This is a genomic window from Streptomyces sp. NPDC018833, assembly GCF_044390825.1.
Lineage (GTDB): Bacteria > Actinomycetota > Actinomycetes > Streptomycetales > Streptomycetaceae > Streptomyces.
In genome coordinates this window covers 193846-249454 of record NZ_JBIRZM010000007.1, presented here as the reverse complement: position 1 = coordinate 249454, position 55609 = coordinate 193846, and the positions used below count along the sequence as shown (strand labels likewise).

Below are 55609 nucleotides of genomic sequence, written 5' to 3'. Positions count from 1 at the left end.
CCCACTGCTGGATTCCAACGGTGCGGTCATCGGCATCAACTCGGCCATCCAGTCAGCGGGCAGCGGCCTTGGCCAGTCCCAGGCCGGTTCGATCGGCCTCGGTTTCGCGATCCCGATCAACCAGGCGGAGACGGTGGCCGAGCAGCTGATCAAGACCGGTCGCCCGGTGTACGCGGTGATCGGGGCGACGGTCGACATGGCGGGCGACGGAACGGGCGCCAAGATCGCCACCGAGGGCGCGGGCGGCACGGCAGCAGTGCCCTCCAACGGCCCCGCGGCGAAGGCGGGTCTGCGGCCGGGCGACGTGATCACCGGCTTCAACGGCAAGACGATCGACAGCGGCCCGACGCTGATCAGCGAGATCTGGAACCACAAGCCGGGCGACAAGGTCACGCTGACGTACGAGCGCGACGGCAAGGAGCGGACGGCCGAGCTGACCCTGGGCGAACGCGAGGGCGACAGCTGACCGCCCCTTCACGACTCGGAACGCTGCTGCACCCAATGGGCACCGCCCGGTAGTCTGTAGCCGCTCCGGGACAGGCGCCCGGGGCGCTGGGTGGGTTGCCCGAGCGGCCTAAGGGAACGGTCTTGAAAACCGTCGTGGCGCGAGTCACCGTGGGTTCAAATCCCACACCCACCGCGCGCAGGCCACATATAAGGCCAGGTGAGAAGGGGTGCCTCGTTCGTCGAGGCACCCCTTCTCGATTCGAACTGTCTCACGGTTTCTCGCTGTGCCCCGGTTCTGACCAGGGCGTGTGGCCCAGGTGCGGCCCAAGGACGCGAGCCTGCTCGGCTCTGGCGGAGCCTTGAGAACGTCGCATCGAGCGCGCGCTGCCTGCACGCCTGGTCGAAGGCCGGTGGTCTGTCCTCTCGGTCTCTTCGCTCAGCTACCGCCGGTCCCCGGCCATCTGACCCCGGGCCAGGGGGTCCCGGCGGAGCACCATCCATATGAAACGAAGGGCCAGGGCGAGCGCTGGCACCAGCAGAGTCACTGGCAGGAGGCTCCACAATCCGAACCCCATGGCGAACAAGGCGACGGCGATGATGCCGAAGACGAGCGACGAGACGACGGCGATGCTCAGGTTCGACACGTTCCGCTCGTGCGGCCGGTCCAGCTCGGCTTCCACGGTTCGGCGCGCCTCGTCTAGGGCCGCACGATGCGTGTACTCGTGCTCTACCAGCAGTGCCCAGTCCTCGCGTCTGACGCCCTCCATGTGCTCCGGCATGTGAGGTTCGCCGAATCGCCTGCGCGGCCTACGCCGCCGGTTCCACCGTGCCATCGAAAGCCTCCCTTACCTCAATGCGTAGGAAGCCGCGAGGACGTTGGCCAGCGATTCCATAAGCGTGACATGTGGATCGATGAAGTCCGTGAAGCTGGGGGCGTCGACGGCAAGTATGCCTATCTCCTCGGTCCCGTAGATGACGGGGACGGCGATCACCGCTTTGTATCCCGTGCCTACCGGGATGAGATAGGAGTGTTTCTCCTGGTCTCCGTCGATCCTGAAGGTCTTGCCGCCTCCCCCAAGGATCTCGTTCTTCATGTGTGCGGCGCCGACCGGGTCGATGACGGCCCTGGGGGTTCGGTGCCCGGGGAAGGTGCCCTCCAGCGTGAAGCTGCCCGTGGCGGCGTCGTACAGATAGAAGCTGCACCGGGCCCGCGGGATGAAGCTCGGTTCCATCGGCGGAGCAGTGAGTGAGACTGCTCCGGCCAAGACTCGATCGAGGACTTCCCTGCGCTTCTGCTGGAGGTCGGAACCCGTCTGTGAGGGGAGGGAGGACGGTAGCGGGGCCGCGCTCGCGTAGAGCGCCGTAAGCGCCTTGATCGTGTTGCTCAGGGGGCGAAGTGTCGTCGAGTACAGCTTCGCCATGTCCGCCTCAGCCCGGATGGCGCGGTCCTCGGCCCGCTTCTTGCCCTTTTCAACCAAGCGTTTCTCGAAGTGTGTGATCAGCACGACGCCGAAGGCGGAGACGCCGGCTATGAGAGCCCAGAGTCTCTTGTCGGCCCCTTGGGTCCCATCCGCCCACACGGAGACGACGGCAACGGCCACACCGAGGACCGCGGAGAAGAGAAGGAACAGGTAGTGAATGCCGCGTTCGGCCAACCATTGCTTCATCTGTACGTGCAACTCCGCCTGTTGAGGGTCTGCGGTCGCAGAATCCCATAACCCAGGTACGGGGACTCAGAGTTGACGATCACAATGAAGTCGCTGACTCAGCCACGCGCGAGGCGACGGACTCGTAGAAGTACGTCCGACGCGGCTGTCAGCGTGTCCTGCCTGCGGCTTCCTTCCGGTCGAAGCACGCGGTGCATGTACATGAGCCACCGGGTCTCAAGTACATGCACCTCACCCGACGGAGGACCAGAGTGGTGCCCCGCCGAAGGCGCGCCTACGAAGCGGCGTCGCCCTTCAGCGCCTTGTCGATGAGCTGGTTGGCGTGGGTCTCCCAGCCGCGCAGGATCTTTGCACAGACCCGGCAGAGGACCGCGAGGCTGTGCCCCGCGCGGCGCGCCACTTCGGGTGGCTCCACTCCGGCCTTGATCCACAGAGAGACTCCCGCGTGCCGCAACGAGTACGGCAGGTCGGCGAGCGGGGTCTTCACATCCTTGGGCGAGAGGACGTTCTCGCGGGCGGCACGGCGCTTCAAGCCGCGCTTCTCGTACGGCGTGCCGTCGTCGGTGCAACCTGACGCGACCTCGGGGTGGTTCTCGGCGAGGATGAGCTCTCCCCACTCGTTGGCCGCCTGGTCCTCAGCGTCCTCGCTCGGCTCATCCGGCAGTACGCAGTCGGTGTCCTTCAGGGCCGCGATCTCTCTGGGGCGCACAGCTGCGTAGTAGATGCAGCCGAAGAACACCTCCAGGTGCTCACCGCGGGGGCCATGCCCTCGTACAGCCTCGATGAGGGACTTGGTGAGCTGCGTATTCGGCACCACTTCGTCGTCGGTGGGAGGCGCCTGCCAGTCGACGCGGCGGAGAGGATTCCCCTCCAGGCGCTCTCGCTCGATGGCGTAGGTGAAGGCGTTGCTGAGAATCATCCGCTTCCGACGAGTCGTGTTCTCGGCGGCGGTCTTGCCGTCCAGCTTGACCGAGATCGCGTTCAGAGCTCTCCGCACATGCTCGGCGTGCGCGGCATCGGTTATCGGGAGCGAAATGCTTGGCGACCCACTCCAGCGCCCGGGACAACTCCTGCGGCGGCTGCTCTGCCTCGGAACGGCGTACGAGTTCCGGAAGCGCCGGGTCGCCGGCGGGCTCTACCCGACGTTCGACCAGATCTTCACCACGCTGTGGGAGAGACGGGAGCTTAATGACTGACCTGCGGTCGCCTCTCGCGGTTGCTTGCGCTGCGCTGGGCCAGGCGTCCGCGTTGGTGATGGACATGGCCGTGGGGGCGGTGCAGGCCAGGGCACCGGGACATGGTGTCTGAGATCTACTTCGCTGTGGAGGAGCGCGTCCGCACCTTCCTGCAAAAGGAAACGTCGGAGATCGGCTTCCTCGGGGAGGAGAGGGGGCCGCGGGGATCGGTGGCGCTCTGACGTGGGCGCTTGACCCGGTCGACGGGACCGCGAACCTCGTGAGCGGCATCCCGCTCTGCGGGGTGTCTCTCGGACTGATCGTGGACGACCGCTCGGTCCCGGGAGTCATCGATTTGCCGTTCCTGGGCCAGCGCTTCCGCGCGGCCGAAGGGCAGGGAGTGTATTGCGGCGACTACCCGATCAGGGCCAGCGGGACGAAGGCGCTGAACCAGGCCAATGTGGCCAACGACGACTACGCCGTGGGCGAGCGCGCCCAAGAGAGGAACGCCCGCCGGCTCTCCCTCACCGCGCGCCTGGCCGAGAGCGTCCTGAGACCGCATGTTTTTGGCCGCCGGTGCCGGGACGGCTTCGGGTCTCGCCTGAACGACCGTGAACGGAGCTGAATCAGACGGAAACTGAGACGGCCACACTCCTCACTGCAGCACCGCAGACAGCCCGCGGGTAGCTGTCGAAACCACCACTAGGCAGCCTTGGGCCGCGCCGCACGCGTGCCCGGGGCGGGCTCCTGCGCATCCTCGGGCCAGAAGATCTCGTCTTCTCCGAAGTCCGGGGCCTGGAAGGGTTTTGTCGTCGGAGGCGGCGAGACTGCAGTGGAACGGCGGGGTTGCCCTTCCAGGGCCGAGAACAGCGACGTTGGGTCGATGAGAGGTCTGCCTTTCGTTACAGGTCCCTGATGGGGCCTGGCGTGCCGTGACCGGGCCCAGCGGTCCTAGAGCTTGGTCATCTTGGCGTACGGGCTCAAGATTCGCTCTTGGGTCGAGCCGAAATCCACGAGCGCCGCGATTCCGTCCTCGATGCCGACTACCCGGCCGAGGCCGTACACGTCATGGGTGACCTGGTCGCCCATGACGAAGTGCTGGGGAGCCTGTGTGACCGGGGCCTTGAAGGGGCTGGTAGGCAAATGACGCTTCGGGGACGCAGGCTTTGTCATAGCTCAGTATGAGCCTACGTGTATTCCGCTCGCTGTGGCCATTGGCACAGACCCGGACCGCAGCAACCGCGTCATGCCACTGACCTGGGGTTTCGAGACAAGGTGAGGCGAAACTCGACCATAGGTCATCTTCGCTGATCGTGGCTGGCCTCTGCGTCGAGCACGGTTGCGGCACGAACCTCAGCCGACGACAGCCAGCCAGGAGCGCGCCGACCGATCAGGTGGGCGTAGGCTCCGGCCACCCCCACCGGCCTCAGTCACTACCGGCTCGTGTCGTCGACCAGAGCAAGCCGCGACGGCCGGCCCGTGCAAGCTAGCAGCTTCCTGGACCTCAGCTTGGGAGGCTACGCACTTGGGGCTGGTTGGTGTGCTGACCTGGGCGAACAGCTGCGCCCTGGCTCGACGGCCTCGACTGCCTAGCCGCTCAGAGTAGCGCTGCAAGTCTGCGGCGCCCGGGAAAGCATGTCGTGACCTGCAAACCGCGATGGCCGGTCTGCCACGACAGCAGAGCCCTTAGCTTGCCCGGCGGTGACCGCCGGGGCCGCCAGGCCCCCGGCGGTCACGGCGAGGACGAGGAGATGGTGGTGGCGAGCGGACAATTCAACGGAACGTCCCTCCCCAGGAGTGCGGGCGTGGCGCGATACGCCACGCCCGCAGGGTTCATGAGAAGGCCGGAGGGTTGTACGCCCGTTCGAAGTTGCCCGGATGTGCGTCAGGTCCGCCGCGCCACGCTCAGAAGAGGGTCTTGTACGTGGTGGAGTCGGCCCGCAGGTACAGCATCTCGGGGGTCCCGAAGGGGCGGTCCACGGAATCCGTGGCCTGGTAGTACCGGGATCCGGAGGGCCCGATCGCGTACAGGTCCGTCCGGCCATCCTTGTTCTTGTCCCCGAAGGGGGTGAGGTGGCTGAACTGCTGCCAGCCGCCGCCGATCTTGCGGCGGGCGGTGAAGGTGCCGTCGGCCTTGCCCAGGTAGAGCCACAGGGTGCCGGAGGTGTCACGGGCCAGCAGGTCACCGCCGAATTCGCCCGCGATGTCGCCCGGGGCGGTGAGGAGGTTGTAGACCCCCCAGCCTCCGCCGATCTTCTTACGGGAGTTGAAGGGCTTGGCGGCGTTGCCGGTGGAGGTGTAGAGCCACAGGACGCCGGAGGTGTCGGTGGCGAGGAGGTCGCCCCGCCCGTCGCCGTTGAGGTCGGAGCCGCCGGTGATCTTGTTGTAGACCTGCCAGCCGCCGCCGATCTTCGTACGGGGCAGCAGCTTCTGCCGCTCGCCCTGGTGGAGCCAGAGGACGCCGTCGCGGTCCCGGCCGACGACATCGTCCGCGGCCGAGCCGCCGAGGTCGCCGGGGGCGGCCATCAGCGTGTACGTGTTCCAGCCGGTGCCCAGGACGGTCGGGGTCGGCTGCATGGACGCGTGCATGTTGCGCAGTTGCTTGCTGTCGTACGCGGACAGCCCGCCGGCGCTGTCGCGGACGAGCACGTCCGGGGAGCCGTTGGCGTCGTAGTCGCGCGCCGTCAGCGGGCGGTTCAGCGTGAGGGTGCCGGTCCGCTCGACGCTCGGGCCGACGTTCTGCGTCTCCTTGGCCGTCATCTTCCAGGTGTACGTCCCGCTGTAGTCGGCCGCGTCGTAGTAGCCGCCGTCGCTGTTCAGAGGGAAGTGGTATCCGGGTCGCGAACCGGTGTAGTACCCGAGGGTCCGCTGCCGTCCGGAAGCGGTGTGGGTCAGGGTGAACGAGACCGCCACCGGGTGGTTGAACTCCCAGGAGATGGTCGCCAGGTCGTCGTCGTCGTCGAAGTCGACGACCTGCGGCACCGATTGGCCCGTCACGGCGAGGTCCGCCAGGCGTCCGCCGCTCGCCACGAGTTCCGCGGTGGGCGCGCCGTCCCCGCCGACGGAGACGCGGTAGATCCCGTCCTCCCGCGCGAGGTTGCCCCGCACGAGGAACGTGCCGTCGGGTCCGACCTTCACCTCGTCCGCGCGGTCGAGAACGCGCAGATCCCGGCCGTCCGTCAGCGAGTGAAGGACGAGTGGCCGTCCTGAGTGCTCGGCGCTCTGGACGTTGAGAAGTGCCAGCCAGTCGTCCGAAAGGGCAGGCGCGGAAAACCCGTTGCCTCCGGTCACGGTCCGGCTTTTGCCTGTCCTGCGGTCGAGGAGGTGGAAGTGCCCACCGTCGTCCGCCGGCGTGTAGTCGTACCACGTCAGGTGCGTCGGCGATGCCGTGATGGCCTCGAATCCGAGGACGCTGTTGTCGGCGGCAACGGTGGTGACCGCCGCGGCGGTGGTGACGTCCACCAGGGAGAGGAGAGCCTCGTCGTAGCCGGTCGACACCGTGAAAGCCCCCGCGTCGACGCTCCTGACTCGCCAGGTGCCCGACGGCAGGCCGGTCACCTTGCGGCGGACGACCTCGCCCCCCGCCTTGCTCACCAGGTGGATCTCGCCCGCCTGGGCGTCCGTCATCACGAGCGTCGAGCCCACGAGGCCCTGGAGCGTGCCGGGGGCCGTGATGACGACCGGCTCGGCGTTCGTGCCCATGTCGTACAGGGTGTATGTGCCGTTCTCCCCGAGCTGCACGATCGTGTCGGTTCCGGCGGCGCCGTAGTAACGGGAGCCGGGCAGCGCCGTGACGGTGCCGTCGTACCGGGTCCAGAAGTACGGCGACTCGGTCGTACCCGCCTTCGCGAGGAAGCCGGTCGGCCCGGCGCTGAGGAGCGTGCCGCCCGCCGGGAACGGCGCGACGTCCTGAGCGGCCGCCTGTACTGCGGCGGGCGCGAGGGCGGGCGCGGCGGAGGCCGGCGGGGCGGCCAGGAGGGTGCCGGTGACGGCCGTCGCGGTGAGGACAGCGGCGGTCAGACGGCGCCGCGAGACGCGGTGGTTCACGTCGACCCTTTCGGTCGGGAAGAGGTGGAGGCGTGAGACAGGGATCAGAAGAAGGTCCTGAAGCGGGTGGAGTCGCTGGCCCTCTGGAACGAAGCCGGGCGGTACGCACCTCGGTGCGCACCGACCTTTTCGACTCCTGATCTGAACTCAGGGTTGTACGGCAGCTTGCCTGTTTCTCTTCCGGCGTCAGGCGACGCTGTTGAACTTGGTGCCCTCGGCCGCGTACAGCGAGGTCGACCGGCGGCTGACGGCGACGAGACGGAGCCCGTCGAGCGGTAGGCGTAGGTGCCGCCCGCTCCGTACCCGATCCGCGTCGTGATGGAGACCCTCGACCAGAGCCGGATCAGCATCACGATGGACGTGCACACGCAATGTCATCTGTGCATGTCAAAGGCCACTCGGAACGGCGGTTTCTAGGGGTCGTGGCAACACGTGGTCGTGTTGATCAGGCCGCGAGCCCGCCCACGCGTCGGTCGGTGCGGCCGTCGGGCAGGTGCGGGAGCATCACATAGCGGGTGGCGCGTTCGACCAGGGTGCCGATGGCCGAGGCGCCGTCTTTGCCGGTGATCAGGTCGCCCTCCCAGTGACCGGGCACCGCCCGGTCCTCCGCCTCGGCGGGGCGTTCGCTGATCACGACCATGGGGTGGGTGAAGCATGGCTGGCGGCAGGCGGCCTGCCGGTGTGGTTTGCGACGGGTGCGTCCCGACCGCAGGGCTTTGGCATCGAGATCAGCGACTGCCACACTGCGCGACTGAACCGGGAGCAGAAGAGCCGGTTCGTTGCGACGTGTTGGTCGGCTCGGATGTTCAAGCACTTCGGGGACCCGAAGCCCGGCTACGTGGCCGATTGCGCCCGACCTTCCGGCCTGGCAGCAGGAGACGGATGCCGACGTCTTCGAGGCCATCGAGAGGGACGCGAGCTGAGGGCAGCGCTCACCGGAGAATGCCGGCGTCGCCCGGAGCGTTGACCAGGGGACCGAGATGACGCGCCGCACGGTGGTGGAAAGTGTGGGCATGGAGTTCTTCTGCTACCACCGCGATCGGCCCGACTCCGTGGCGCTGCGCCACGAGCTGTTGGAAGAGCACTGGTCCTACATGGACCGGTACCAGAAGGAAATGATCGCCCGTGGCCCGACCCTGACCAGCGACGGTGACATACCCACCGGCAGCGTGCACATCGTCGACCTGCCAGATCCTGCCGCCGCGCGGGAGTTTGCCTTCGAGGAGCCCGGCTACCAGGCGGGTGTGTACCGGGACGTGCTGTTGCGCCGGTGGCGCAACATGCTGGGGCGCACCATGTGGGATTTCCCCGGTGGCCGGACCGGTGGCAACCGGTACCTGGTGCTCGGCCTCGGCACGAGCCGGGGTGCCGACCTCGCCGTGCCCGCCAAGCGGGACGAGTTGATTGCGTACGGGCCCCTGCTGTCCGACGACGGCACCACCTGGCTGGGTACGGCGGTGCTGGTCCGGGCGCCGGACCCGGAAACGGCACGCGCCGTGCTGACCTTGGGCCCCTATGCCGACATCGAGGTCCACAACTGGCAGTTCGGCGGGCGGCCGTCATGAACTGAGAAGCCGCCCGCCAGGCGTCGGACCCGCCGGGCGACGCGACTGCGCCGCCCCCGCCCGAGTCGGCGGAGGCGGCGCGGCATCTCAACTGGGGTGTCAGTTGGCGGAGTCGGCCTTCCGGCGGCGGACGACCAGTACGGCGCCCGCGCCGAGGGCGAGGGCCGCTCCGGCAGCTGCCGCGAGCTGCGGGAGGGCGGACGCGGAGCCGGTGTTGGCCAGGGTCCCGGTGGTGCCGCCCTGCGGGACGGCGGCCGGCCTGGTCTTGGCGGTCTTGCCGGGCTTGGCGTCGTCGACCTTGCCCGGCTTGGTGCCCGCGGCCAGGACGTCGAACTCGTACTCCGTGGAGAAGTTGCCGCCACAGGTGCCGTCGTCGTTGACGTAGTCACCGGCGACGAAGGCGACGCCGTTCCCGGCGGGCGCCTTGGCGTCGACCGTCAGGCGCAGCTTGACGTCGGCGTGGGCCCCGGCCTTCAGCGGGCTGATGGGACCGGCGTAGCCACCGGCCACGACATCCGTCCACTCCGGCGAAGTGCCGGTGGACCGCCACTGCAGGTCGAAGTACTGGTCGACGACGTTGTAGCCGGTCTTGTCGGTCGCGTGGAAGTACACGAACGGCCGGACCTCGTCGAAGGTCTTGTCAGTGCCGTTGGTGACCCGGACGGAGAAGTCGATCGTGGTGCCCGCGACGATCTTCGAGGGGAGGCCGTGGGCGACGGTGGTCAGCTTGGTCTCAGGGACGCAGGCGGGCTCTTCGTCCTCGTCTCCGTCCTCGTCTCCGTCCTCGTCTCCGTCGTCCTCACCCTCCTCGGCCTTGGCGTCGGCGAGCGCCTTGTCGGCCGCCTCCTTCGCCGCGAGCGCCGCTGCCGTGGCCTTCTCGGCCTCGGCCGCCGCCTGCCCGGCGGCCTCGCGGGCGTCGTCCGCGGCGTCGGCCGCCTTCTCCGCCTTCTCGTCGGCGGCGGCCTCGGCGTCCGTGACCTTCCGCTGGGCGGCCTTCTCCTCCTCCGAAGCGTTCTCGGGGAGAGCGGCCAGGTCGGCCCTGGCCTCGGCGAGCGCCATGTCGGCCCCCTCCTTGTCGACCTTGGCGGCGACGGCGTCATCGGCCGCCTCCTTGGCCTCCAGGGCGTGGGGCGCCTGGTCGGAGAAGGCGAATTCCTTGGCCTCCTCCGCCTCCTTCTGGGTCTCGACGGCGGCGTCGTACGCCTTCCGCGCCGCCTCGGCAGCCCTCTCCAACTCCTCGATGGTCGGCTTCTCCGCCGCGGCCTGCTGCGTGGCCGACTGCCCAGTGGCGGGCTTGGTATCGGCGAACGCCGGAGTGACGGTGAGCAGCACGGCGGGAGTGGTCACTGCGGTGACGACTGCCGTGGCGAGCATGCGGCGAATGTTCAAGAGAGCCCTTTTCTCAGGTCCGAGGCGCGGTCAAAGCAGGCCTGAAGAGGTCTGAATCAGCTCAGGCCAGGTGTCGAGCAGGTCGAGCAAGCAGAGGGCAACCGCTGCGGTGGCACTCACGCAGTGCGGCTGCCCAGTGATCGTATGACCGGATATGGGGGAGAAGGAAGGACGTTTAGCACGTCCGAGGCAGGGCTGCGGGCGCTCACCGGGAAGGCAAACCGGCGGATAGGCCGTAGTTGCCCCTGATGCGGCAACCTCCTGTGTGATGCATGTCATCCGCGGGGACCGGCGTTGAGCCGGGCGGCCGACGCGATCGTCGCGCGTGCCTCCCGTTCCGTGAGCCCCGCCCGGACCGCCGCGTCGGTGAGGGCGTCCGCCAGCGCATCGCCGAAGCCGTGCTCGTAGGCGCGGCAGGCGGCCCAGAACAGGCGGGTGTTGCGCTGCCCCTCCTGTGCGGCGCGCACGAACTGGACCAGCCCCTGCCCTTGGTGCGTCCCGCCTGCTGTCTCGTCCGGGCGGTGTCCGGAGGGCCGCGGCGGCGCGGCGTGCCGGGGGCGCGCGGGAGGTGCGATCAGGCGCAACAGGGCGCGCGGACAGGGTGCGGGAGGCAGGTCCGCCGTGCCAGGGGCCAGGCGGTACGCGCCGTGGGCGGTGACGGAGCCCGGGCCGACGAGGTAACCGCCCGCGCCGCGCACATCGATGCCATGGGCGAGCCGGCCCGCGGAGTTGGGGACGACCACATCGGGCGGGCCGGTGAGCCACAGGTGGCGGCCACCGCTCGGCGTCAGCACCGTGACGGTCTCCGGGATGGTGAACAGGTGGCGCAGGGCGAGGTGCCGGAGCTCCGCGACGGAGTCGTTCTGCGACGTGGTGTCGAGGTCGATGCCGATGAGCCGGTGCGGCGGTCGTCCGCAGGCGATCCCGTACCCGGTCGCCCAGGGCGCGGCGGCGAACAGGGCGCGTACGGCGGCGGGGTCGGTGGTCGCGTCGTGCACGCCGTGACCGGGAAGGCCGCACTCCCCCCGGCACAAGGACGGCTGCGGCTCGTCCCGGTGGGGGGAGCGGATGGCCGGGAGCTTGGTGGGGGACAGGGGAATGACGGGGAGCCCGCGCTCCGCGGCGGTGAGGGCGTGGGCGAGGGCCAGGGTGGCGGTCTGCCGGTCGGGGATGGCCATGAGTCCATTTTCGTACACACGTTCGAGGAAAGGAAGGGGTGGGTATCAGTCGAAAAGGTGGTGTAAGGCTTCATCCCGCACGGCGGGCCTCGATGCGATGGGGGTGCACGCACCGAAGGCGAGTCCGCGGGCGTGAAGGGGTTTATCGACTTGTCATCACGCTTGCGAGCGAATGGACCGGTCCGGGGTGGTTCGCCGGGGATTCGGTGGGCAATTCTGATCTCGCGACGTCGTGGAAGAGATCCGGATCTGTCGGCCGACTGCCGGGAAACACAGGGCATTTGAGCAGCCCTGTTCATGGAGGGAAACGAAATGGTAAGCATCCGTTCCGCCGGCACCGTCACCGCTTGCGCCGCCCTGCCCCTCGCGTTCGTCACTCTTTGCCGGAGTCGCCGAGGCCGACGGCGGCGGCTTCGTGGACGACGGATCGAACGCCTCGGTGGCCACGATCACCGGCAGCGGTGTCGCGGGCGGCCACCCGGGCAATGCGACCACCACCCAGAAGGTGGCCACCGTCGCCGGCGCGTCCAACCGGAACAACACGGCGAGTGCCAACGGCTGCGGCCTCATCGTCGTCGATCAGGGCAACATCACCGTCGGCATCACGCATCTGTGGTGGTGCCGACCGGCCCGAGGGGGGCCTGCGGAAAGGGGTGAACGACCCGCCTGTGCGACGGTGCTCCGGCACCGCCGCGCAGGCAGGCGTCCGGGGGCAGGCTCGACGGCACCTGCGGTGATCGTGGCGGTGGCCTTGACACCACACCCGAGCTGACGGACAGTCAGATTCCCCCGGAGGGTGGACGTGTGGAGGCGGACGAGGTGACCGACGAGCTCTACGCACAGCTGAAGACGTACGAAGGGCGGCCCGCCGTCGTCTACTGCGAAGGCAAGGACCCCGTCAACGAGCCGATGATCAGGCACTGGTGCGAGGCGATGGGCGACAGGAACGCGGCGTACCGCGGGCCGGACGCCATCGCGCCGCCGACGATGCTGCAGGCGTGGACCATGGGCGGTCTTTCGGGACACGGCGGCCGGACACCTGCCCAGGACGAGCTGTTCGCGCTGCTCGACGCGGCGGGATTCCGCTCGGTGGTGGCGACCGACTGCGAGCAGGAGTACCTGCGGCCGCTGCGCCCCGGTGACCGCATCACCTTCGACGCAGTGATCGAGTCGGTGTCCCGACGGAAGACGACGAAGCTCGGTACGGGGTACTTCATCACCATGCGGACGAAGGTGCGGACCGGCGGCCGGACGGTGGGTACGCACCGCTTCCGCATCCTCAAATACACGCCGGCCGCCCAGCCCGCACGGGTCCTGCCCGCCCAGCCCGCACGGGTCCAGGCCGCTCAGCCGGTCCGGCTGCCGTCCGCCCAGTACACGTCCGCCTCCAGGCCCGCTCCCGTCCTCCGGCCGCGCCCCGTGATCAACCGGGACAACGAAGGCTTCTGGGAGGGCGTGGCCGGTCACCGGCTGCTCATCCAGCGGTGCGGCGGCTGCGGGAGGCTGCGGCTGCCCTGGCTGCCGGGGTGCGGTGCGTGCGGCTCGCCCGACTGGGACACGGTCGCCGCGAGTGGTCCGGGCACCGTGTTCTCGTACGTGGTGATGCACCATCCGCCGTTCCCGGCGTTCGACCCGCCGTACGCGGTGGGGCTGATCGAGCTCGCCGAGGGGGTGCGGTTCGTCAGCAACGTCGTCGGAGTGCCCTGCGACAAGGTGCGCATCGGGATGCCGGTGGATCTGGAGTTCCTGCGGGTGGACGACGGGATGGTGCTGCCGGTCTTCCGCGCCGCGGCCAGGGGGCCGTATGGCCGCATGAGCCCGGATGCGACGGCAGAACGGCACCTGGAGGAGGCCATATGACCCCGGACGCTCCCACCGCCGCGCAACCGCAGGAGGCCGTATGAGCCCCGTTCCGGCCGTGGGCACAAAGCTTCCCCCTCTCGCCATTCCCGTCACGCGCACGCTGATCGTCGCCGGAGCCATCGCCTCGCGCGACTACCAGGACGTGCACCACGACGCCGAGCTCGCGAAGGAGAAGGGGTCCCCGGACGTCTTCATGAACATCCTGACGACGAACGGGCTGGTCGGGCGGTACATCACCGACCACTTCGGTGAGCGTGCCGTCCTGCGCAGGGTCGCGATCCGGCTCGGCGTACCCAACTACCCCGGAGACACGATGGTGTTGACCGGTACGGTCGACGCGTTCGACGGCCGGACCGCCGAAGTACGGGTCGTCGGCGTCAACGGCCTGGGCACCCACGTGACGGGCGCCGTGACCGTGACCGTCCCGGGCGCGGGCGCGGGAACATGAGCATCTGGGCGAAGGATGTGCTCGGCGGCAGGGCGGCCGTCGCGGGGATCGGCGCGACTGAGTTCTCCAAGGATTCCGGGCGCAGCGAGTTGAAGCTCGCCGTGGAGGCCGTGCGGGCCGCGCTCGACGACGCCGGCCTCTCCCCCGCCGACGTCGACGGCATGGTCACCTTCACCATGGACACCAGCCCGGAGATCACGGTCGCCCAGGCCGCGGGCATCGGCGAGCTGTCCTTCTACTCGCGCGTCCACTACGGCGGCGGCGCCGCCTGCGCGACCGTGCAGCAGGCGGCGCTGGCCGTCGCCGCGGGCGTGGCCGAAGTCGTCGTCTGCTATCGGGCGTTCAACGAGCGTTCCGGGCGCCGCTTCGGCTCCGGCGTCCAGCACCGCGAGCCGTCCGCGGAGGGCGCGGCGCTGGGCTGGAGCCTGCCCTTCGGACTGCTCACCCCCGCTTCCTGGGTGGCGATGGCCGCGCAGCGATATCTGTACGCGTACGGGCTGACGCCCGAGGCGTTCGGCCATGTCGCCGTGAGCGGCCGGCGGTACGCGGCGACCAACCCGGCCGCGTACTTCCACGGCAGGCCGATCACCCTCGCGGAGCACGCGGCGTCGCGGTGGATCGCCGAGCCCCTGCGGCTGTTGGACTGCTGCCAGGAGACCGACGGTGGCCAGGCGATCGTCGTCACCGGAGTCGAGCGCGCCCGCGATCTGCGCCGTCCGCCGGCGGTGATCCTCGCCGCGGCGCAGGGGGCGGGCCGCGCCCAGGAGCAGATGACCAGCTTCTACCGGGACGACATCACCGGGCTGCCCGAGACGGGCGTCGTCGCCCGGCAGCTGTGGCGCACCTCGGGGCTCGGCCCGGCCGACATCGACGTGGCGATCATCTACGACCACTTCACACCGTTCGTGCTGATGCAGCTGGAAGAGTTCGGCTTCTGCGGCTCCGGGGAGGCGGCCGCCTTCGTGGCGGCGGACGAGCTGCCGCTGAACACGCACGGCGGTCAGCTGGGGGAGGCGTATCTGCACGGGATGAACGGGATCGCCGAAGCCGTCAGGCAGTTGCGCGGCACGTCGGTGAACCAGACGCAGGGCGCCGCGAGGGCCTTGGTCACGGCGGGCACCGGAGTCCCCACCTCCGCACTGCTTCTCGGGGTGGACGGCGTGTAGCCCCTGAGGGGCCCTCCACCTTCAGGAGGTGCCGCCCGCGCAGGCCCTACAACCTGAGGGGGACACGGCTTCGGTCCCTGGGGCCGATCCGCCGCAGTGGGCTCGCTCCTAGCGTGGAGACATGACCACGCCAGTCTGTACGACCGCCTCCCAGGCCGCCGCGCCGGTGCCGTCGTACACGCCTTACTCGTCGTTCTCGTCGTATGTACGGGCGCGGGGGCCCGTACTGCTGCGGACCGCCAGGTCGCTCACCGCGAACCCGAGCGATGCCGAGGACCTGCTGCAGACCGCGCTCACCAAGACGTACGTCGCGTGGGACCGGATCGAGGACCACCGTGCGCTCGACGGATATGTGCGCCGGGCTCTGTTGAACACCCGCACCTCACAGTGGCGCAAGCGCAAGGTGGACGAGTTCGTCTGCGACGAGCTGCCGGAGCAGGACGCCGTGCCGGCGACGGACCCGGCCGAGCAGCAGGTGCTGCACGACGCGATGTGGCGTGCCGTGATGAAGCTGCCGGACAGGCAGCGGGCCATGGTCGTCCTGCGGTACTACGAGGACCTGAGCGAGGCGCAGACGGCAGAGGTGCTCGGGGTCTCGATCGGCACGGTCAAGAGCGCGGTGTCACGGGCTCTCGGCAAGCTGCGCGACGACCCGGAGCTGACGCCGGTCCGCTGACGGGACCCATTCCCCATCGGGCGGTCCGCTGACAGGACCCATTCCCCATCGGGCGGTCCGCACCGGACGTGCCCATCGGGCGGTCCGCTTACGGGATCTCACTCTCCGTGACCGCACCGGTCCGCCCCCTACTCGGTGCGTGACCCATGTGCGGTGCTGTGCGGTGATGTGCGGGATTCATTACCCCTGGGTAGTGACATACCGCTTGGTATGTGCGCAGAATCTTGCCACTTGCCGCAACGTAGCGCCAGCGCCCACCGGGAGGACGCCGTGCTGAGCACCATGCAGGACGTACCGCTGACCGTGACCCGCATCCTTCAGCATGGGATGACGATCCACGGAAAGTCGCAGATCACCACCTGGACAGGCGAGCCTGAACCGCACCGCCGCAGCTTCGCCGAGGTGGGCCGGCGTGCCACTCAGCTGGCCAACGCCCTGCGGGACGAGCTCGGGATCGACGGCGACCAGCGGGTCGCCACCCTCATGTGGAACAACTCCGAGCATGTGGAGGCGTACTTCGCGATCCCCTCCATGGGCGCCGTGCTCCACACACTGAACCTGCGCCTGCCCGCCGAGCAGCTCGTGTGGATCGTCAACCACGCCGCCGACCGCGCCGTGATCGTCAACGGTTCCCTGCTCCCGCTTCTCGCCCCACTCCTGCCCCACCTGCCGACCATCGAGCACATCGTGGTCTCCGGCCCCGGCGACCGTTCGCTGCTCGCCGACACCGAGGCGCAGGTGCACGAGTACGAGGAGCTGATCGCGGGCCGGCCGACCACGTACGACTGGCCCGAGCTGGACGAGCGCTCGGCCGCGGCCATGTGCTACACCTCCGGCACGACGGGCGATCCCAAGGGCGTCATCTACTCCCACCGCTCCATCTACCTGCACTCCATGCAGGTCAACATGGCCGAGTCGATGAGCCTGACCGACGGAGACACCACCCTCGTGGTCGTGCCCCAATTCCATGTGAACGCCTGGGGACTGCCCCACGCCACCTTCATGACCGGCATCAACATGCTGATGCCGGACCGCTTCCTGCAGCCCGCGCCGCTCGCGGAGATGATCGAGCGCGAGAAGCCGTCGCACGCCGCGGCCGTCCCCACCATCTGGCAGGGCCTGCTCGCCGAGGTCACCGCGAACCCCCGCGACATCAGCTCCATGAAGCAGGTCACCATCGGCGGCGCCGCCTGTCCGCCCTCCCTCATGGAGGCGTACGACAAGCTCGGCGTCCGGCTGTGCCACGCCTGGGGCATGACGGAGACCTCGCCGCTCGGCACCATGGCCCACCCGCCGGCCGGGCTGAGCGCCGAGGACGAGTGGCCCTACCGCGTCACACAGGGCCGGTTCCCGGCTGGTGTGGAAGGACGGCTGGTCGGTCCCGGTGGCGAATTCCTGCCCTGGGACGGTGAGTCGGCCGGTGAGCTGGAGGTGCGCGGTGCCTGGATCGCCGGGGCCTACTACGGAGGAGCGGGCGGTGAGAACTTCCGCCCCGAGGACAAGTTCAGCGAGGACGGCTGGCTCAAGACCGGCGACGTCGGTGTGATCAGTTCCGACGGCTACCTGACGCTGACCGACCGGGCCAAGGACGTGATCAAGTCCGGCGGTGAGTGGATCTCCAGCGTGGAGCTGGAGAACGCCCTGATGGCGCACCCCGAGGTCGCCGAGGCGGCTGTCGTCGCCGTCCCGGACGACAAGTGGGGCGAGCGGCCGCTGGCGACGGTGGTGCTGAAGGAGGGATCCGCGGCGGACTACGCGACGCTCCGGGACTTCCTGGCGCAGTCGATCGCCAAATGGCAGCTGCCCGAGCGCTGGGCGACCATCCCCGCGGTGCCCAAGACCAGCGTGGGCAAGTTCGACAAGAAGGTGATCCGCAGGCAGTACGCCGATGGGGAGCTGGACGTCGCCGAGCTGTAGCGGCACAGGCGCCAGCGCCGGCTAAGGCCAAGGCGCAAGCGAAGTCGAAAGCCCAGCAACGCGAAGGGCCGGCGGTCACGACCGCCGGCCCTTCGCGTGTCTACGTCGGCGCGTGGGTACGTCAGTTGGTGCCGATCTTCGCGAGCAGGTCGACGATGCGCGCCTGGACCTCGCTGCTGGTCGAGCGCTCGGCGAGGAAGAGCACCGTCTCCCCCGACGACAGGCGCGGCAGCTCCGCCGGATCGAGACCGACCGAGGTGTAGACGACGAGCGGGGTGCGGTTCAGCTGCCCGTTCGCCCGCAGCCAGTCGATGATCCCGGCGCGTCGGCGGCGCACCTGCATCAGGTCCATCACCACCAGGTTCGGCCGCATCTGCGTCGCCAGCGTGACCGCGTCCGCGTCGGTGCCCGCCCGGGCCACCTGCATGCCGCGCCGCTCCAGCGTCGTCGTGAGCGCGAGCGCGATCTCCTCCTGCTCCTCGATCAGCAGCACTCGCGAAGGGTGCTGCTCGCTGTCGCGGGGCGCGAGCGCCTTGAGCAGGATGGCCGGATCGGCGCCGTACGCCGCCTCCCGCGTCGCCTGCCCGAGCCCCGCGGTCACCAGCACCGGCACCTCGGCGGCCACGGCGGCCTGCCGCAGCGACTGCAGGGCGGTCCGGGTGATCGGCCCGGTCAGCGGGTCCACGAACAGGGCCGCCGGGAACGCGGCGATCTGCGCGTCGACCTCCTCGCGCGAGTGCACGACGACCGGCCGGTAGCCGCGGTCGCTCAGCGCCTGCTGCGTGGAGACGTCCGGCGCCGGCCACACCAGCAGCCTGCGCGGGTTGTCCAGCGGCTCGGGCGGCAGCTCGTCGTCGACCGGCTGCGGCTGGGGCCGGTTGGCGACCTCGACCGCACCGCCGGGACCGTCCAGGGGCTCTGGTCCCTCGGCACCCTCGTCGGGCGCTCCGATCGCGTACGCGCGGCCCTCCGAGCGGTCGGCGGCCGGCAGCCGCGACGCGCCGGGGGCGGGCATCGGGCCGGGGGGCGGGGCCGGGGTGGGTGCAGGAGCGGGGACCGGTGCTGCCTGCGGCTGCGGATGCGGGCGGGGGGCGGCCTCGGGGAGGTCGCTGTCCGGACGCGTCCCCAGCTTGCGCCGGCGGCCGGAGCCGAGCGTCTGGTTCTGCTGCTGCGTGAGGTGCTGGGCAAAGGGCACACCCTGCCCGAGCGTGCGCACGCTGAACGCGCGGCCCTGCGTCGAGTCGGCCGTGGCAGGTTCCTCGGCGGGCAGCGGCTGGGCGGCGCGTGCCCGGGGCACAGCCGGCCCCGCCGCCTGGGGCCCCGCGGCCCGGGCCGGCTCGGATACCGGGAGCGCCGGCGGCAGCGGTACGGACACGGAACCGGTGTCCGGGCCCTTTCCGGGTACGGCCTCGGCCTCGGCCGCCGGTGCGGCGGCGGTCTGTCCCGTCGCGCCCGTGGCCGCGGGAGCCGCGGGCGTCTGTCCCGTCGAGCCCGTCGAGTCCGTGGAGCCCTGCGCCGCGGATCCGCTGTCGGTTGTGCTGCCGGACGTGCTGCCGGTTGTGCCGTCCACGCCCGCTTCCTGCGGAGCCGGCTGTCCGGGCTGCCGCACGGTGGCCTCACCGGCGGGCGGCTGCGCCTGGTTCCGGGCGCGCCTGCGGCCCGTGGGCGCCGGATGCTGCTGCGGCGGCGTGTGGTGTTCGCTGCCGGGGGCAGCGGCCACGGCGTCGTGCTGCTCGGCCGGCAACGCGGGGTCGGGCGCCGGCTGTACCCGGTCCGCCTCGGCGGGCGGCAGCGCGAAGGCGGTCCGCGCGGGACCGGCCGACGCGGGAGCGAGCGCCCGCCGGGCGCGACGCCCGGTCGGCTGGGTGGTCGGCTGGGTGGTCGGCTGTGCGGCGGGTGGTACGGCAGAAGGCGCGGCCGACAGCTCGGGCAGCCCGCTCTCCACGGCCCGCCGGGCCCGCCGACCCGAGGGGGCACCCGCCAGTCCGTGGGCGTCGACCGGCACGCCCTGCGGCGGCACCGTCTCACCGCGTGCGGCCCGCCCGCTCGCGCCCTCGGCGGCCATGACCACCGAGCCCTCGGCGGCCTGTGGCAGCGCCTGCGGGGCCTCGGCCTGCTCGGCGGGACTCGGCCGCCCACGCCGGCGCCCGGTCCCACCCAGGCCGTTTCCGTCGCCGATCCCGGCCCCGTTCGCGAGGCCGGTTCCGGTCCCGTCGCCGTTCCCGGCCTCGTCGCCGGTTCCGGTCCCGTTCCCCTTCCCCGAGGTCTCTCCGGTGTCCTGGGCGGGGACCCGTTCCGCTGCGGCCCGGTCCGCCTGCGCCGCTCGGCGCCGTCCGGTCGGCGGTGCGGCAACCGGGTCCTCCATCGCCACGGGGCTCTCCAGGAACGCGTCCGTGGAGGCGCGCCGGGCGCGCCGCCGCCCGCCGCCGGTCGTGACCGGGCCGGGCTCGGACGACGCCTGCACGGGCAGGGCGAGCTCCGCGGCCGGCGGCGGGGCCACCGTCCCCGCACCCTCGCCGAGCGGCACTTCCAGCACGTACGCGCTGCCGCTCATTCCCGGCACCTCGTGCGTCTGCAGCACTCCGCCGTGCGCCCGGACGATCCCGCGCACGATCGGCTCGTGCACCGGGTCGCCGCCGGTGAACGGACCCCGTACCTCGATCCGCACGACGTCGCCGCGCTGTGCCGCGGCGACCACGACCGTCGAGTCCGCGTAGCCGCCGCCGGGCACGACCCTCGCCTTGCCCGTCGAGTCGACGCCCGCGACGTCCGCGACCAGGTGCGCGAGCGCCGTCGCCAGCCGCGCACCGTCCACCTCGGCCTCTATCGGCGGCGCGTGCACCGCGAACTGGGCCCGTCCCGGGCCGATCAGCTCGACGGCGCCGTCGACACCCGCCGCCACGACGGCGTCGAGGAGCACCTTGGACTTGGCCAGCCCCTCCGCGCCCGTGTCGAGGCGCTGATAGCCGAGCACGTTGTCGACGAGCGTCGTCATCCGGGCGTAGCCCGCGGCCAGATGGTGCAGGATCTGGTTCGCCTCGGGCCACAGCTGCCCGGCCGGGTCGGCGGCCAGCGTGCCCAGCTCGCGGCGGAGTTCCTCCAGCGGTCCGCGCAGCGACTCGCCGAGTACGGCGGTCAGCTGGGTGTGCCGGGCGGCCAGTTCCCCGTACCGCTCGGCGCCCGCCTCGAGCTCGGCCGTGTACCGCTCGGTCTTGTCGGCCAGTTCGGCCTCGTACTTCTCCGTGGCGGCCGCGAGCTCGGCCGTCAGCCGCTCCGTGGTCCGCTCCAGCTCGTCGGTCAGGCGCTCGGTGGTCTCCGCGAGCTCCGCCGCGTGCTTTTGGACCTGCTCCTCGTACGGCCGCCGGTCGGTGAACGTCATCACGGCGCCGACCAGCTGGTCCCCGTCGCGCACCGGCGCGGTGGTCAGGTCGACGGAGATCTTCGCGCCGCTCTTCGCCCACAGCACCTGCCCGCGCACCCGGTGCTTGCGCCCGGACTTGAGGGTGTCGGCGAGCGGGGACTCCTCGTACGGGAACGGCTCGCCGTCCGCGCGGGAATGCAGGATCAGCGGGTGCAGCTCCTGGCCGCCGAGGTCGCTGGCGCGGAAGCCCAGGATCTGCGCGGCGGCCGGGTTGACGAGGACGACCCGGCCGTCGGTGTCGGTGCCGACGACGCCCTCGGACGCGGCCCGCAGGATCATCTCGGTCTGGCGCTGCGAACGTGCCAGCTCCGCCTCGGTGTCCACGGTCCCCGACAGGTCCCGCACGACCAGCATCAGCAGCTCGTCGCCCGTGTAGCCGTTGTACGAGTCGTACGCCTCGCGCCCGTCCAGGCTCGCGCTGGTCACCTCGACCGGAAACTCGCTGGCGTCCGTCCGTCGCGCGATCATCCGGGTGGGCTTGGTCCGCCCCCGCTCGTCGGCCCCGTCGGGTCGGCGCATGGAACCGGGGATCAGGCGCGAGTCGAACTCGGGAAGCAGGTCGAGCAGACCCCGGCCCACGAGAGCGGTGCCCGGCGACTCGAAGAGCTCGAGGGCGATGGTGTTGGCGTTGACGACCGTGCCGTTGGCATTGACGAGCACGAGCCCGTCCGGGAGGGCGTCGAGTATGGCTGCGAGGCGAGCAGCGCCTCGGGATGGCCTGCTGCTCACGACGACGGTTCCTCCCTGACCTACTGCGTATTGCGGACGGTCGATCCCATCTTGCCCCTCTGGCATCGGCCTGTCACTGAGGGAGTCTAAGGGCAGCGGCACACGCCCGGACGGCGGATGAGGGGGAGCTCTCACCAAGGTTGTGTGCGGACTGCGTACGCCTTCGGCCTATGACCTGGTATTCGGCAGCACCGGCTCCAGCATCTGCCAGCGCAAGATCTGGCAGCCGTCGGACCGCGTGAAGGTCGCGTCGACACGGCGCCCCTGCCAGGTGCCGGTGACCCGCGCGGTGGCCGGCCCGCCGAACTGCTGCGTGCACATCTGCCCCTCGGGCACCGGCGCGAACGGGTCGTGGTTCTCGCGGGCCAGCTCGTCGAGCCGCTTGCAGGCGGAGCGTGCGGCGGGGTGGGTGCCGCCCGCGGGGCGGCACTCCAGCTTGTACCGTCCGTCCGTCCGGGTGTTCCCAGTCTGGGAGACCACGACCATCAGCCGGTCGGGTGCGTCCAGAAGTGGTACGGGCAGCGGCAGCGGCGACGTCACGGCCCCGGCGGTGGGCACGACGCAGGCCAGTGCGGCGGCGGACACGGTGGCGGTGAGGACGAGGCGTCTGAGCATGTAGGGCTCCTGAAGAGTTACGGGTCCGTTCGGGGACCGCGGGCCGACAGGCCGGTCCCGACCGGACGCCGGGGCGGCCCCGGCATCTCTAACGCTGCGCACGCCACTCCGTTGCGCAACCGGAAGATGCTTTGCTCTGCGGCCCCGGGGGCTAGTACCGTGGACGGCGATTGGTGACAGGCCGCTGGGCTGTGTCATCATCTGCACGCACCACTCGCGCCCGCGCGGGTGTGCTGGAGGCGTCGCCTAGTCCGGTCTATGGCGCCGCACTGCTAATGCGGTTTGGGTCTTAAAGCCCATCGAGGGTTCAAATCCCTCCGCCTCCGCCATTTGATCACCGAAGCCCCGGCCCGACGGCCGGGGCTTCGGTCGTTCCCACCCCATCCGCCCCCGCCCCCATCACACGCGCCCGCTCCGCCCATTCGGGCGTTTATGCAGGTCAGGTGGGGTGCGGGTAATGGATTTCGCGTGACGGCGCAGGTCATGTAATGTTGTTCCCGCAACGCCGACCGGGCAGAAAAGCCCGCGAAGCACAAGCACTCGTAGCTTAACGGATAGAGCATCTGACTACGGATCAGAAGGTTGCAGGTTCGAATCCTGCCGAGTGCACAGCAGGCCGAGGCCCCCGGAGAGATCCGGGGGCCTCTGGCGTTGTACGGCAGCTGGTCGCCGGAGGTGTGGAGCGTGGCGTGGCGGTGTGCGGGGGTCGCGTGGCCCGTCGGGGCGCGGGTTGCGGTGCTGTGCTGGGAAGGCGGGCGGGTCAGTCCGCTCGGGGCCGGCCGGGAGATCGGCTTCCGGGCCGAGGGTGAGCGGCACTGCGTCGGGGCGCGGGGGAACGCCTGTCCGGTGCGGGCCCGGGTCTCCGCGCGGGTGATGCAGGCGCGCTGCGACGAATGTGCGCGGCTGGACCGGGCGCACTCCGTCGCGGCCGACGGCGTGCCCGACGACCCCCGGACCTACCGCGTGTACCTGGCCTGGTTCGGGCCCGGGATGGTCAAGGTGGGGATCACCGCCGAGGAGCGCGGCCCTGCCCGGCTGCTGGAGCAGGGGGCAGTGGCCTTCACCTGGCTGGGGCGCGGGCCGCTGATGGCCGCACGCCGGACGGAGGAGTTGCTGCGGGCCGCGCTGGGGGTGCCGGACCGGATCCCGTACGGCAGGAAGCGGGCGGTGCGGGCGGCTTTGCCGTCGGCCGGCGAGCGGGTCGCCGAGGTCGCGGAGCTGCATGCGCGGGCCGTCGCCCTCGGCGGGTGGGCCGGTTCCCTGGAGCGGATGGCCTGCGAGGTGGTCGATCACGCGGCCGTGTTCGGGCTCGACGGGCTGCCGCCCGCGACCGGCGTCGTGCGCGAGCTGGCCGGCGGCGGTGCGGTCGCGGGCCGGCTGCTGGCCGCGGCCGGGCCCGATCTGCATCTGCGGACCGCCGGGGACGAGGTCGTCGTGCTCGACACCCGGTTGATGACCGGGTGGTCGCTGGTGGGCGCCGACCCTGCGGCAGGGGTGAGTGTCCCGGTGACCTGGACGCGGGCCGGGGCCGAGCAGGAGGGTCTGTTCTGACCGCCCGCGCCGTACGGCAAAGGAACGGATCCCTCTCGGATCCCGTAAGGCAATGACGGTGGACAGCACCGGCGGCCGGACCGGAGGGTGACTGTCATGAGCATCAAGCCTGTCGGCGGCATAGAACCGCCCTACTACGCCGTCGTCTTCACCCCCGTCCGCCACGACGACCCCCAGGGATACGCCGAGACCGCCGTGCGGATGGACGAACTCGTCAGGGCGGTGCCCGGCTTCCTGGGGTACGAGTCGGCCAAGGCGCCCGGCGGGCTCGGCATCACCGTCGGCCACTTCCGGGACACCGACTCCATCGCGGCCCGGCAGCGCGACCTGGAGCACCGGGAGGCTCAGCGACGGGGGCGGGCCGAGTGGTACGAGAGCTACAGCGTCCACGTCGCCAAGCTCGAGCGGAGTTACGGCTTTGAGCGCGGCTGACCGGGCTGGCGTGTCTGACGCGACTGGCACGGCCGACGCGACTGACCGGGCCGGCGTGCCTCACGCGGCTGACGGCCGGGAGGCGCGGGAGGTACGGGAGTTCTGGGATGGGCTGGGGCTGCCGGGGCTCGTCGACGTCCACACGCACTTCATGCCCGAGCGCGTCCTGCGCAAGGTGTGGGCGTACTTCGACGCGGTGGGCCCCCTCACCGGCCGGGACTGGCCGATCGCCTACCGGCGTGCCGAGGACGAACGCGTCGCATTGCTGAGGCAGTTCGGGGTGCGGACCTTCACCTCGATGCTCTATCCGCACAAGCCGGGCATGGCGGTGTGGCTGAACAGCTGGTCGGCCGGCTTCGCGGCGCGCACGCCGGACTGTGCGCACACCGCGACGCTGTTCCCGGAGCAGGGCGTGGCCGCATATGTGCGGGAGGCGGTCGAGGGCGGAGCGCGGGTCTTCAAGGCACATGTGCAGGTCGGCGCGTACGACCCCGGCGACCCCCTGCTCGACCCCGCGTGGGGACTGCTCGCCGAGGCGGGAGTGCCCGTCGTCATCCACGCCGGCTCGGGGCCCGCGCCGGGAAAGCACACCGGGCCCGCGCCGGTGGGCCGCCTGCTGGCCCGCCATCCCGGGCTGCGGCTGGTGGTCGCGCACATGGGCATGCCCGAGTACACCGACTTCCTCGACCTCGCCGAGCGGTACGCGCACGTGCACCTCGACACGACGATGGCGTTCACGGACTTCAGCGAGGCCACGGTGCCGTTCCCGGTGCGGGAGCGAGGACGGCTCGCGGACCTCGCCGACCGGATCGTGCTGGGGACGGACTTCCCGAACATCCCGTACCCCTACGTCCACCAACTGCGTGCCCTGGAACGGCTGGGCCTCGGCGACGACTGGCTGCGGGCCGTCTGTCACGACAACGGCGCACGGCTCCTCGCGCCGGCCCGGGTTTCTCAGGGAATTCACAGCTTCGGGCAAGAAGGCTCTCAGGGCGGGCCCGCAGGGTGGTGAGCATGACCACCATCTCGCCCCAGGGGCGTACCGAACTGCTCAGGCCCGACGGCAGTCCCGTACGGGTGCTCGTCGTGGACGACGAGGCGCCGTTGAGCGAACTGCTGTCGATGGCCATGCGGTACGAGGGGTGGGAAGTGCGCAGCGCGGGCGACGGCGCGGCCGCGCTGCGCTCGGCACGCGAGTTCCGGCCGGACGCCGTCGTGCTGGACGTGATGCTGCCCGACATGGGCGGCCTCGCCGTCCTCGGGCGGCTGCGCCGCGAGGTGCCCGACGTGCCCGTCCTCTTCCTCACCGCGAAGGACGCGGTCGAGGACCGGATCGCCGGGCTGACGGCCGGCGGCGACGACTACGTGACCAAGCCCTTCTCGCTGGAGGAGGTCGTGGCCCGGCTGCGCGGACTGATCAGGCGGTCGAAGGCGGCGGCGGTGCGCAGCGAGTCCCTGGTCGTCGTGGGTGACCTCGCCCTCGACGAGGACAGCCACGAGGTGACGCGCGGCGGGCAGTCGATCCATCTGACGGCGACCGAGTTCGAGCTGCTGCGCTATCTCATGCGCAATCCGCGGCGGGTGCTGAGCAAGGCGCAGATCCTGGACCGGGTATGGAACTACGACTTCGGCGGCCAGGCGAACGTGGTCGAACTGTACATCTCGTACCTTCGAAAGAAGATCGACGCGGGACGGTCGCCGATGATCCACACCCGGCGCGGGGCGGGATATCTGATCAAGCCCGGTGAGTGAGGTGGGGGTGGCCGCGCGGCATCCGGGCGCCGGGCGACAGCCCGGGGCGACGCGACGCCGGCTGGTCGGGTGGCGTGGGCTGGTCGGGTGGCGGGGGTCGGCGGGGTGGCGCGGGGGGCCGTGGTCGCTGAGGACCCGGCTGGTGGTCTCGGCGGTGCTGCTGATCGCCGTGGTGTGCGCGGTGATCGGGACGGTCACGACCGTCGCGTTCCGCACCTATCTGTACGGGCAGCTGGACACCCAGCTCGGCGCTGTGGCGATGCGGGCCGCCGGTCCCCCGATGCCCATCGGGGAGCGGCCGCCGGACGACCTGCCCCACAAGGCGCCGCTGGGCTTCGTCACGGGCGGCGGCGCTCCCGTCGGCACGGTCGGGGCGCTGGTCGGCGACGACGGCACGGTTTCCGTGGCCGTCGCCAGCACCCAGCACGAGCCGGACGGGATCGGGCCCACCGAGGACCCGCTCACGGCGGCGCAGCGCGAGGCGCTCGCCTCCCTGGCCCGGGACGGCGAACCGCACACGGTCGAGGTGCCGGGCCGCGGCGATTACCGGGTGGAGTACGCCGACGGCATCCGCGGCTCGTTCCTGGTCGGCGTTCCTACGCAGAACGTGCGGGACGCGCTGCGAACTCTGATCGTCGTCGAGGTCTGCGTGACCGGGGCGGGCCTGACCGCCGCCGGCATCGCGGGTGTGTCCATGGTGGGTGTGGCGCTCCGGCCGCTCAGGCGGGTGGCCGCGACCGCGCGGCGCGTCTGTGAACTGCCGCTGCACAGCGGTGAGGTGGCGCTGCACGAGCGCGTGCCGGACGCCGAGGCCGATCCGCGCACCGAGGTCGGCCAGGTCGGGGCCGCGCTCAACAGGCTGCTGGGGCACGTCGGTTCGGCGCTGACCGCGCGGCAGGAGAGCGAGACGCGGGTACGTCAGTTCGTCGCGGACGCCAGTCATGAACTGCGTACGCCGCTCGCCTCGATACGCGGCTACGCGGAACTGACGCGGCGTGGCCGGGAAGGGGACGCGGTCTCGCCGGACACGCGGCACGCGCTCCGTAGGATCGAGTCCGAGGCGGTGCGGATGACGGGCCTGGTGGAGGACCTGCTGCTGCTCGCCCGACTGGACGCCGGACGCCCGCTCTCGTACGAGAGCACCGATCTCTCCTCGCTGGTCGTGGATGCGGTCGCTGACGCACGCGCCGCGGGGCCGGACCACGCATGGCGGCTGGAGCTGCCCGGGGAACCGGTGACCGTACGCGCGGACGGGGAGAGGCTCCAGCAGGTCCTGGTGAACCTGCTGGCCAACGCCCGAACGCACACGCCTGCGGGCACGACCGTGACGGCCCGGGTGCGCCCTGGGAGCACGGCCAGACCCTTCGTACGCCCAGGAAGCCCGCCCGGGCGGCCCGTCCTGCTGGAGGTCGAGGACGACGGCCCCGGGATCCCCGACGAACTCCGGCGGCGCGTCTTCGAGCGCTTCGCGCGTGGCGACGCCTCCCGTTCACGGCAGGCGGGCGGCACGGGACTGGGGCTGGCCATCGCGCAGGCCGTCGTCACGGCGCACGGCGGCACGGTGAGCGTGCGGTCGGAGCCGGGCCGCACGGTGTTCGCGGTCACGATCCCGGCCGCCGACCACCGGGCCGTGCTCGCGGACCCGGCCGTGCTCGCCGACCGGGCCGCGTCCGTCGACCCGCCCGTCGCCGCGTCCGTCGACCCGCCCGCCACCGACGACCCGGCCCCGACCGCGCCGGCCGTCGCACACGACTCACAGACGGATCACAGGCTGATCACACAGCCGTGACAGCGGCCCCGCCGAGGGTCGTCGTATGCGAACCGACACCCCAGGCGGGACCCTTCCGGCCCGTGAGCATCTGCTCGCCGGCACGGCCGGTCCACCCGTACTCGACGTCGTGGTCCCCGTCCACAACGAGGAGGCCGACCTCGAACGGTGCGTCCTGCGGCTGCACGAGCACCTCGCGAGGACCTTCCCGTACGGCTTCAGGATCACCGTCGCCGACAACGCGAGCACCGACCGCACGCCCCAGGTCGCGGCGCGCCTGGCCGACCGCCTGCCCGAGGTGCGTGCGCACCGGCTGGAGGAGAAGGGGCGCGGGCGGGCGCTGCGCACGGTCTGGTCGCACTCGGACGCGCCCGTGCTGGCCTACATGGACGTCGACCTGTCCACTGACCTCAACGCACTGCTCCCGCTGGTCGCCCCGCTGATCTCCGGCCACTCGGACCTGGCGATCGGCTCCCGGCTGGCGCGCAGCTCACGTGTGGTGCGCGGGCCCAAGCGGGAGTTCATCTCGCGGGCCTACAACCTGATCCTCAAGTCGTCGCTGGCAGCACGGTTCTCGGACGCGCAGTGCGGGTTCAAGGCGATCCGCCGGGAGGTCGCCGAGCGGCTGCTGCCGATGGTCGAGGACACCGGCTGGTTCTTCGACACCGAGCTGCTGGTGCTCGCGGAACGGGCGGGGTTGCGCATCCACGAGGTCCCCGTCGACTGGGTCGACGACCCAGACTCGAGCGTGCACCTCGTCAGTACGGCCACCGAGGACCTCAAGGGCGTCTGGCGGGTGGGCCGGGCGCTGGCCGTGGGCGCGCTGCCGCTCGACCGGCTGGCGCGGCCCTTCGGCGACGACCCGCGCGACCGGCGGCTGGCCGGGGTGCCCAGAGGGCTGACCCGTCAGTTGGTGGGCTTCTGTGTGGTCGGTGCGTTCTCCACGTTGCTCTATCTGTTGCTGTACTCCCTCTTCCGTGCCGGTACGGGCCCCCAGGCCGCGAACGCCGCGGCCCTGCTCCTCTCCGCGGTCGCGAACACGGCTGCGAACCGGCGGCTCACCTTCGGGGTGCGTGGCCGCGACCGCGTCGTGCGCCACCAGGCTCAGGGCCTGGTGGTGTTCGGCATCGGGCTCGCGTTGACCAGCGGCTCGCTCGCGGCCCTCGACGCGGCGGCGGGCAGCCCCTCCCACGGCACGGAGCTGGCCGTCCTGATCGGGGCGAACCTCGCGGCGACCGTGCTGCGCTTCCTGCTCTTCCGCGCCTGGGTCTTCCCTGAACGGCGGAGCCACGACGGCATGTCGAGCCACGACGACATGTGGGGCGGCCCGCGAGGCCACGACGACATGCCGAGCCACGACGACGTGCGAGACCACGACCACGTACGGGGCCACGAAAGCCCGCGACGCCACGACGACATGAGGTACACCCGATGACCACCGTCCTCCCCGGCGGGCTCGCCACCCCCGACGGCCCCGGCCACGCCCCCGACCAGAGCTCCGGTCACGTCCGCGCACGTCGTGGCCCGCTCGGGCGGCTGCTGCGCGGCCGGGAGGCGGACGGCCCCTGGGTGCGGCGCGCCTTCCTCGCCCTGCTGCTCGCCACCGCGCTGCTCTACCTGTGGAACCTGAGCGCGTCCGGTTACGCCAACTCCTTCTACTCCGCTGCCGCCCAGGCCGGCAGCGAGAGCTGGAAGGCCTTCTTCTTCGGCTCGTCCGACGCGGCCAACTCGATCACCGTCGACAAGCCACCGGCCGCGCTGTGGCCGATGGCCCTGTCCGTACGCCTCTTCGGTCTCGGCTCCTGGCAGATCCTGGTGCCCGAGGTGCTGATGGGCGTCGCCACCGTGGCGGTGCTGTACGCGGCCGTCCGGCGGCGCTTCGGCCCGGCGGCGGGCCTCCTCGCCGGCGGGGCGCTGGCACTGACGCCGGTCGCCGCGCTGATGTTCCGCTTCAACAACCCGGACGCGCTGCTCGCCCTGCTGATGACGGTCACCGTGTACTGCGTGCTGCGCGCTCTCGAAGGCGCGCGCACCGCGTGGCTCGTGTGGGCGGGTGTCGCGGTCGGCCTCGCGTTCCTGACGAAGACGCTGCAGGCGTTCCTGATCCTGCCGCCGCTGGCGCTGGTGTACGCGGTGTGCGCGCCGACGACCCTGGTGCGCCGGCTCGGTCAACTCGCCCTGGCGGGGCTCGCGCTCGTGGTGTCCGGCGGCTGGTGGGTGGCGGTCGTCGAACTGTGGCCGGCGTCCTCGCGTCCGTACATCGGCGGCTCCCAGAACAACAGTTTCCTGGAACTGACCTTCGGCTACAACGGCCTCGGCCGGATCAACGGCAACGAGACCGGCAGCGTCGGCGGGGACGGCGGCCGGGGCGGCGGTGGCTGGGGGGAGACCGGCATGGACCGGTTGTTCACCGGGAACATCGGCGGCCAGATCAGCTGGCTGCTGCCCGCCGCGCTGGTGCTGCTGATCGCGGGGCTCGTCCTCACCCGGCGTGCCGGCCGCACGGACACGGCCAGGGCGGCGTATCTGGTGTGGGGAGGTGCGCTGCTGATGACCGCGGCAGTCTTCAGCTTCATGGCGGGGATCTTCCACGAGTACTACACGGTGGCCCTCGCCCCGTACATCGCGGCGCTGGTCGGCATGGGCGGCACGATGCTGTGGGAGGAGCGGGCGAAGGTCCGGTGGTCGGCGGTGCTGGGCGGCACGGTGGCGCTGACGGCCTGGTGGTCGTACGTCCTGCTGGGCCGGAGCGCGGACTACCTGCCGTGGCTTCGTACGGCGTTGCTGGTCGGCGGACTCGTGGCAGCGGCAGGGCTGCTGCTGTCGGTGAGGGCCGGGCGCACGGTGGCGCTGGCCGCGGCCGGGCTGGGCCTCACGGCGTCGCTGGCGGGTCCGGCGGCGTATGCGCTCACCACGCTGAGCGAGGGGCACGCGGGCTCGATCGTCACGGCGGGACCGGCGGTGTCGGGTGGCCGGGGTGGACCGGGCGGTGGACCCGGCGGACCCGGCGGCGCCGAGGGTGCCCTCTGGACGCAGCCACGCGGCCAGGGCGGCGACGGCCGGACGAACGGCCGGACAAACGGGCGGGCGAACGGGCGGGGCAACATCGGCGGGATGCAGCCTCCGGGGCAGCCGGGCCAGGCCGGTGGCCGGAACCCCGCGCAGGGATGGGGGCAGGGGCAGGGACCGGGTCAGTCGCCCGGCCAGGGTCGTGGGCAGCTGCCCGGTGGCGGCCCCTCCCGTGGCGAGGGCGGTATGGGCGGGTTGCTCGGCGGCGCGAACGTCGACGCCGGGACCGCGGCCAGGATCGGACAGGACGCGGAGGACTTCACCTGGGCCGCCGCAGCCGTCGGCTCCCAGAACGCCGCGAGCTACCAACTGGCCACCGGAAGGCCGGTCATGGCGATCGGCGGCTTCAACGGCAGTGACCCGTCCCCGACCCTCGCACAGTTCAAGCAGTACGTCTCCGACGGCAGGATCCACTGGTTCGTCTCCTCGGGCGGCGGCATGGGCGGCCGCATGGGCGGCGGCCCCGGCGGGGGGACCAGCTCGCAGATCACAGCCTGGGTCGAGGAGAACTTCACCGAGGTCACGGTGGGCGGCTCCACCCTGTACGACCTGACCGCGGCGAAATAGCGCTCCGGCCGCACAGCGCGCCGACCGCGGCGGGTAATGCCCCGGGTGGAGGCCGGCCGGCCGTCCCCTGCCTGCCGTCCTCTGTCCCCGTGGCCCGCTTCCGCCGGGGGGACGGCTCGTCTCCGCCGGGAACGAGCAGCCGCCCGGAGGCTTTCGGACTACTCGTCAGGGTGGGCGGGTTCGATGTCGTGGCCGTCGACCCCGCGGCCGGTGACAGTTTCGGTGCGCGCCGTGACCGCAACCGCCGCGACCGCCGGTGCGACCGGGGCGGGGCGATCGTCCGACGGCTCGGGTGCCGGGGCCGGAACCTCGTGGGAGGAGTGACTCTTCAGAGCGACCTCCTTGATGAAGAGGGTGACGAGGAAGGCGAGCAGGGCGAAGGGCGCGGAGTAGAGGAAGACGTCCGCAACACCGTGCCCGTAGGCCGTCTCCATCACCGTGCGCATGGGGGCGGGCAGGGCGTCCAGGTCGGGGATGGAGCCGCCGCCGGTGCCGCCGTGCAGGGCCGCGCCCTGCGGGCCGAGTTCGGCGAGCCCGTCCTTGACGTAGTGGGTGACCCGGTTGGCCATGACCGCGCCGAGCGCCGAGACGCCGATCGCGCCGCCGAGTGAACGGAAGAAGGTGACGACCGAGCTGGCCGCCCCGAGGTCCGCGGGGGCGACCTGGTTCTGGGTGCACAGCACCAGGTTCTGCATCATCATGCCGATGCCGAGGCCCATGACCGCCATGAAGAGGGCGATCTGCCAGTAGTCGGTGTCGTAGCGGATGGTGCCGAGCAGACCGAGTCCCGCCGTCACCAGCACACCGCCGCCGACCAGCCATGCCTTCCAGCGGCCCGTCCTGGTGATGATCCGGCCGCTCACCGTGGAGGAGAGGAACAGACCGCCGATCATCGGGATCGTCATGACACCGGACATCGTCGGCGACTTGTCCCGCGCCAGCTGGAAGAACTGGCTGAAGAAGACCGTGCCGGCGAACATCGCGACACCGACGAAGAGCGAGGCGAGCGATGCCAGCGTGATGGTGCGGTTGCGGAACAGCCGCAGCGGGATGATCGGCTCGCTCGCCCTGGCCTCCACGAGGAGGAAGAGCGCACCGAGGACGACGGAACCGCCCACCATCGCGCAGGTCTGCCAGGACACCCAGCCGTACTTGTCCCCCGCGAAGGTGACCCAGACCAGTAGCAGCGAGACCGCGGCGCTGATGAGGAACGCGCCCGACCAGTCGACCTTGACCTGGCTCCCCTGGCCTTCGGCATGGGGGACCCCAACGACGGGGAGCTTGAGGGTCTTCTGCAGGACGATGAGGGCGATGACCGCGAACGGCACGCCGACGTAGAAGCACCAGCGCCAGCCGAGCCGGTCGGTGTCGGTGATGATGCCGCCGAGCAGCGGGCCGCCGACGGTTGCGACGGCGAATGTGGCGCCGAGGTAGCCGCTGTAGCGGCCGCGCTCGCGCGGGGAGATCATCGCGGCCATCACGATCTGTGCGAGGGCGGACAGACCGCCGACGCCGATGCCCTGGACCACGCGGCAGGCGATGAGCATGCCCGCGTTCTGCGACAGGCCGGCGACCACCGAACCCGCGACGTAGACGATCAGCGATATCTGGACCAGCAGCTTCTTGGAGAACAGGTCGGCGAGCTTGCCCCACAGGGGCGTGGTCGCCGTCATCGCCAGCAGCGAGGCGGTCACGACCCAGGTGTAGGCGCTCTGACCGCCGCCGAGATCGCTGATGATCTCCGGCAGCGCGTTGGTGACGATCGTCGACGACAGGATCGCGACGAACATGCCGAGCAGCAGCCCGGACAGCGCCTCCATGATCTGCCGGTGTGTCATCGGCGCGCCGCCGTCGGGGGCGTGCCGGCCCGTGTGCTCGGCGTGGCCGTCCCGCACACCGGTCGGTGTGGTCGGAGCCATGAAAGTCCTTTACGTCTTCTGTGCGGGTGTACGGGGGGCAGGGGCCCGGCAGTCCCCGACGGAATCCCGGAGGCGGGCCAGCATCGCGTTCAGCTGTCCGACGTCGTCGTCGGACCAGTCCTTGAGGTGGTGGGCGAACATGTCCGCCGTCCGGCGGCCGAGGTCGACGAGCAGGTCCGCCCCTGCCGGAGTGAGCCGCAGGATGCGGGAGCGCCGGTCGTCCGGGTCGGGCGAGCGCTCGAGCCAGCCGCGTTCGACGACATGGGCCACATGCCGGCTGGTCACCGACATGTCGACGGCGAGCAGCTCGGCGAGGCGGCTCATGCGCATCTCGCCGTACCGGCCGACGAGGGACAGCACGGCGGCGGATCCGGAGGGGCACTCGACGGGAAGCACCCGCGCGAGGCTCCGCTTCACGGCGCCGAGGGCGCTGATCTGCCGTGCCAGCTCTTCGTACCGACTCCGTTCGGCCATGGCGCCCTCCCGGGTCATCTCGTTGCTTAGGGCAATGATAGAAGAGATTGGTTGCTACAGGCAAATGAAAAGAAAGGGCCTAGCGGTTAAAGGAACCCAAAAGGCTTCGCATATGCACGGTCATGGTGTGGTCATGCCGCGGGGGAAGCGCGTCCGGCGGCTGCCCGGGGTTGGGCCCGACCCCCGGGTTCGCTAGGGTCCTGCCTCATGGCACACAACCCCCAAGCTCCGCACGGCCAGGGCCCCGAGGGCACCCACGACCCCGCGGGCAACACGCAGATGTTCCGCGCGTTCGTCGACGAGGGGACGCCCCAGGGCCGCACGGCGACCCCGGCCCAGTCGTCCTCCTCGCGGGTCGGCCTGGTCGTCGGCGTGATCGCGGCGATCGTCGTCATCGGCGCGGTGGCCTGGCTCGCCCTCGGCTGAGCGCTTCTGCGCGGCGCCTGCCGGTACGGCGGGGTGAGGCGGAGCGCTGCCCGCCCCGCTGACCTGTCCCAGTCTGCCGCCGGCGCCGCCACGCCGTCGTCGGTGTCGGTGGCGGCGTCCGGGCGTGCGACGACGGGACCGAGGGGCCGTACGAACTGCTCCTGGACTAGAGCCGACTCACCGGGGCGAACGGGGCCCCGTGCCCCCGTCATCACCCCGGGACGCCCAGGCGCGCCCCCACGCCGGCCCTCACTTCCACTCGGCCGTGACGTCCTGCGTCTCGATGTGCATCCCGAGCGGCACCCGCCACGCATCGACGCACACCGTGTACGCCTTCTTCCGTACGGCCCCGGGCGCGATCGGCGCGGGCAGCGGCTGTGTGGACTCGATGGTGCCCCAGTCGATCCCGAGCGCGCCGATGACGTGCGTGGCGAATTGGACCGTGCCCGAAGACGCCGGCCTTCCACCGGTATTGCGGAACTCCACGGTGACCCGCTCGCACCAGCGCTGGTCCAGCGCCTCGCGGACCGGTTCCGTGAGCTGGAGCAGGGCGGGGCCCGCCGAGGGTGCGGGGCGGCTCGACGGCGGCGCAGGCGTCGGCGCGGGGGCCGGTCCGGCGGGCGGGGCGTCGGTGTCGCCGCCGGGACCGCTCGGAGCGTCCGGCGGGTCGCCCGGGCCCGCGGCGGGCGCCTCGGCGGCGGGTGGCGTCCCGCTCCGCGGGGGCACGTCGTGGAGCGGCGGAGCGGCCGGCGCGCCGCTGGAAGTCCGCGGCGCAGCGGAAGAGTCCGGATCGTCCAGGGGGACCAGCACGACCCCGCCCTCGGGCGGGACCGCGGCGGTCGGCGACGGGCCGGAGCCCGCCGCGCCGAGCGGTACCCGCCCGTCGCCATTGCTGCCTGAGCATGCGGTCAGCGCTCCGCCGAGGCAGAGCGCCACCGCGACGATCCCGGTCCGTCGACGTCGCCGCATGGCGGCAGTGTCGCTGACGGGGCGTCAATGCAGAAGAGCAAAGACGGCTTTCGTGCCGCTCAGTCCGCGATGAGACCCTCGCGCAGTTGCGCCAGCGTGCGCGTCAGCAGGCGGGACACATGCATCTGCGAGATCCCGACCTCCTCGCCGATCTGCGACTGCGTCATATTGGCGAAGAAGCGCAGCATGATGATCTGCCGCTCCCTGGGCGGCAGTTTGGCCAGCAGCGGCTTGAGGGACTCGCGGTACTCGACGCCCTCCAGCGCACTGTCCTCGTAGCCGAGGCGGTCGGCGAGGGAGCCCTCGCCGCCGTCGTCCTCGGGCGAGGGGGAGTCGAGCGACGAGGCCGTGTAGGCGTTGCCCACGGCGAGGCCGTCGACCACGTCCTCCTCCGACACGCCGAGCACCGCGGCCAGTTCGGGCACGGTCGGGGAGCGATCGAGCTTCTGGGACAGCTCGTCGCTGGCCTTGGTGAGCGCGAGCCGCAGCTCCTGGAGCCGGCGCGGCACCCGCACCGACCACGACGTGTCACGGAAGAAGCGCTTGATCTCACCGACGACCGTCGGCATCGCGAACGTCGGGAATTCCACGCCCCGTTCGCAGTCGAAGCGGTCGATCGCCTTGATCAGCCCGATCGTGCCGACCTGGACGATGTCCTCCATCGGCTCGTTGCGGCTGCGGAACCGGGCAGCCGCGTACCGCACGAGGGGGAGGTTGAGCTCGATGAGCGTGTCGCGCACATAGGTGCGCTCCGGGCTGTCGTCGGCCGCCCCCTCGCTGTCCAGCGCGCGCAGCCGCAGGAACAGGGAGCGGGACAGAGTGCGGGTGTCGATGGCTTCCGAGCTGTCGGACACGACGGGTGCGGGTGCGCCGGGCGCACGCGTGAGCACCTTCGAGCTGCCCTGTTCTGCGGACATGCCACCCCCTTGAGGTCGCGGACGGTCGCGGTGGCCACGACCGACTGAGGAACGCAGCCTCCACCTGAATACCGGCGGCGGGCCTGCGGCAAACGCGGTTCCCGCAGAATGTCACATGTCGGCAACACGCTGTAGTGACATGTCGATAAGTATCGGGTGAAAATCCCCAGGAAGCCAGAGGGGTAAGGCTTTTGAGTGACCTTCAGGAAGTCGGGAGCGGTCTACCCGTTCTGCTTACGCTTCGATCCTGTTTGCGGATCGAAGCCGCGCGAAACTTCGGGCCAGCAGCCTTGACACATGCATCTGCGAGACGCCCAGTTCCTGGCTGATCTGGGACTGCGTCAGGTTGCTGTAGTAACGGAGCATCAGGATCCGCTGCTCGCGCTCCGGCAGCTGGACGAGCAGGTGCCGTACGAGATCGCGGTGTTCGACGCCGGCCAGCGCCGGGTCCTCGTAGCCGAGCCGGTCGAGCAGGCCGGGCATCCCGTCGCCCTCCTGCGCCGCCTCGAGCGACGTGGCGTGGTACGAGCGGCCGGCCTCGATGCAGGCGAGTACCTCGTCCTCGCCGATCTTCAGCCGTTCGGCGATCTCCGCGGTCGTGGGGGAGCGGCCGTGGGCCGTCGTGAGGTCCTCCGTGGCGCCGTTGACCTGGACCCACAGCTCGTGGAGCCGGCGCGGCACGTGCACGGTGCGGACGTTGTCGCGGAAGTAGCGCTTGATCTCGCCGACGACCGTCGGCATCGCGAAGGTCGGGAACTGCACGCCCCGGTCCGGGTCGAACCGGTCGATCGCGTTGATCAGCCCGATCGTGCCGACCTGGACGACGTCCTCCATCGGCTCGTTGCGGGAGCGAAAACGGGCGGCGGCGTACCGGACCAGCGGCAGGTTGGCCTCGATGAGCGCCGAGCGCACCCGGGCGTGCTCCGTGCTGCCCGGCTCCAGCGTCTTGAGGCGGCCGAAGAGGACCTGGGTGAGAGCCCTGGTGTCGGCGCCCCTGCCCGGCGGCCTGGCGGCGGCAGCGGGGGTCTCGTCCGGCCGCTCGTTCTGGGGTGGCACTTGAGGCGCAGTACTGGCCGGCACGGTCACGCCACCCCTTTGCGGTCGATTTCGGTCAACTCATTCGTCAAAAGCGGTCATAGCATCACAAGACATGTCCACTGTGTGCAAGCACCCGATAACACCGTGTTGACGGCGGGTTGGCGTCCGATGAGCCGCAAAACACAGGAACCCCTCGCCGTCACGGCGAGGGGTTCGGGGGTGCGGGGGCGCTCAGAACTCGTAGTCCGCGATCACCCAGGTGGCGAACTCACGCCACTGCGCGGCGGCCGCCTGGTGGGCCGGGTGCTCGATGTAGCGCTTGAGTGCGTCGCTGTCGGCCACGGCGGAGTTGATGGCGAAGTCGTACGCGATGGGCCGGTCGGTGATGTTCCAGGCGCACTCCCAGAACTCAAGCTCCGGAACGAGCCCGTCCAGCTCCTGGAAGGCCTTCACGCCGGCGAGCACACGCGGCTCGTCGCGGTCGACGCCTTCGTTGAGCTTGAAGAGGACCAGATGGCGGATCAAGGGGCACTCCTGGGGCCTGGGATCTGAGCGGGGGATGCGCGCCGGTCTAGTTGACGAGCTCGGTCATGAAATGTCCGACACCCTGGGCGGCGTCCGATATGCCCTCGAACCCTATCCCGACCAGGTCGGCGGCCTTTTCCGGAGAGGTGATGATCGTGTACAGGACAAAGACCACGACTATGTAAAGAGCGATCTTCTTCGCTTCCACCCTCGGCCCCTGTCTCCCCTGCCGGCCCTGTCCCTGCCTCTGCGTCGCGTGAGTCTAACCGAGGCTTGTTTTCCGGCCACCCGGGTCACGGACCATGCACGAAGGGCCCCGGTGGTGTCGGACGCTGTTGGTTAATTCGGGCCCTTTTTGCCCCGTCGAGCGTCAGCTCGGCGGGGCAAAGTGCTGCGAAGTGGCTGGTGCGGGTGCGGGCCCGGGCTGTGCCGGTGAGGTGGGCGTCGATGCGGGCGAGGTTGATGGCGGCGCCGGTGAGTCGGTGGTGGAGGCTGGTCTTCGCGAGGCCGCGGTAGCGGGATCTGCGCAGGCCGCAGCGCTGGACGCCTTGGGAGATGGTGCCCTCGACTCCGGCTCGGATCTTGTAGCGGTCCTTCCAGGTGTCGGTCCGCTGCTCGGCTCGGGCCGCCTGGACGACTTCGTGTTCGTCGCGGTGGCGCAGGTTGAGCTCGCGGCGTTCGGCTTTGGGCGAGTTCACGCAGTCGCGCAGGTGGGGGCAGGCACGGCAGTCGGCGGGGCTGAAGCGGACCCGGATGACGGGCAGGCCCTGCTGTGAGTGCCGGTGGTGCCACTGGGTGCTGGTGGTCCCGTTCGGGCAGGTCACCTGCTCGCCGTCCCAGTCGATGGTGAACACATCCTGCCCGAACGGGCCGTCGGCCGAAGCGGCGGTGTTGGCGGCCATCGGCCCGTGCAGGGCGATCCCGTGGTCCCGGCGGGCGGCGACGACCTGGCCGGCGGTGGGGTATCCGGCGTCCACCCAGTGCTCGCCCGGAAGACAGTGTCGCGCGGCCAGCCCCTCATGGACCGGCCCGCTCATCACGCTGTCGGGGACGGTGGCCTCGGTGGTGGCCACGTTCGTGATCAGGTTCGGGGCGTCGTTGTCGCAGGTCTCGGTGAGGTGGACTTTGTATCCGTCCCACATGGTGTCGCGATTGAGGCTGCCGCGGGGCTCGGTGTCATAGGGGGTGACCAGGCGCGTCGCGCCCGGCGGCCGGTCTTTTGGGTCCCGCCGCATCACCTCGCCCTCCACCAGGTGGAAGTGCTGGACCCAGACCTGCCGCAGGATCTCCACCTCATCGAGCGCGCGAAGCTGGTGCGGTGCACCGGGAGCGAAAACCGCTTCCAGCAGCCTCATCCCGTCCCTGCCGATCCGCAGGCCCACCTCGTCCCGCTTGGCGCGAGCCTTCGGGAACCGGGAGTCCTCAGCCCGGGTCGCGTAGTGCCGGAACCAGTCCGGCTCCGCGACACTCATCAGCCAGTCGGGGGCGGCCTGGGCCAGCGCGTTCAGCGCCGAGCGCAGCGTCTCCGCGACCAGCTCCAGCCAGTTCAGCTGCCGTGCCGACGACAAGACGTGCGTGGAGTCGGTGCGGGCCTTCCCGTCCGTGACCAGCAAGTTCTTCTCCCGGGCCGCGACCAGGATGCCGTCCAGCACCCGCCGTCCGGCATCCGCCTCCACCAGACGGTCCCGGAACTCCGAGAGCACCGAGAAGTCGAAGCCCGGATCGTCAAGCTCCAGCCCGAGCGCGTATTTGAAGTCGATCCTCGCCCGCACAGCTTCTGCGGCCTGCCGGTCGGTGAGCCCTTCCACGAACTGCAACACGAGCACCAACGCGAGACGGCCCGGCGACCAGGCAGGCTTCCCCCGCACCGGAAACAGATCCGCGAACTCCTCATCCGTGAACAGAGAACCCAGCTCATCCCGGACACGGATCGCCAGACTCCCCTTACGGAAGGCCGCCCGAGCCACCCGCACCGTCTCCGCCGGAATCTCACCCGGCCCACTCGGCTGCATCGACATCGACACCCTCCCCAAACGACAACGTCGGCTCCCAAGACCACAACCGGGTCTCGGGAGCCGACGTCACGCACAGGCCCGAATTAACCAACAGCGTCCCTGGGGTGGCGGGGCCCTTCGACAAGAGTGGTAGCGGAGGGATTTGAACCCTCGGTGACTTGCGCCACACTCGCTTTCGAGGTCTGTTCCTGCTGGTCAGCGAGCAAGCCGGGGACTGACATAGGAGGGATTGTCTGGCGTCCAGACCGGTACGCCGAGCGACTGGAAGGCGTTCGCAGGCAAATTGGCCTTCGCCCAGCCGAACCAGTGGTGGGTCTCGTCCTTGGGTACCCGCAGCTCGAAGCGGATGGTCGGGCCTTCTCGGAAGGCCCAGGGAAGATCCTCTGGATCGCTGGACTCCATCACGTGCGGCAGGTTTCTGGTCGTAGGCGCCGGAGTGCAGCAGGTCCCAACGCCGCGCGGCAGCGCCGCTCACGTCCCCGAAGGCCGCGGCTGCTCCGGCGGAACCGAACTCTCGGCAACCGCCATCCACTGGTCCAGGTCGGCCTGGGTGAACTCTGCCCACGGTGGGATTCCGGGGAGCTGGCGGAGGAGGTCGTAGGCCTCGGGGATTTGGGGGCCGCGGAGGACCGGGCAGTGGCAGCCGGCGATGACCTCGGCGTTCAGGTGTTGGAAGTCGGTGACGACCGTCCCGAACTTTTGGGCGTCCAGCAAGGCGACCCAGGGGGAGACCAGGCTTCCGCCGAAGAACTGGCCGTCGCGGAATTCGTGTGGGGACAGCGTCGCCATTTCGGGCACAGGGGTCGGCACGTTCGTGGCGAAGGTGTCGACGGCCCACAGGACGTTTGCCTTCGGGTCGAAGAGGGCGCGGGTTGTGGGGTTGTCGTACAGGGGCGGTCGCTTGGCGACCAGGGTGCGGTCGCCCTCGTCGATCGTGTCGCCGTCGGTCATGAAGCGGCACCGGTTGATGGGAGTCTCCCACTCCTCGGCCATGCGGCCGATGGAGAACCATGTCGTCAGCAAGGTCGCGTTCGGGCATTCCGCGAGGACCGGCAGGAGGTTGCCGGCGTGGTCGCGGTCGTCGTGGGTGAGGAAGATCCACCGTACGTCCAGGGGGTCCACGACGGACCAGGCTGCCTCCAGCCACTGGGAGCGCACCGCGGGCGCCCCGGTGTCCACGAGGACCGGTTCGGCTCCCCGGATCACCATCGAGTTCATAGGGAAGTGGCCGACCGGCGGGGCCTCGAGGGCCCATGGGATGACGAACGTCTCCTCGGCGATCTTGTACGGCTGCAGAAGGTTGAACGTTTCCATGGTTGTCATCGCTGCTCTCCCTAGGGCAGAGTCGCCGCAGCGTCCATGAATCCAGTGCAGCCCCGTGCCCTGCCGTCGTCAAACGCAGAACTCGTGACGGTCGGCTTCGGTGAGCGACGAGGGGTGCGCGGTCGGCGCTGGCCGCTCGCGGGCCGTGCTTGGGTGGGCGGCCGTCAACGCCCGTGGGTGCAGTGCGGGGACTTTCAAAACCCCTGTCCTTGATCCATCCCCCCATCGTCTACCAGCGCTGGCGTGCTGGGCACTCACTTTGGGCAATGCTTCGCGGTCACAGAGACGGCGGGCAGCGCCGAGAAGGCTGGCCAGTTCGGCATGAGTTTCGCCGACGCATCTTCCTTGTGTGCAAGCAGTCTTCGACCTGGACAACACTCTGATCGACAGGCAGCGGGCCCTGTCAGAGTGGGCCCGCGGCTTCGCCGACTAGCGAGCCCTTCCGTCTGACGCCGCGCTGATCATTGGTGACCAGCTGCGGGATCGGGCGCATCCAGCGGACTTCGAGGGACCAAGGGAGGCCCTTGGGCTGCGCGACTCGACGGGGGACCTGTGGCGCGAGTACGTAGAGGGGATGGCTCGGGCCGCACGGTGTGTCCCCGCCGCGCTTGGTGGCTTGCACACGCTGAGGCGCGAAGGCTGGGTTCTCGGGGTGGCGACGAACGGAGCCAGTGACATACAGCGGGCCACGCTGGAGAGGACTGGGCTTGCTCCGCTCTTCCACGGGGTGTGCGTCTCCGAGGAAGCGGGAGCCCGGAAGCCGTCACGGAAGCTCTTCGAGGCGGCTGCCGCACGGTGCGGCGCCGATCTAGCGCTGGTGGATGGATGATCGGCGACAACCCGGCGACCGACATTGAGGGGGGAAGAGCTGCGGGGTTGCGCACCATATGGATCGCTGCCGGCCAACAGTGCCCACAGATGTGCGCAGCCCCGACGTGGTGGTGGAGGACGCCGCGGAAGCGATGTCCGCACTGTCAGCTCTCGCCCGTTAGCTCTGCGCCCCTGCTGCCTGCTCGCCTGTGCAACGCAGCGAGTGCCTGCTCGACCTCTGGAGGGTTGTCTTTAGAGTCGCTCCAAAACTCCATGACCGCGGCTGAGGCTGTCGCGAGCTCCGAAGGCAGGTCCACCTCGTCAAGGGCGTGGGCCACCTCGCGCATCTCCGGAGCCCACCCCTGAGTGTTGGTTCTGCCGTGCGCAGCTCCCCACGGAGCGACGCATCCCCCGACCGCCTGTCGCGCGGAATGGAAGCCCGATACTTGGCTCCCAGCTCGTCGAACTCCTCAAGGCGCTGACGCATCCAGTCACGATCCACGCACAAGAGTAGAGGTCCTCAGGGTCGCGCTGTCAGCGGATTTCCTTGCACTGGGGGTCAACTGAGACGAGAACCGAGACGGAAGATCACGAAGGGCCCGGTCCAACGGACCGGGCCCTTCGTCTACCTGCGGTAGCGGAGGGATTTGAACCCTCGGTGACTTGCGCCACACTCGCTTTCGAGGCGAGCTCCTTCGGCCGCTCGGACACGCTACCGGGAGAGAGCTTAGCCCAAGGTGGCCCGTACGCCGAAATCAGTATCCGGGCAGCTGCCGGCCGCGCGTCAGCCGCCTGTGGGGCGGTCCCGGAAGAAGGCCGTCAACTGGGTCGAGCACTCGCGTTCCAGCACGCCGAGCACCACCTCGGGCCGGTGGTTGAGCCGCCGGTCGCGCACCACGTCCCACAGCGAACCGGCCGCGCCCGCCTTCTCGTCGCGGGCGCCGTAGACCACACGGTCCACGCGGGACTGCACGATCGCGCCGGCGCACATCGTGCACGGCTCCAGCGTCACGACGAGCGTGCAGCCGGTCAGCCGCCACGCGCCGAGACGGGCGGCCGCCCGGCGGATCGCCAGCACCTCGGCGTGCGCCGTCGGATCGCCCGTCGCCTCGCGTTCGTTGTGGCCCGTGGCCAGGACCGTGCCGTCCGCGGCCAGGACGAGTGCGCCGACCGGCACATCACCGGTCAGCGCCGCGCGCTCGGCCTCCTCGAGCGCGAGACGCATGGGCGCCTGCCAGGGGCCGCGTACGGGGTCGTTCGGGTCTTCCATCACGTGATCGTCAGCGCACGGTCTCCAGGACCTCGCCCGCGCCGAGCGCTTCGGCGATCTCCAGCAGCGCGTCCGTGTCCAGCGCCAGCAACTCCTTCTCACCGAGTCCGAGGTCCATCAGGATCTCGCGGTCGCCGACCGGCCCGGCAGGGACGGTGTCGCCGCTCCCCAGTGCGCCGTCGTCGGCCGTGTCCTCGTCGTCCACTTGTGTCTCCCCGTCCTCGGTGCCGTCGAGGTCCAGGGCGTCCAGGTCGTCGGCAGGGTCGTCATCGTCCCGGCCGAGCAGTTCGTTGGTCAGGATCTCCCCATAGGAGGAGCGTGCGGCCGTGGCCGCGTCCGAGACGAAGATGCGAGGGTCCTCCTCGCCCTCGACGCGGATGATGCCGAACCAGGCGTCCTCCTGCTCGATGAAGACGAGCACCGTGTCCTCGTCCACCGAGGCCTCGCGGGCCAGGTCGGTCAGATCCGACAGGGTCTCCACATCGTCGAGCTCTGTGTCGCTCGCTTGCCACCCGTCTTGAGTGCGCGCGAGCAGTGCGGCGAAGTACACCGTGACTCTCCCACTGATCAGAGGTGTGACGACCGGCGGTGCGCTGATGTCTGCCCCGCCAATCGGCATCGTGGCAGAAACATCCGCGTTGCGAGAGGTCTTCCGTCGTTGCGTCGGCCACCAGTTCTGTGAGGCCGGCTCCTGGGGGAACCCCGAGGGGTCACCAGCGGAACGTCCGCATACGCATCTGCTGGCGCATCCGGGCCGCGCGGGCCCGTCGTGGCTGCACCCGGTCGCGCAGTGCCTTCGCCTCGTTCAGCTCGCGCAGGAACTGGGCGCGTCGCCTGCGGCGCTCCGCGTCGGTCTCCGGCTCCTCGTCGCGCTCCGGCTCGGGATCCGCCATCGGTCACACCACCCCACGAGTGCTCCGTATGCCCTCGTGCCTGCGGCCCGGGGGTACCCCACCACCTTCCCTCCGATACCCCCGTTGATGCGAGTGCGGGCTACTGTGGGGCCCATGCGGATCCACGTCGTCGACCACCCGTTGGTGGCGCACAAACTCACCACGCTGCGCGACCGGCGCACCGACTCCCCGACCTTCCGGCGCCTCGCCGACGAGCTGGTCACCCTGCTCGCGTACGAGGCCACCCGGGACGTGCGCACCGAACAGGTCGACATCGTGACGCCGGTGTCGGGCACGACCGGCGTCAAGCTGTCGCATCCGCGTCCCCTGGTCGTGCCGATCCTGCGGGCGGGCCTCGGCATGCTCGACGGCATGGTCCGGCTGCTGCCGACCGCCGAGGTCGGTTTCCTCGGGATGATCCGCAACGAGGAGACGCTGGAGGCGTCGACGTACGCGACCCGGATGCCGGAGGACCTGTCAGGCCGCCAGGTGTACGTGCTGGACCCGATGCTGGCCACCGGCGGCACGCTGGTCGCGGCGATCCAGGAGCTGATCAAGCGTGGCGCCGACGATGTGACCGCCGTGGTGCTGCTCGCGGCGCCGGAGGGCGTCGAGCTGATGGAGCGCGAACTGGCGGGCACCCCGGTGACGGTGGTGACGGCGTCGGTCGACGAGCGCCTGAACGAGCACGGCTACATCGTTCCGGGGCTCGGTGACGCGGGCGACCGCATGTACGGGACCGCTGTTTAGGGGCTCGGTTCTCCCCTGGCTTCGCCGGGGGGATCCCATCGGACGCCTGCGACGGCGCCTACGGTCGATCGTGCTCGACGCTCCCGCGGACGCCGTCCGGGGTTGCCCCCACGCTCCTCGGGACCTCGGCGGTTCTCCCCTTCGGCACCGCCGAGCCCCTTCGGCCCCCTCGCTCGGGCTGGAGGCCCTGCTCCGATTCAGCGACAAGAAGGTGAGGGCGCGGGTGCGGGCTCGGCCATCGCGGCCAGGGCCACGTCCGCGTCCTTCTTCGGTGACAGGGTCGTGAAGGCCGTCCCGATGATCAGGTCGACGTCCGCCGTGCTGCGGGTGTCGGTCTTGAGCTGAGTGCCGGCGAGCTGTGTACCCAGCACCCTGAAGTACCCCTCGTGGGCGGTCGGGCCGCCGACCAGCACCGCGGTCCCGTGGACCTTCTTGTCGTACTCGGGCGTCGCGTTGCCCACCTTGCCGACGGTGAAGCCGCGCTTCTTCAGCTCGTCGGCCGCGGCCTTCGCCAGACCGCTGCGCGGGGTGGCGTTGTAGACGTTCACCGTGACCTGGCGCGGCTTCGGTGGGAGGGGCGCCGCGGAGACGACGGGTACGGGTTCGCAGTCCCGGGCCCGGTCGCCCGCCGTGGTCTTCTTCCCGCCGCCGGTGAAGGCGTCGATGAGCTGCATGGTCCCCCAGCCGGCCAGGCCGAGTGCGACCACCACGGCCACCACCGCAAAGACGATTCTGCGGCGGCTCCGGGAGCGTCGCATACGTGGGTATTTGTCGCCCGTGATGCGGTACTTTCCGCCCATGCCGGGGGGAGTGAGCATGCTCATGGGCGCAGCGTAGTGGGGCCCGGTCGTTATGCCTACTAAACGATCAGTCCGTTGCGTCCGTACGGTGCCGATTTGACCCCGAAAGGATCAGTCGGCACCGGCCGCCGCGGGCTTCAGCCCAGCTCGAGCACGCGGGCGTGCAGCACCTGGCGCTGCTGAAGGGCCGCGCGCACGGCGCGGTGGAGCCCGTCCTCCAGGTAGAGGTCGCCCTGCCACTTCACGACGTGGGCGAAGAGGTCGCCGTAGAAGGTCGAGTCCTCGGCAAGCAGCGTTTCGAGGTCCAGCTGGCCCTTGGTCGTCACGAGCTGATCGAGGCGGACCGGGCGCGGCGCGACATCCGCCCACTGTCGGGTGCTTTCCCGGCCGTGGTCGGGATACGGCCGCCCGTTGCCGATGCGCTTGAAGATCACACGGAAAGCCTACCGGTCAAGAGGCTCCGGGCGCAGCTGCGGAGCGGCGGTGCGATCCTGTCGAAAACTGGGCAAAGCGGGAAACGGGGGTCTCTCATGACAGCAGGAGCCAGTGCGACAGGGCGCCGCCGAGGAGATCGGGACCGCCGCGGCCCTTCCGCGGCCCGCTGTGGAGATCGCCTCGGGGTACGCCTTCACCGGCCCCGCGCTCGATCTGGGTGCCCTGCTGTGGGACGGGCAGTGCCTGCCCGGCGCGCGGATCCGCATCCCGCTCTCGATGCTCAACCGGCACGGCCTGGTCGCCGGGGCGACCGGCACCGGCAAGACCAAGACGCTCCAGCTGATCGCCGAACAGCTGTCGGCGCACGGCGTGCCGGTCTTCCTCGCCGACATCAAGGGGGACGTGTCGGGGATCTCGGCCCCCGGACGGGGCGGCGAACGGGTCCAGCAGCGGGCCCGGCAGGTGGGGCAGCGGTGGTCGGCCGCGGGCTTGCCCTGCGAGTTCTACGGGCTCGGCGGCATCGGCCCGGGCATCCCGCTGCGCGCCACGGTCACCGACTTCGGCCCGCTGCTCCTGTCGAAGGTGCTCCAGCTCAACCGGACGCAGGAGCAGTCCCTCGGGCTGATCTTCCACTACGCCGACAGCAAGGGCTTGGAGCTGATCGACCTCAAGGACCTGCGGGCCGTCGTCGCCTTCCTCGTGTCGGACGAGGGCAGGGCGGAGCTGAAGAAGATCGGCGGTCTGTCGACCGCCACCGCCGGGGTGATCCTCCGCTCGATCACGGCCTTCGAGCAGCAGGGCGCCTCCGGCATCTTCGGCGAGCCCGCCTTCGACACGGCCGACCTGCTGCGCACCGCGGCCGACGGTCGGGGGCTCGTGTCCGTACTGGAGCTGCCGGCGGTGCAGGACCGGCCGCAGCTGTTCTCGACGTTCCTGATGTGGCTGCTGGCGGACCTGTTCCACGATCTGCCGGAGGCCGGCGACCTGGACCGGCCGAAGCTGGTCTTCTTCTTCGACGAGGCGCATCTGCTGTTCAACGGGGCGTCCAGGGCGTTCCTGGAGTCGATCACGCAGACCGTGCGGCTGATTCGCTCGAAAGGGGTCGCATCTTCTTCGTCACGCAGACCCCCAAGGACGTGCCGGGCGATGTGCTGGCCCAGCTCGGCAACCGGGTGCAGCACGCGCTGCGTGCCTTCACGCCCGAGGACGCCACGGCGCTCAAGGCGACGGTGAAGACCTTCCCGAACTCCCCGTACGACCTGAAGGAGGCCCTGACCGGCCTCGGGACGGGCGAGGCGGTGGTCACCGTGCTGAGCGAGGGCGGCGCGCCGACGCCGGTCGCCGTCACCCGGCCGCGTGCTCCCCAGTCGCTGATGGGGCCTGTCGAGGCGGCCGTGCTGGACGCCGCGGTCGAGTCCTCGCCGCTGTACTGGCGCTACGCCGAGGCCGTGGACCGCACGTCGGCGTACGAGAAGCTGTCGGCCGAGCAGCAGGCGGCGGAGGCGGCGGCCGAGCGGGCGGCGCGGGAGGCCGAGCCGCAGCCGACCCGGCGGAAGGGACAGCAGCGGGAGGAGTCGCTCGCCGGGCAGGTCATGGGCAGCGGCGTCTTCAGGTCGCTGGCGCGCTCGGTCGGTATGCAGCTCGGTCGTGAGATCACACGCTCGCTGTTCGGAACGGCGCGCCGCAGAAGGTGATTCCCGCGGCGCGCCGGTCCTGCTCTCAAGGGGCTGTTACTCGGTCACCTCGTGGTCGTGACCGTCGTGCAGGCCCCCGCCGCTGCCCGCGTCACCGTCCGTGGGGACGGACTCGACCGGCTTGCGCAGCGAACTCAGGTCGTGGGCGTAGGTGCCGACGGCGTTGGCGATGACGCCGATGTTGATGGCGAAGGCGTCCATGTCGATGTTCTCGATGGTGTCGCCCTCGGCGTGGTAGTTCGGGTCGTACGCGACGCCCGCCTCGCCGCCGAACTTCGCCGCCTGCGCCTGCGTCTTGATGCCTTCGGCGCCCGTGAACGTGCCGCCGGAGGGGATACCCACCTCGATGAACGGGCCGTAGTCGGAACGGCCGGTGAAGTCGGTGCCCTCGTGCGGGGTGCCGTTCCGGTCGAGGAACGCGTTGATGTCGCGCTCCAGTTGGGCAGAGCCGGCAGGGCCGGGGCCCGCGCCCACACGGTCGGAGTCGTCGCCGTCGTAGACGAAGACGCCGTAGTTGGGCGAGGCGATCATGTCGAAGTTCAGGTAGAGCTTGATCTCCTTCTTGCCCAGGTCGCTCAGGTTCGCGACGTAGTGCTCGGAGCCGAGCAGCCCGTTCTCCTCGGCCGACCACCAGGCGAAGCGCACCTTGTTGGCGGGGCGCGGCTCCTTCTTGGCCAGTTCCTGGGCGACTTCGAGCAGACCGGCCGAGCCGGAGCCGTTGTCGTTGATCCCGGGGCCCGCCGTGACCGAGTCGAGGTGCGCACCGAGCATCACGGTGTTGGCCGCGTTGCCGTGGCGGGTCTCGGCGATCACGTTGTTGGTGGAGCGCGTCTCCTGGAGCTGGCGGATCTCGAAGGAGACGTTCACCGGCCCCTTCGCCAGGTCGGCGACGAGCTTCTCGCCGTCGGCCTGCGTGATGCCGCCGGTCGGGATCTTGCCGGCTGCGCTGTCGCCGAGGGTGCCGGAGAGCACGCCCTCGGTGTTGTTGTAGACGATGGCGCCGGTCGCTCCGGCACCTGCCGCGGCCGCCTGCTTCTCGGCGAAGGTGCAGCCGCCGCGCTTGATCAGCGCGATCTTGCCGGTGAACGTCGAGGAGGCGTAGTCACTCGCGGTGCAGCCGGTGGTGTCGTCCACCGGCACGGCGGCCAGCGCGGCCGTGACACCGCCCACCGGAGTGGACTTGGTGTACGTCATCGCCTTGATGGTGAGGTCGCGCGGCGACGGCGAGAGAACCGACAGCTTCTCGGCCAGCGTCTGCGTGTAGACGAACTCGAACTTCTCGTACGAGACGTCGTACCCGTACTTCTTCATCTGCTGGTACACGTACGCGGCCGATGCGTCGTGCCCGAGCGAACCGGCGGCGCGGTGGCCGTCGGCGGAGTCCGCTATCTGCTGGAACTTCTCCAGGTGTGCGAAGGCGTCGTCGGCCGACGCCCGGGCGACCAGCTTCCTGGCCAGCTTCGCCGCGTCCTTGGCCGCCCGGTCGGCGGGGTCGTGACGGTGCGCTGCGGAAGGGGAAGCGGATGCCAGCAGGAGCGGGGTCGCGAGTGCGGCTGCGGCCAGGGTGGCCGCGGCTCTGCGATGGGTTGCGTTCACAGAGGTCCTTCCCGGTGCGAACTTGGTGGAAAGGAAGTTAGCGATCATCCGTGTTTCTGTGAACACTTCCGCCACAACTCACGGCGCATTTCCGACCATTGACACCGGACGTATTGGTTCCGCCTCTGTGCGCCCCCATCAGGGATTTTTCGGGGCCGTCTTCTTCGCCTTGGCCGCCGCCTTCTTCTCCTGCTTGTACGCCCGCACCCGGGCCAGCGAGTCCGGGCCGGTGATGTCGGCCGCCGAACGATAGGAGTCCTTCTCGCCGTACGCCCCGGCCGCCTCCCGCCACCCCTCGGGCGTGACGCCGTACTGCTTGCCCAGCAGCGCCAGGAAGATCTGCGCCTTCTGCTCGCCGTAGCCGGGCAGCGCCTTCAGCCGCGCCAGCAGCTCGTCGCCGCTGCGCACGTCCCGCCACACGGCGCTCGCGTCCCCGTCGTACTCGTCGACGAGGAACTGGCACAGCTCCTGCACCCGTTTGGCCATCGACGCCGGGTAGCGGTGCACGGCCGGTTTCTGCCGGAGCAGCTCGCCGAAGGCGTCCGGGTCGTAGGCGGCGATCTGGGCGGCGTCCAGATCGTCGGCGCCCAGGCGCTGCGCGATCGTGAAGGGGCCGGTGAACGCCCACTCCATGGGGATCTGCTGGTCGAGCAGCATGCCGACGAGGGCGGCGAGCGGGCTGCGGCCGAGCAACTCGTCGGCCTCGGGCTGCTGGGCGAGGTGAATGGTGGCATCCATGCCCCGATGATCGCCCGGCGGCGTACCGGCCGCCAGCGCCGATGGGCCGTGTGTCAGGGCGTCAGCCGGGCGGCCCGCATCTGGAGGTAGCGCGCCTCCGGCAGGCTGAGCGTGTGCCGCGCCGCCGACTGGTAGGCGGCCAGGGCGCCTTCCCTGTCACCCGCACGCTCCAGCAGGTGCGCCCGTACGGCGTCCAGCCGGTGATGTCCCTTCAGACGGTGCTCCACTTGCGCCACTTCGCCGAGTCCTGCGCGCGGGCCGTGCACCATCGCCACCGCCACCGCGCGGCCGAGCTCGGCCATCGGCTCGGGAAAGCGGCCGACAAGGACGTCGTACAACGCGAGGATCTGCGGCCAGTCGGTGTCCTCGGGGCGGTCCGCCTCGTCGTGCAGGGCCGCGATGGCCGCCTGGAGCTGGTACGCGCCCGCCGGGCCCTCGTGCAGGGCCTCCTCCACCAGGGCGGCGCCCTCGACGATGGCGTCCCGGTCCCAGAGCGTGCGGTCCTGTTCGTCGAGCGGGACCAGTTCCCCGTGCGGGCCGGTGCGGGCCGGGCTGCGCGCCTCGGTGAGGAGCATCAGCGCCAGCAGCCCGGTCACCGCGCCGTCGCGCGGCAGCAGCCGGCGCACCGCGCGGGTCAGCCGGATCGCCTCGCGTGCCAGGTCGGCGCGGTGCAGTGCGGCGCCCGAGGTTGCGGTGTACCCCTCGTTGAAGATCAGGTACAGCACCTGGAGGACCACGGCGAGCCGGGCGTCGCGGTCCTTCGGGCCCGGCCGGCGGAAGGGCAGCCCCGTGATCTTCTGCTTGGCCCGGCTGATCCGCTGCGCGATCGTCGCCTCCGGCACCAGATGCGCGCGGGCGATCTCCGCCGTCGTCAGGCCGCCGACCGCCCGGAGCGTGAGCGCCACCTGCGCGGCCGGCGTCAGCGCCGGGTGGCTGCACAGGAAGAGCAGGGTGAGGGTGTCGTCCTCGGCCGGTGCGCGGCTCTCACCGGGCGGCGGCGCGGTGAAGGCGTCCCGGGGGGCGAGCTGCACGGCCGTCTCCTCCCGGCGCCGCCGCGCCTCCTCGGCGCGCAGCGTGTCCGTGAGCCTGCGGGCGGCGACCCGGATCAGCCAGCCGCGCGGATTGTCCGGCACCCCGGCGGCGGGCCACTGCCGCGCCGCCGCCAGCAGGGCCTCCTGCACCGCGTCCTCGGCCAGGTCGAAGTGGCCGTAGCGCCGCACGAGCGCGCCGAGGACCTGCGGCGCGTGGCGGCGCAGCAGGTCTTCGGTCCCGTTCGCGGGGTTCAACACACATCGCCTCCACCGTCGAGGATGGGACGGATGACGACCGGATACTGCGTGGTGCCCTCTGGGGTGGGGCACTGCACCACACGTGCGGCGATCTCCGTGACCCGCTCCAGGCTCTCGCAGTCGAGGACCCAGTAACCGGCGAGCAGCTCCTTCGTCTCGCCGTAGGGGCCGTCGGTGATCACCGGACGGCCGTCGGGGCCCGCGGTGACACAGCGGGTCTGCGCGGGCTCGGCGAGCCCCTGCCCGTCGACCAGCTCGCCGGACTCGGCCAGGTCGTCATTGACGGACTGCATGAACGAGAACATCGCCTGCAGTTCCTTCTCACTCCACGCGGGGGCTCCCGGGGACCCCTTGCCGCGCATGGCCTCGTAGTCGGCCTGCGTGCCCTGAATCATCACCAGATACTTCATGGTCTCGCTCCCTCGCCCTCGTGCCCTTGTGCTCGTGCGGGGCCTTCGCCCCTCGGTGCCGCCCGCTTGTGGGCAACTCTCACAGGGGACGTCGGAGCCGACGACGGATTCTCGACAGGCGCGCCGGAATTTTCTCAGGCGGGCGTGGCGGCGGCCACGGGTGAAGCCGAGATCCGTCGGCGCAGACGGCGGCCGGTGGCGTCCTGTCACGCGGTGGCTTCACGAACAAGGGGCGCCGGGCGCCGGGCGGCGCGCTCAGCGCGCGGCGCGCGGCGCGGCGCACGCACTTAGACGACCATGCGTCACACCGGGCGCGCCCGGACGCGCGGTGCACGGCGTTTCGACGACCGGGCGGCGCACTGCGGTGACGGCGTCCGGCGGCCACCTGTCGCACCGGGGCGCCGTGCGGGGTCACATCAGCGAGACTTCACCGCGGAGGCATGTGACCCATGGACGACAGCGACTTCCTGGCGGAGCGTTTCGAAGCGCACCGGACGCGGCTACGGGCGGTGGCCTACCGGCTGCTCGGCTCGGCCGCCGAGGCGGACGACGCCGTGCAGGAGGCGTGGCTGCGGCTCAGCCGTACGGGCAGCGGCGAGATCGAGAACCTGGGCGGCTGGCTGACCACGGTCGTCGCCCGGGTGTCGCTGAACATGCTGCGCGCGCACGAGACCCGGCGCGAGGAGTCCCTCGACGCGTCCCTCCCTGAGACCCCCGGCGCCGGGCCCGACCCGGCGCAGCAGGCCGAACTCACCGACTCCGTCGGGCTCGCGCTGCTCGTAGTGCTGGACACGCTGTCGCCCGCCGAACGTCTCGCGTTCGTGCTGCACGACATGTTCGTCGTGCCGTTCGACGAGATCGCCCCTCTCGTGGAGCGCAGCCCCGTCGCGGCCCGTCAGCTCGCGAGCCGGGCCCGTCGCCGGGTGCAGAACTCGGGGGTGGTCCCCGAGGCGGCGCCGGAGCGCCGGCGCCAGGTCGTCGAGGCGTTCCTCGCCGCGTCGCGCGGCGGAGACTTCGAGGCGCTGCTCACGCTGCTCGATCCGGATGCGGTGGTGCGGGTCGACGGCGTGGCGGCGCTGACGGGCGCGGCCGGGGCGCACGGGGCGGCGGCCGTGGCGCGGACCTTCGCGGGCCGGGCCAAGGCGGCCCGTCCCGTGCTGGTCGACGGCGCGGCGGGACTCGTGTGGGCGGTGGGCGGCACACCGCGGGTGGTCTTCGACTTCACGGTCACGGACGGCCGGATCGCCGCGATCGACATCCTGGCCGATCCGGAACTGCTGGCCGCGGTGGAACTGGAGCCGGTGGGCGAGTGAGGTCCACCGAGGGGCCCGCCCCAGGCCGGCCCCTCGCCGCGGTGGCGGTTCAGGCGGCCGGTGCCTGCGCGAGGCCGATGATGTTGCCGTCGCCGTCCTTCACCATGGCGGTCAGCTTGCCGCCGCCGACGTCGCGCACGCCCTGCAGCGTCTCGCCGCCCGCGTCGGTGAGTGCCTTGAGCCGGCCCTCGATGTCGTCGACGTCCCAGAAACAGACGGGACCGGTCATGCCCTTGCCGTGTCCGTGGGGGTCGAGACCGAAGTGCTGTCCGGCGACGGCGAAGGCGGCGTAGTACGGCTCGTTCATGGAGGGATCGACCCCCAGCAGCGCCCTGAACAGGGACTTCGCCGCCTCCAGGTCGCGGACGGGGTAGATGACGGTCTTCATGGCCTCGGTGGTGGCGCTCATGGCGTGCTCCTCGCTGACGGGTCGTCCCGGTGGGCTTTCACTGTGGTGACCCGGCGCGCGGGCAGTGTGTGACCGCCACGCCGGATTTCTCCCGTAACTCTCAGCGCGGCCGGTGCCTGTGCGTGCCTGCCCTTCAACGCGGCCTGTCCATGCGGGTGTCCTTCAGTGCGGCCGGTGCCTGTGCGTGCCTGCCCTTCAACGCGGCCTGTCCATGCGGGTGTCCTTCAGTGCGGCCTGTCCATGCGGGTGTCCTTCAGTGCGGCCGGTGCCTGTGCGTGCCCCTCAGCGCAGCCCATGTTTGCGGGCCACCATGCGCTCGACGGCCGCCCGTGGCAGCAACCTGCGCAGCGCGAACACCACGGGCGCGTTGCTGCCCACCGCGTAGAGCGGCCGGGGCCGCGCGGCCTCGATCGCCCGTATCACCGTCGAGGCGACGCGTTCCGCGGGGACACCCCTGGACTCATTGGCGTTGAGCGCGGCGAGCATCGTCCGGTACTCCGCCAGGAACGGCGAGTCCTCGGCCACGTACTGCGTGCGGCGCTCGCTGATGCCCGTGTTGACCGACCCGGGCTCGACGGTGGTGATGCCGACGCCGTACGGGGCGACCTCGCGCCGTGCCGCGCTCGCGAAGCCCTTCAGCGCCGCCTTCGAGGCGACGTACGAGGACCGGTACGCGAGCGGGAAACTGGCCAGCATGGAGCCCACCATGACCACCCGTCCGCGGCGGCGGGCCCGCATTCCGGGTAGCAGGAGCTGGGTGAGCCGTACGGCCCCGAGCACATTGAGCCGGAACAGTCTCTCCAGCGCCTCCATGGGGAGTTCCTCCAGCGGCCCGTTCTGGCTCTCTCCCGCGTTGTTGACCAGGACGTCCACCGCTCCGGCCGCCGCGGCGCACGCCTCGACGGAGGCGTCGTCGGTGAGGTCGAGCGCCAGGTACTCCACGCCGGGCACGGGGTCGGCGACCGAAGCCGGATCGCGGCTCGTGCCGTAAACGCGGTAGCCGCGCCCGACGAGCGCGGCGGCCACGGCGGCGCCGATACCGGACGACGCTCCCGTCACCAGGGCCGTGCCCCGGGCCGTCATGCCAGCCGCCGGGCGATCGCGAGACCGGCGGCACGGCCGGAGAAGACACAGCCGCCGAGGAACGTGCCCTCCAGCGCGTTGTAGCCGTGCACCCCTCCGCCGCCGAACCCGGCGACCTCACCGGCCGCGTACAGGCCCTCGAAGGCGGCTCCGTCGGGGCGGACCACCTGGGAGTCCAGCGTCGTCTCCAGGCCGCCGAGCGTCTTGCGGGTCAGCAGGTGCAGCCGTACGGCGATCAACGGCCCCTGGTCGGGGTCGAGGAGGCGGTGGGGCTTGGCCACGCGGGTGAGCCGGTCGGGCCAGTACGCCCGGGCATTGGTGACGGACATCAGCTGGAAGTCCTTGGAGTACGCGTTGCCCACTTGGCGGTCGCGTGCGAGGACCTCCCGTTCGACCTGCGCGAAGTCGAGTTCGCAGTCGGGCGAGAGGGCGTTCATGCCCTTGACGAGCTCCTTGAGGGTCGGCCGTACGACGAAGTCCTCGCCGCGGTCGAGGAACGCCTGCACGGGCCCGGGAGCGCCCTTCTTCACCCGGGACAGCACGAGCTTCAGGTCCTTGCCGGTGATGTCGGGGTTCTGCTCGGAGCCGGAGAGCGCGAACTCCTTCTCCACGATCGCCCGCGTCAGCACGAACCACGAGTGGTCGTGGCCGGTGCTCACGATGTGCTTCAGCGTGGCGAGCGTGTCGTGGCCCGGGAACAGCGGCACCGGGAGCCTGCGCCCGTTCGCGTCCAGCCACAGGGAGGAGGGGCCGGGGATGATGCGGATCGCGTGGTGGGGCCAGATCGGGTCCCAGTTCTTGATGCCCTCGGTGTAATGCCACATCCGGTCGCGGTTGACGATCGAGCCGCCCGCGGCCTCGGTTATCGAAAGCATCCGGCCGTCGACGTACGCGGGAACGCCTGTGATCATCGACCGCGGCGCGGGTCCGAGCCGCTCCGCGGGCCAGCTGTCGCGGACCAGCTGCTGGTTGCCGCCGATGCCGCCGGAGGTCACCACCACGGCCTGCGCGCGCAGTTCGAACTCGCCCGCGGGCCTGCGGGACGAGGCCACGCCGCGCGGCTCGGCGGAC

The 55609-nt window shown here is 70.8% G+C and carries 53 protein-coding genes, 4 tRNA genes and 4 pseudogenes (2 of these 61 running past the window's edge); 27 read left to right on the top strand and 34 right to left on the bottom strand.

Annotated features, from left to right (window positions below; translation table 11 throughout):
- Both ACH5AF_RS17395 and ACH5AF_RS17390 read left to right on the top strand, forming a co-directional pair.
- A protein-coding gene (locus tag ACH5AF_RS17395) for a S1C family serine protease (protein WP_398902498.1) crosses the window boundary here: on the top strand, window positions 1–466 show its 3' end. The gene continues 1031 nt to the left of window position 1, outside the view; 466 of the gene's 1497 nt are visible here — the last part of the coding sequence; its start codon lies beyond the left edge, outside the window; its stop codon occupies window positions 464–466.
- Window positions 467–555: 89 nt separating this feature from the next.
- Window positions 556–640: transfer RNA gene (locus ACH5AF_RS17390), tRNA-Ser, on the top strand.
- A 247-nt stretch (window positions 641–887) separates the two neighbouring features.
- On the opposite strand, the gene ACH5AF_RS17385 is transcribed toward ACH5AF_RS17390, so the two are convergent.
- From ACH5AF_RS17385 to ACH5AF_RS17375, 3 genes are all read right to left on the bottom strand, one after another.
- Window positions 888–1214 (bottom strand): hypothetical protein, encoded by a 327-nt coding sequence (locus tag ACH5AF_RS17385; protein WP_398902497.1) that lies wholly within the window; start codon window positions 1212–1214, stop codon window positions 888–890.
- Window positions 1215–1292: 78 nt separating this feature from the next.
- On the bottom strand, window positions 1293–2102 hold the full coding sequence (locus ACH5AF_RS17380) for a GAF domain-containing protein (protein WP_398902496.1): 810 nt from the start codon (window positions 2100–2102) through the stop codon (window positions 1293–1295).
- 286 nt (window positions 2103–2388) lie between these two features.
- Window positions 2389–3111 carry a hypothetical protein gene (locus ACH5AF_RS17375; protein ID WP_398902495.1) on the bottom strand — a complete coding sequence of 241 codons (723 nt, stop codon included), beginning with the start codon at window positions 3109–3111 and terminating at the stop codon, window positions 2389–2391.
- 37 nt (window positions 3112–3148) lie between these two features.
- Between ACH5AF_RS17375 and ACH5AF_RS17370 the strand changes: the two genes are divergently transcribed.
- Together ACH5AF_RS17370 and ACH5AF_RS17365 are read left to right on the top strand one after the other, a co-directional pair.
- Window positions 3149–3310 (top strand): hypothetical protein, encoded by a 162-nt coding sequence (locus tag ACH5AF_RS17370; RefSeq protein WP_398902494.1) that lies wholly within the window; start codon window positions 3149–3151, stop codon window positions 3308–3310.
- A gap of 259 nt (window positions 3311–3569) precedes the next feature.
- Window positions 3570–3914, top strand: coding sequence for an inositol monophosphatase family protein (locus ACH5AF_RS17365; RefSeq protein WP_398902493.1), 345 nt, complete (start codon window positions 3570–3572; stop codon window positions 3912–3914).
- Window positions 3915–4240: 326 nt separating this feature from the next.
- On the opposite strand, the gene ACH5AF_RS17360 is transcribed toward ACH5AF_RS17365, so the two are convergent.
- The 4 genes and pseudogenes from ACH5AF_RS17360 to ACH5AF_RS17345 all read right to left on the bottom strand — a co-directional run.
- The gene (locus tag ACH5AF_RS17360; RefSeq protein ID WP_398902492.1) at window positions 4241–4462 is read right to left on the bottom strand and encodes a hypothetical protein; all 222 of its coding nucleotides are present in this window, start codon (window positions 4460–4462) and stop codon (window positions 4241–4243) included.
- Between the two features lie 732 nt (window positions 4463–5194).
- Window positions 5195–7336: a hypothetical protein gene (locus ACH5AF_RS17355; protein ID WP_398902491.1), complete on the bottom strand. Its 2142-nt coding sequence runs from the start codon at window positions 7334–7336 to the stop codon at window positions 5195–5197.
- 186 nt (window positions 7337–7522) lie between these two features.
- Complete coding sequence (locus ACH5AF_RS17350) at window positions 7523–7714, bottom strand: hypothetical protein (protein ID WP_398902490.1); 192 nt, start codon at window positions 7712–7714, stop codon at window positions 7523–7525.
- Between the two features lie 85 nt (window positions 7715–7799).
- A pseudogene (locus tag ACH5AF_RS17345) lies at window positions 7800–8054 on the bottom strand (transposase); the annotation flags it as partial.
- On the opposite strand from ACH5AF_RS17345, the pseudogene ACH5AF_RS17340 reads away from it, so the two are divergent.
- Together ACH5AF_RS17340 and ACH5AF_RS17335 are read left to right on the top strand one after the other, a co-directional pair.
- Window positions 8016–8259, top strand: a pseudogene (locus ACH5AF_RS17340) (hypothetical protein). The pseudogenes ACH5AF_RS17345 and ACH5AF_RS17340 sit on opposite strands and share 39 nt — an antisense overlap.
- A 90-nt stretch (window positions 8260–8349) precedes the next feature.
- A complete protein-coding gene (locus ACH5AF_RS17335) occupies window positions 8350–8901 on the top strand; it encodes a YciI family protein (RefSeq protein ID WP_398902549.1) in 552 nt (183 codons plus the stop codon).
- A gap of 99 nt (window positions 8902–9000) precedes the next feature.
- On the opposite strand, the gene ACH5AF_RS17330 is transcribed toward ACH5AF_RS17335, so the two are convergent.
- Both ACH5AF_RS17330 and ACH5AF_RS17325 read right to left on the bottom strand, forming a co-directional pair.
- Entirely contained in the window at window positions 9001–10275 is a 1275-nt protein-coding gene (locus tag ACH5AF_RS17330; protein WP_398902489.1) for an LPXTG cell wall anchor domain-containing protein, read from the bottom strand.
- Window positions 10276–10565: 290 nt separating this feature from the next.
- Window positions 10566–11468: a bifunctional DNA primase/polymerase gene (locus ACH5AF_RS17325; RefSeq protein WP_398902488.1), complete on the bottom strand. Its 903-nt coding sequence runs from the start codon at window positions 11466–11468 to the stop codon at window positions 10566–10568.
- A 415-nt stretch (window positions 11469–11883) separates the two neighbouring features.
- Here ACH5AF_RS17325 and ACH5AF_RS17320 point away from each other — a divergent pair, with 415 nt between their 5' ends.
- From ACH5AF_RS17320 to ACH5AF_RS17295, 6 genes are all read left to right on the top strand, one after another.
- Window positions 11884–12240: a hypothetical protein gene (locus ACH5AF_RS17320; RefSeq protein WP_398902487.1), complete on the top strand. Its 357-nt coding sequence runs from the start codon at window positions 11884–11886 to the stop codon at window positions 12238–12240.
- 32 nt (window positions 12241–12272) lie between these two features.
- Window positions 12273–13328 carry a bifunctional MaoC family dehydratase N-terminal/OB-fold nucleic acid binding domain-containing protein gene (locus tag ACH5AF_RS17315; RefSeq protein ID WP_398902486.1) on the top strand — a complete coding sequence of 352 codons (1056 nt, stop codon included), beginning with the start codon at window positions 12273–12275 and terminating at the stop codon, window positions 13326–13328.
- Between the two features lie 40 nt (window positions 13329–13368).
- On the top strand, window positions 13369–13779 hold the full coding sequence (locus ACH5AF_RS17310) for a MaoC/PaaZ C-terminal domain-containing protein (protein WP_398902485.1): 411 nt from the start codon (window positions 13369–13371) through the stop codon (window positions 13777–13779).
- Window positions 13776–14945, top strand: coding sequence for a lipid-transfer protein (locus ACH5AF_RS17305; protein WP_398902484.1), 1170 nt, complete (start codon window positions 13776–13778; stop codon window positions 14943–14945). Before ACH5AF_RS17310 ends, ACH5AF_RS17305 begins: the two co-directional genes overlap by 4 nt.
- A gap of 121 nt (window positions 14946–15066) precedes the next feature.
- Window positions 15067–15621 (top strand): SigE family RNA polymerase sigma factor, encoded by a 555-nt coding sequence (locus ACH5AF_RS17300; protein WP_215186724.1) that lies wholly within the window; start codon window positions 15067–15069, stop codon window positions 15619–15621.
- 270 nt (window positions 15622–15891) lie between these two features.
- Window positions 15892–17538, top strand: coding sequence for a long-chain fatty acid--CoA ligase (locus ACH5AF_RS17295; protein WP_398902548.1), 1647 nt, complete (start codon window positions 15892–15894; stop codon window positions 17536–17538).
- A gap of 121 nt (window positions 17539–17659) precedes the next feature.
- Here ACH5AF_RS17295 and ACH5AF_RS17290 read toward each other — a convergent pair whose 3' ends face one another.
- Together ACH5AF_RS17290 and ACH5AF_RS17285 are read right to left on the bottom strand one after the other, a co-directional pair.
- Window positions 17660–21688, bottom strand: a complete 4029-nt coding sequence (locus ACH5AF_RS17290; protein ID WP_398902483.1) for a PAS domain-containing protein — start codon at window positions 21686–21688, stop codon at window positions 17660–17662.
- A 168-nt stretch (window positions 21689–21856) separates the two neighbouring features.
- Window positions 21857–22303, bottom strand: coding sequence for an SSI family serine proteinase inhibitor (locus tag ACH5AF_RS17285; protein ID WP_398902482.1), 447 nt, complete (start codon window positions 22301–22303; stop codon window positions 21857–21859).
- Window positions 22304–22538: 235 nt separating this feature from the next.
- On the opposite strand from ACH5AF_RS17285, the gene ACH5AF_RS17280 reads away from it, so the two are divergent.
- The 9 genes from ACH5AF_RS17280 (at window position 22539) to ACH5AF_RS17240 (ending at window position 31442) form a co-directional block, all read left to right on the top strand.
- A tRNA-Ser gene (locus ACH5AF_RS17280) sits at window positions 22539–22632 on the top strand.
- Between the two features lie 207 nt (window positions 22633–22839).
- Window positions 22840–22912 (top strand) — tRNA-Arg (locus ACH5AF_RS17275).
- A gap of 75 nt (window positions 22913–22987) precedes the next feature.
- Window positions 22988–23854, top strand: a complete 867-nt coding sequence (locus ACH5AF_RS17270) for a DUF2797 domain-containing protein (protein ID WP_398902547.1) — start codon at window positions 22988–22990, stop codon at window positions 23852–23854.
- A gap of 96 nt (window positions 23855–23950) precedes the next feature.
- A complete protein-coding gene (locus tag ACH5AF_RS17265; RefSeq protein ID WP_398902481.1) occupies window positions 23951–24286 on the top strand; it encodes an antibiotic biosynthesis monooxygenase family protein in 336 nt (111 codons plus the stop codon).
- A gap of 55 nt (window positions 24287–24341) precedes the next feature.
- Window positions 24342–25298 (top strand): amidohydrolase family protein, encoded by a 957-nt coding sequence (locus ACH5AF_RS17260; protein WP_398902546.1) that lies wholly within the window; start codon window positions 24342–24344, stop codon window positions 25296–25298.
- Between the two features lie 2 nt (window positions 25299–25300).
- Window positions 25301–26038 (top strand): response regulator transcription factor, encoded by a 738-nt coding sequence (locus tag ACH5AF_RS17255; RefSeq protein WP_398902480.1) that lies wholly within the window; start codon window positions 25301–25303, stop codon window positions 26036–26038.
- Window positions 26039–26117: 79 nt separating this feature from the next.
- A complete protein-coding gene (locus tag ACH5AF_RS17250; protein WP_398902545.1) occupies window positions 26118–27827 on the top strand; it encodes a sensor histidine kinase in 1710 nt (569 codons plus the stop codon).
- A gap of 25 nt (window positions 27828–27852) precedes the next feature.
- Window positions 27853–29241: a glycosyltransferase gene (locus ACH5AF_RS17245; protein ID WP_398902479.1), complete on the top strand. Its 1389-nt coding sequence runs from the start codon at window positions 27853–27855 to the stop codon at window positions 29239–29241.
- Window positions 29238–31442: an ArnT family glycosyltransferase gene (locus ACH5AF_RS17240; protein ID WP_398902478.1), complete on the top strand. Its 2205-nt coding sequence runs from the start codon at window positions 29238–29240 to the stop codon at window positions 31440–31442. Before ACH5AF_RS17245 ends, ACH5AF_RS17240 begins: the two co-directional genes overlap by 4 nt.
- A 227-nt stretch (window positions 31443–31669) precedes the next feature.
- Here ACH5AF_RS17240 and ACH5AF_RS17235 read toward each other — a convergent pair.
- Together ACH5AF_RS17235 and ACH5AF_RS17230 are read right to left on the bottom strand one after the other, a co-directional pair.
- A pseudogene (locus tag ACH5AF_RS17235) lies at window positions 31670–33361 on the bottom strand (MDR family MFS transporter); the annotation flags it as partial.
- A 9-nt stretch (window positions 33362–33370) separates the two neighbouring features.
- Entirely contained in the window at window positions 33371–33835 is a 465-nt protein-coding gene (locus tag ACH5AF_RS17230) for a MarR family winged helix-turn-helix transcriptional regulator (RefSeq protein WP_398902477.1), read from the bottom strand.
- Between the two features lie 207 nt (window positions 33836–34042).
- On the opposite strand from ACH5AF_RS17230, the gene ACH5AF_RS17225 reads away from it, so the two are divergent.
- Window positions 34043–34261: a hypothetical protein gene (locus ACH5AF_RS17225; protein WP_398902476.1), complete on the top strand. Its 219-nt coding sequence runs from the start codon at window positions 34043–34045 to the stop codon at window positions 34259–34261.
- Window positions 34262–34510: 249 nt separating this feature from the next.
- Here ACH5AF_RS17225 and ACH5AF_RS17220 read toward each other — a convergent pair whose 3' ends face one another.
- The 8 genes from ACH5AF_RS17220 to ACH5AF_RS17185 form a co-directional block, all read right to left on the bottom strand.
- Window positions 34511–35230: a hypothetical protein gene (locus ACH5AF_RS17220; RefSeq protein WP_398902475.1), complete on the bottom strand. Its 720-nt coding sequence runs from the start codon at window positions 35228–35230 to the stop codon at window positions 34511–34513.
- Between the two features lie 59 nt (window positions 35231–35289).
- On the bottom strand, window positions 35290–36147 hold the full coding sequence (locus tag ACH5AF_RS17215; RefSeq protein ID WP_215186686.1) for an RNA polymerase sigma factor SigF: 858 nt from the start codon (window positions 36145–36147) through the stop codon (window positions 35290–35292).
- A 234-nt stretch (window positions 36148–36381) separates the two neighbouring features.
- On the bottom strand, window positions 36382–37227 hold the full coding sequence (locus tag ACH5AF_RS17210) for an RNA polymerase sigma factor SigF (RefSeq protein ID WP_398902474.1): 846 nt from the start codon (window positions 37225–37227) through the stop codon (window positions 36382–36384).
- 189 nt (window positions 37228–37416) lie between these two features.
- Window positions 37417–37710, bottom strand: coding sequence for a Dabb family protein (locus ACH5AF_RS17205; protein ID WP_398902473.1), 294 nt, complete (start codon window positions 37708–37710; stop codon window positions 37417–37419).
- Window positions 37711–37756: 46 nt separating this feature from the next.
- Entirely contained in the window at window positions 37757–37918 is a 162-nt protein-coding gene (locus ACH5AF_RS17200) for a hypothetical protein (protein ID WP_398902472.1), read from the bottom strand.
- Between the two features lie 85 nt (window positions 37919–38003).
- Window positions 38004–39728, bottom strand: a complete 1725-nt coding sequence (locus ACH5AF_RS17195; protein WP_398902471.1) for an IS1182 family transposase — start codon at window positions 39726–39728, stop codon at window positions 38004–38006.
- Between the two features lie 192 nt (window positions 39729–39920).
- Window positions 39921–40130 (bottom strand): hypothetical protein, encoded by a 210-nt coding sequence (locus tag ACH5AF_RS17190; RefSeq protein WP_398902470.1) that lies wholly within the window; start codon window positions 40128–40130, stop codon window positions 39921–39923.
- 66 nt (window positions 40131–40196) lie between these two features.
- Window positions 40197–41048, bottom strand: a complete 852-nt coding sequence (locus tag ACH5AF_RS17185; protein WP_398902469.1) for an MBL fold metallo-hydrolase — start codon at window positions 41046–41048, stop codon at window positions 40197–40199.
- Between the two features lie 574 nt (window positions 41049–41622).
- Between ACH5AF_RS17185 and ACH5AF_RS17180 the strand changes: the two genes are divergently transcribed.
- Window positions 41623–41877 carry an HAD family hydrolase gene (locus ACH5AF_RS17180; RefSeq protein ID WP_398902468.1) on the top strand — a complete coding sequence of 85 codons (255 nt, stop codon included), beginning with the start codon at window positions 41623–41625 and terminating at the stop codon, window positions 41875–41877.
- The gene (locus tag ACH5AF_RS17175; protein ID WP_398902467.1) at window positions 41874–42224 is read left to right on the top strand and encodes an HAD hydrolase-like protein; all 351 of its coding nucleotides are present in this window, start codon (window positions 41874–41876) and stop codon (window positions 42222–42224) included. The genes ACH5AF_RS17180 and ACH5AF_RS17175 overlap by 4 nt, the downstream gene beginning before the upstream one ends.
- A 266-nt stretch (window positions 42225–42490) precedes the next feature.
- On the opposite strand, the gene ACH5AF_RS17170 is transcribed toward ACH5AF_RS17175, so the two are convergent.
- The 4 genes from ACH5AF_RS17170 to ACH5AF_RS17155 all read right to left on the bottom strand — a co-directional run bounded on the left by ACH5AF_RS17170 (window position 42491) and on the right by ACH5AF_RS17155 (window position 44021).
- Window positions 42491–42575: transfer RNA gene (locus tag ACH5AF_RS17170), tRNA-Ser, on the bottom strand.
- Window positions 42576–42642: 67 nt separating this feature from the next.
- On the bottom strand, window positions 42643–43128 hold the full coding sequence (gene tadA, locus ACH5AF_RS17165; RefSeq protein ID WP_398902466.1) for a tRNA adenosine(34) deaminase TadA: 486 nt from the start codon (window positions 43126–43128) through the stop codon (window positions 42643–42645).
- Window positions 43129–43138: 10 nt separating this feature from the next.
- Window positions 43139–43678, bottom strand: coding sequence for a hypothetical protein (locus ACH5AF_RS17160; RefSeq protein WP_398902465.1), 540 nt, complete (start codon window positions 43676–43678; stop codon window positions 43139–43141).
- Window positions 43679–43838: 160 nt separating this feature from the next.
- Window positions 43839–44021 (bottom strand): hypothetical protein, encoded by a 183-nt coding sequence (locus ACH5AF_RS17155; protein ID WP_398902464.1) that lies wholly within the window; start codon window positions 44019–44021, stop codon window positions 43839–43841.
- A gap of 114 nt (window positions 44022–44135) precedes the next feature.
- On the opposite strand from ACH5AF_RS17155, the gene upp reads away from it, so the two are divergent.
- Window positions 44136–44771 (top strand): uracil phosphoribosyltransferase, encoded by a 636-nt coding sequence (upp, locus tag ACH5AF_RS17150; RefSeq protein WP_215186605.1) that lies wholly within the window; start codon window positions 44136–44138, stop codon window positions 44769–44771.
- Between the two features lie 197 nt (window positions 44772–44968).
- Here upp and ACH5AF_RS17145 read toward each other — a convergent pair whose 3' ends face one another.
- Window positions 44969–45595 carry a LytR C-terminal domain-containing protein gene (locus ACH5AF_RS17145; RefSeq protein WP_398902463.1) on the bottom strand — a complete coding sequence of 209 codons (627 nt, stop codon included), beginning with the start codon at window positions 45593–45595 and terminating at the stop codon, window positions 44969–44971.
- Between the two features lie 113 nt (window positions 45596–45708).
- On the bottom strand, window positions 45709–46005 hold the full coding sequence (locus ACH5AF_RS17140) for a type II toxin-antitoxin system VapB family antitoxin (protein WP_003955420.1): 297 nt from the start codon (window positions 46003–46005) through the stop codon (window positions 45709–45711).
- A 112-nt stretch (window positions 46006–46117) separates the two neighbouring features.
- On the opposite strand from ACH5AF_RS17140, the pseudogene ACH5AF_RS17135 reads away from it, so the two are divergent.
- A pseudogene (locus tag ACH5AF_RS17135) lies at window positions 46118–47700 on the top strand (helicase HerA-like domain-containing protein).
- A 36-nt stretch (window positions 47701–47736) separates the two neighbouring features.
- Here the strand turns inward: ACH5AF_RS17135 and ACH5AF_RS17130 are convergent.
- The 4 genes from ACH5AF_RS17130 to ACH5AF_RS17115 all read right to left on the bottom strand — a co-directional run bounded on the left by ACH5AF_RS17130 (window position 47737) and on the right by ACH5AF_RS17115 (window position 51733).
- Complete coding sequence (locus tag ACH5AF_RS17130) at window positions 47737–49296, bottom strand: M28 family metallopeptidase (RefSeq protein ID WP_398902462.1); 1560 nt, start codon at window positions 49294–49296, stop codon at window positions 47737–47739.
- 138 nt (window positions 49297–49434) lie between these two features.
- A complete protein-coding gene (locus ACH5AF_RS17125; protein WP_398902461.1) occupies window positions 49435–50034 on the bottom strand; it encodes an HhH-GPD-type base excision DNA repair protein in 600 nt (199 codons plus the stop codon).
- 53 nt (window positions 50035–50087) lie between these two features.
- Window positions 50088–51323, bottom strand: coding sequence for an RNA polymerase sigma factor (locus ACH5AF_RS17120; RefSeq protein ID WP_398902460.1), 1236 nt, complete (start codon window positions 51321–51323; stop codon window positions 50088–50090).
- Entirely contained in the window at window positions 51317–51733 is a 417-nt protein-coding gene (locus ACH5AF_RS17115) for a YciI family protein (protein WP_398902459.1), read from the bottom strand. The genes ACH5AF_RS17120 and ACH5AF_RS17115 overlap by 7 nt, the downstream gene beginning before the upstream one ends.
- Before the next feature lie 449 nt (window positions 51734–52182).
- Here ACH5AF_RS17115 and ACH5AF_RS17110 point away from each other — a divergent pair, with 449 nt between their 5' ends.
- Window positions 52183–53046, top strand: coding sequence for a sigma-70 family RNA polymerase sigma factor (locus ACH5AF_RS17110; protein WP_398902458.1), 864 nt, complete (start codon window positions 52183–52185; stop codon window positions 53044–53046).
- A 49-nt stretch (window positions 53047–53095) separates the two neighbouring features.
- Here ACH5AF_RS17110 and ACH5AF_RS17105 read toward each other — a convergent pair whose 3' ends face one another.
- The 3 genes from ACH5AF_RS17105 to ACH5AF_RS17095 form a co-directional block, all read right to left on the bottom strand.
- On the bottom strand, window positions 53096–53455 hold the full coding sequence (locus tag ACH5AF_RS17105) for a VOC family protein (RefSeq protein WP_398902457.1): 360 nt from the start codon (window positions 53453–53455) through the stop codon (window positions 53096–53098).
- A 282-nt stretch (window positions 53456–53737) separates the two neighbouring features.
- Window positions 53738–54538, bottom strand: coding sequence for an SDR family oxidoreductase (locus ACH5AF_RS17100; RefSeq protein WP_398902456.1), 801 nt, complete (start codon window positions 54536–54538; stop codon window positions 53738–53740).
- Window positions 54535–55609 carry the 3' portion of an FAD-binding dehydrogenase gene (locus ACH5AF_RS17095; protein WP_398902455.1) on the bottom strand. It continues 587 nt past the right edge of the window, so 1075 of the gene's 1662 nt are visible here — the last part of the coding sequence; its start codon lies beyond the right edge, outside the window — the gene reads right to left on this strand; its stop codon occupies window positions 54535–54537. The genes ACH5AF_RS17100 and ACH5AF_RS17095 overlap by 4 nt, the downstream gene beginning before the upstream one ends.

Excerpts from the sequence above, each read along its gene's own strand:
- ACH5AF_RS17255 (WP_398902480.1), top strand. The coding sequence starts at position 25,301 with ATGACCACCATCTCGCCCCAGGGGCGTACCGAACTGCTCAGGCCCGAC.
- ACH5AF_RS17230 (WP_398902477.1), bottom strand. The coding sequence starts at position 33,835 with ATGGCCGAACGGAGTCGGTACGAAGAGCTGGCACGGCAGATCAGCGCC.
- ACH5AF_RS17225 (WP_398902476.1), top strand. The coding sequence starts at position 34,043 with ATGGCACACAACCCCCAAGCTCCGCACGGCCAGGGCCCCGAGGGCACC.
- ACH5AF_RS17110 (WP_398902458.1), top strand. The coding sequence starts at position 52,183 with ATGGACGACAGCGACTTCCTGGCGGAGCGTTTCGAAGCGCACCGGACG.
- ACH5AF_RS17350 (WP_398902490.1), bottom strand. The coding sequence starts at position 7,714 with ATGACATTGCGTGTGCACGTCCATCGTGATGCTGATCCGGCTCTGGTC.
- ACH5AF_RS17175 (WP_398902467.1), top strand. The coding sequence starts at position 41,874 with ATGATCGGCGACAACCCGGCGACCGACATTGAGGGGGGAAGAGCTGCG.
- ACH5AF_RS17360 (WP_398902492.1), bottom strand. The coding sequence starts at position 4,462 with ATGACAAAGCCTGCGTCCCCGAAGCGTCATTTGCCTACCAGCCCCTTC.
- ACH5AF_RS17155 (WP_398902464.1), bottom strand. The coding sequence starts at position 44,021 with ATGGCGGATCCCGAGCCGGAGCGCGACGAGGAGCCGGAGACCGACGCG.
- ACH5AF_RS17240 (WP_398902478.1), top strand. The coding sequence starts at position 29,238 with ATGACCACCGTCCTCCCCGGCGGGCTCGCCACCCCCGACGGCCCCGGC.
- ACH5AF_RS17185 (WP_398902469.1), bottom strand. The coding sequence starts at position 41,048 with ATGACAACCATGGAAACGTTCAACCTTCTGCAGCCGTACAAGATCGCC.
- ACH5AF_RS17195 (WP_398902471.1), bottom strand. The coding sequence starts at position 39,728 with ATGTCGATGCAGCCGAGTGGGCCGGGTGAGATTCCGGCGGAGACGGTG.
- ACH5AF_RS17215 (WP_215186686.1), bottom strand. The coding sequence starts at position 36,147 with ATGTCCGCAGAACAGGGCAGCTCGAAGGTGCTCACGCGTGCGCCCGGC.
- ACH5AF_RS17125 (WP_398902461.1), bottom strand. The coding sequence starts at position 50,034 with ATGGATGCCACCATTCACCTCGCCCAGCAGCCCGAGGCCGACGAGTTG.
- ACH5AF_RS17105 (WP_398902457.1), bottom strand. The coding sequence starts at position 53,455 with ATGAGCGCCACCACCGAGGCCATGAAGACCGTCATCTACCCCGTCCGC.
- ACH5AF_RS17115 (WP_398902459.1), bottom strand. The coding sequence starts at position 51,733 with ATGAAGTATCTGGTGATGATTCAGGGCACGCAGGCCGACTACGAGGCC.
- ACH5AF_RS17245 (WP_398902479.1), top strand. The coding sequence starts at position 27,853 with ATGCGAACCGACACCCCAGGCGGGACCCTTCCGGCCCGTGAGCATCTG.
- ACH5AF_RS17100 (WP_398902456.1), bottom strand. The coding sequence starts at position 54,538 with ATGACGGCCCGGGGCACGGCCCTGGTGACGGGAGCGTCGTCCGGTATC.
- tadA (WP_398902466.1), bottom strand. The coding sequence starts at position 43,128 with ATGGAAGACCCGAACGACCCCGTACGCGGCCCCTGGCAGGCGCCCATG.
- ACH5AF_RS17300 (WP_215186724.1), top strand. The coding sequence starts at position 15,067 with ATGACCACGCCAGTCTGTACGACCGCCTCCCAGGCCGCCGCGCCGGTG.
- ACH5AF_RS17335 (WP_398902549.1), top strand. The coding sequence starts at position 8,350 with ATGGAGTTCTTCTGCTACCACCGCGATCGGCCCGACTCCGTGGCGCTG.
- ACH5AF_RS17220 (WP_398902475.1), bottom strand. The coding sequence starts at position 35,230 with ATGCGGCGACGTCGACGGACCGGGATCGTCGCGGTGGCGCTCTGCCTC.
- ACH5AF_RS17370 (WP_398902494.1), top strand. The coding sequence starts at position 3,149 with ATGCTTGGCGACCCACTCCAGCGCCCGGGACAACTCCTGCGGCGGCTG.
- ACH5AF_RS17305 (WP_398902484.1), top strand. The coding sequence starts at position 13,776 with ATGAGCATCTGGGCGAAGGATGTGCTCGGCGGCAGGGCGGCCGTCGCG.
- ACH5AF_RS17325 (WP_398902488.1), bottom strand. The coding sequence starts at position 11,468 with ATGGCCATCCCCGACCGGCAGACCGCCACCCTGGCCCTCGCCCACGCC.
- ACH5AF_RS17265 (WP_398902481.1), top strand. The coding sequence starts at position 23,951 with ATGAGCATCAAGCCTGTCGGCGGCATAGAACCGCCCTACTACGCCGTC.
- ACH5AF_RS17330 (WP_398902489.1), bottom strand. The coding sequence starts at position 10,275 with ATGCTCGCCACGGCAGTCGTCACCGCAGTGACCACTCCCGCCGTGCTG.
- ACH5AF_RS17285 (WP_398902482.1), bottom strand. The coding sequence starts at position 22,303 with ATGCTCAGACGCCTCGTCCTCACCGCCACCGTGTCCGCCGCCGCACTG.
- ACH5AF_RS17145 (WP_398902463.1), bottom strand. The coding sequence starts at position 45,595 with ATGAGCATGCTCACTCCCCCCGGCATGGGCGGAAAGTACCGCATCACG.
- ACH5AF_RS17180 (WP_398902468.1), top strand. The coding sequence starts at position 41,623 with ATGGCTCGGGCCGCACGGTGTGTCCCCGCCGCGCTTGGTGGCTTGCAC.
- upp (WP_215186605.1), top strand. The coding sequence starts at position 44,136 with ATGCGGATCCACGTCGTCGACCACCCGTTGGTGGCGCACAAACTCACC.
- ACH5AF_RS17310 (WP_398902485.1), top strand. The coding sequence starts at position 13,369 with ATGAGCCCCGTTCCGGCCGTGGGCACAAAGCTTCCCCCTCTCGCCATT.
- ACH5AF_RS17385 (WP_398902497.1), bottom strand. The coding sequence starts at position 1,214 with ATGGAGGGCGTCAGACGCGAGGACTGGGCACTGCTGGTAGAGCACGAG.